The sequence below is a fragment of the Candidatus Pantoea formicae genome (genome assembly GCF_011752625.1).
GTDB classification, from domain to species: Bacteria; Pseudomonadota; Gammaproteobacteria; order Enterobacterales; family Enterobacteriaceae; genus Pantoea; species Pantoea formicae.
Genome location: NZ_VWXD01000005.1, coordinates 287,159 through 344,829 on the forward strand (window position 1 = coordinate 287,159; position 57,671 = coordinate 344,829).

General features: G+C 53.3%; 53 protein-coding genes, 1 tRNA gene and 1 riboswitch (1 of these 55 cut by a window edge). Of the genes, 26 read left to right on the forward strand and 28 right to left on the reverse strand.

Annotation, left to right across the window (positions count from 1 at the left end; translation table 11 throughout):
- Positions 1–141, forward strand: the end of a protein-coding gene (locus F3J38_RS17065; protein ID WP_167140354.1) for a Bcr/CflA family multidrug efflux MFS transporter. 1,050 nt of this gene lie to the left of the window's left edge; the window shows 141 of its 1,191 coding nt (coding positions 1,051–1,191); its start codon lies beyond the left edge, outside the window; it ends in the stop codon at positions 139–141.
- A 426-nt stretch (positions 142–567) separates the two neighbouring features.
- A complete protein-coding gene (locus F3J38_RS17070; RefSeq protein ID WP_167140356.1) occupies positions 568–894 on the forward strand; it encodes a YejG family protein in 327 nt (108 codons plus the stop codon).
- Here F3J38_RS17070 and yejF read toward each other — a convergent pair.
- The 9 genes from yejF to yeiP form a co-directional block, all read right to left on the reverse strand.
- Positions 891–2,477: a microcin C ABC transporter ATP-binding protein YejF gene (gene yejF, locus F3J38_RS17075; protein WP_167140358.1), complete on the reverse strand. Its 1,587-nt coding sequence runs from the start codon at positions 2,475–2,477 to the stop codon at positions 891–893. The two genes, F3J38_RS17070 and yejF, sit on opposite strands and share 4 nt — an antisense overlap.
- Positions 2,478–3,500 carry an ABC transporter permease gene (locus F3J38_RS17080; protein ID WP_167140360.1) on the reverse strand — a complete coding sequence of 341 codons (1,023 nt, stop codon included), beginning with the start codon at positions 3,498–3,500 and terminating at the stop codon, positions 2,478–2,480.
- A complete protein-coding gene (locus F3J38_RS17085; protein ID WP_167140362.1) occupies positions 3,500–4,591 on the reverse strand; it encodes a microcin C ABC transporter permease YejB in 1,092 nt (363 codons plus the stop codon). Before F3J38_RS17085 ends, F3J38_RS17080 begins: the two co-directional genes overlap by 1 nt.
- 10 nt (positions 4,592–4,601) lie before the next feature.
- Positions 4,602–6,407, reverse strand: coding sequence for an extracellular solute-binding protein (locus tag F3J38_RS17090; protein WP_167140364.1), 1,806 nt, complete (start codon positions 6,405–6,407; stop codon positions 4,602–4,604).
- A gap of 65 nt (positions 6,408–6,472) precedes the next feature.
- Positions 6,473–8,038, reverse strand: a complete 1,566-nt coding sequence (pdeN, locus tag F3J38_RS17095) for a cyclic di-3',5'-guanosine monophosphate phosphodiesterase PdeN (RefSeq protein ID WP_167140366.1) — start codon at positions 8,036–8,038, stop codon at positions 6,473–6,475.
- A gap of 296 nt (positions 8,039–8,334) precedes the next feature.
- On the reverse strand, positions 8,335–8,910 hold the full coding sequence (gene mepS, locus F3J38_RS17100) for a bifunctional murein DD-endopeptidase/murein LD-carboxypeptidase (RefSeq protein ID WP_084937140.1): 576 nt from the start codon (positions 8,908–8,910) through the stop codon (positions 8,335–8,337).
- A gap of 516 nt (positions 8,911–9,426) precedes the next feature.
- Complete coding sequence (locus tag F3J38_RS17105) at positions 9,427–10,134, reverse strand: phosphatase PAP2 family protein (protein ID WP_167140368.1); 708 nt, start codon at positions 10,132–10,134, stop codon at positions 9,427–9,429.
- Between the two features lie 44 nt (positions 10,135–10,178).
- A complete protein-coding gene (locus F3J38_RS17110; protein WP_167140370.1) occupies positions 10,179–11,153 on the reverse strand; it encodes a CobW family GTP-binding protein in 975 nt (324 codons plus the stop codon).
- 94 nt (positions 11,154–11,247) lie between these two features.
- Complete coding sequence (yeiP, locus tag F3J38_RS17115) at positions 11,248–11,820, reverse strand: elongation factor P-like protein YeiP (protein WP_167140372.1); 573 nt, start codon at positions 11,818–11,820, stop codon at positions 11,248–11,250.
- A 153-nt stretch (positions 11,821–11,973) separates the two neighbouring features.
- Here yeiP and F3J38_RS17120 point away from each other — a divergent pair, with 153 nt between their 5' ends.
- The 4 genes from F3J38_RS17120 (at position 11,974) to fruA (ending at position 16,281) form a co-directional block, all read left to right on the forward strand.
- Complete coding sequence (locus tag F3J38_RS17120; protein WP_167140512.1) at positions 11,974–12,228, forward strand: YkgJ family cysteine cluster protein; 255 nt, start codon at positions 11,974–11,976, stop codon at positions 12,226–12,228.
- 279 nt (positions 12,229–12,507) lie between these two features.
- On the forward strand, positions 12,508–13,638 hold the full coding sequence (fruB, locus tag F3J38_RS17125) for a fused PTS fructose transporter subunit IIA/HPr protein (protein WP_167140373.1): 1,131 nt from the start codon (positions 12,508–12,510) through the stop codon (positions 13,636–13,638).
- Positions 13,635–14,573: a 1-phosphofructokinase gene (fruK, locus tag F3J38_RS17130; protein ID WP_167140375.1), complete on the forward strand. Its 939-nt coding sequence runs from the start codon at positions 13,635–13,637 to the stop codon at positions 14,571–14,573. Before fruB ends, fruK begins: the two co-directional genes overlap by 4 nt.
- Positions 14,574–14,589: 16 nt before the next feature.
- Complete coding sequence (gene fruA, locus F3J38_RS17135) at positions 14,590–16,281, forward strand: PTS fructose transporter subunit IIBC (RefSeq protein ID WP_167140377.1); 1,692 nt, start codon at positions 14,590–14,592, stop codon at positions 16,279–16,281.
- 51 nt (positions 16,282–16,332) lie between these two features.
- Here the strand turns inward: fruA and nfo are convergent, their stop codons facing one another.
- Positions 16,333–17,178, reverse strand: coding sequence for a deoxyribonuclease IV (gene nfo / locus F3J38_RS17140; RefSeq protein WP_167140379.1), 846 nt, complete (start codon positions 17,176–17,178; stop codon positions 16,333–16,335).
- A gap of 184 nt (positions 17,179–17,362) precedes the next feature.
- Here nfo and F3J38_RS17145 point away from each other — a divergent pair, with 184 nt between their 5' ends.
- The 6 genes from F3J38_RS17145 to F3J38_RS17170 all read left to right on the forward strand — a co-directional run bounded on the left by F3J38_RS17145 (position 17,363) and on the right by F3J38_RS17170 (position 22,724).
- Positions 17,363–17,704, forward strand: a complete 342-nt coding sequence (locus F3J38_RS17145) for a hypothetical protein (protein ID WP_167140381.1) — start codon at positions 17,363–17,365, stop codon at positions 17,702–17,704.
- A 91-nt stretch (positions 17,705–17,795) separates the two neighbouring features.
- Positions 17,796–18,173, forward strand: coding sequence for a YkvA family protein (locus tag F3J38_RS17150; protein ID WP_167140383.1), 378 nt, complete (start codon positions 17,796–17,798; stop codon positions 18,171–18,173).
- 9 nt (positions 18,174–18,182) lie between these two features.
- The gene (gene yieE / locus F3J38_RS17155; protein WP_167140385.1) at positions 18,183–19,049 is read left to right on the forward strand and encodes a DNA-binding transcriptional regulator YeiE; all 867 of its coding nucleotides are present in this window, start codon (positions 18,183–18,185) and stop codon (positions 19,047–19,049) included.
- A gap of 137 nt (positions 19,050–19,186) precedes the next feature.
- A complete protein-coding gene (locus F3J38_RS17160; protein WP_167140387.1) occupies positions 19,187–20,653 on the forward strand; it encodes an amino acid permease in 1,467 nt (488 codons plus the stop codon).
- A 203-nt stretch (positions 20,654–20,856) separates the two neighbouring features.
- The gene (locus F3J38_RS17165; protein WP_167140389.1) at positions 20,857–21,936 is read left to right on the forward strand and encodes a FecCD family ABC transporter permease; all 1,080 of its coding nucleotides are present in this window, start codon (positions 20,857–20,859) and stop codon (positions 21,934–21,936) included.
- On the forward strand, positions 21,936–22,724 hold the full coding sequence (locus F3J38_RS17170; RefSeq protein WP_167140391.1) for an ABC transporter ATP-binding protein: 789 nt from the start codon (positions 21,936–21,938) through the stop codon (positions 22,722–22,724). Before F3J38_RS17165 ends, F3J38_RS17170 begins: the two co-directional genes overlap by 1 nt.
- Positions 22,725–22,789: 65 nt before the next feature.
- On the opposite strand, the gene fghA is transcribed toward F3J38_RS17170, so the two are convergent.
- Genes fghA through ptrR form a run of 3 tightly spaced genes read right to left on the reverse strand, consistent with a single transcriptional unit; the run spans position 22,790 to position 25,728 of the window.
- Positions 22,790–23,632 carry an S-formylglutathione hydrolase gene (gene fghA / locus F3J38_RS17175; RefSeq protein ID WP_167140393.1) on the reverse strand — a complete coding sequence of 281 codons (843 nt, stop codon included), beginning with the start codon at positions 23,630–23,632 and terminating at the stop codon, positions 22,790–22,792.
- A 12-nt stretch (positions 23,633–23,644) separates the two neighbouring features.
- On the reverse strand, positions 23,645–24,769 hold the full coding sequence (locus F3J38_RS17180; protein WP_167140395.1) for an S-(hydroxymethyl)glutathione dehydrogenase/class III alcohol dehydrogenase: 1,125 nt from the start codon (positions 24,767–24,769) through the stop codon (positions 23,645–23,647).
- A 47-nt stretch (positions 24,770–24,816) separates the two neighbouring features.
- Positions 24,817–25,728, reverse strand: coding sequence for a putrescine utilization regulator PtrR (ptrR, locus tag F3J38_RS17185; RefSeq protein WP_167140397.1), 912 nt, complete (start codon positions 25,726–25,728; stop codon positions 24,817–24,819).
- Positions 25,729–25,832: 104 nt separating this feature from the next.
- Between ptrR and F3J38_RS17190 the strand changes: the two genes are divergently transcribed.
- The 7 genes from F3J38_RS17190 to mglC all read left to right on the forward strand — a co-directional run bounded on the left by F3J38_RS17190 (position 25,833) and on the right by mglC (position 34,071).
- Positions 25,833–26,963, forward strand: a complete 1,131-nt coding sequence (locus tag F3J38_RS17190) for a YbfB/YjiJ family MFS transporter (RefSeq protein ID WP_167140399.1) — start codon at positions 25,833–25,835, stop codon at positions 26,961–26,963.
- Between the two features lie 126 nt (positions 26,964–27,089).
- Positions 27,090–27,755: a GTP cyclohydrolase I FolE gene (gene folE / locus F3J38_RS17195; protein WP_084937089.1), complete on the forward strand. Its 666-nt coding sequence runs from the start codon at positions 27,090–27,092 to the stop codon at positions 27,753–27,755.
- Positions 27,756–27,806: 51 nt separating this feature from the next.
- On the forward strand, positions 27,807–28,967 hold the full coding sequence (gene yeiB / locus F3J38_RS17200; RefSeq protein ID WP_167140401.1) for a DUF418 domain-containing protein YeiB: 1,161 nt from the start codon (positions 27,807–27,809) through the stop codon (positions 28,965–28,967).
- A gap of 142 nt (positions 28,968–29,109) precedes the next feature.
- Positions 29,110–30,150: an HTH-type transcriptional regulator GalS gene (gene galS / locus F3J38_RS17205; RefSeq protein ID WP_167140403.1), complete on the forward strand. Its 1,041-nt coding sequence runs from the start codon at positions 29,110–29,112 to the stop codon at positions 30,148–30,150.
- A gap of 305 nt (positions 30,151–30,455) precedes the next feature.
- Positions 30,456–31,451: a galactose/glucose ABC transporter substrate-binding protein MglB gene (mglB, locus tag F3J38_RS17210; RefSeq protein ID WP_167140405.1), complete on the forward strand. Its 996-nt coding sequence runs from the start codon at positions 30,456–30,458 to the stop codon at positions 31,449–31,451.
- Positions 31,452–31,521: 70 nt separating this feature from the next.
- Positions 31,522–33,042 (forward strand): galactose/methyl galactoside ABC transporter ATP-binding protein MglA, encoded by a 1,521-nt coding sequence (mglA, locus tag F3J38_RS17215; protein WP_167140407.1) that lies wholly within the window; start codon positions 31,522–31,524, stop codon positions 33,040–33,042.
- Between the two features lie 18 nt (positions 33,043–33,060).
- Positions 33,061–34,071, forward strand: coding sequence for a galactose/methyl galactoside ABC transporter permease MglC (gene mglC, locus F3J38_RS17220; protein WP_167140409.1), 1,011 nt, complete (start codon positions 33,061–33,063; stop codon positions 34,069–34,071).
- A 924-nt stretch (positions 34,072–34,995) separates the two neighbouring features.
- Here mglC and sanA read toward each other — a convergent pair.
- The 6 genes from sanA to metG form a co-directional block, all read right to left on the reverse strand.
- Entirely contained in the window at positions 34,996–35,715 is a 720-nt protein-coding gene (gene sanA, locus F3J38_RS17225; RefSeq protein ID WP_167140411.1) for an outer membrane permeability protein SanA, read from the reverse strand.
- A 136-nt stretch (positions 35,716–35,851) separates the two neighbouring features.
- Positions 35,852–37,549, reverse strand: a complete 1,698-nt coding sequence (locus F3J38_RS17230) for an NAD-dependent malic enzyme (protein ID WP_167140413.1) — start codon at positions 37,547–37,549, stop codon at positions 35,852–35,854.
- 159 nt (positions 37,550–37,708) lie between these two features.
- Positions 37,709–38,605 carry a cytidine deaminase gene (cdd, locus tag F3J38_RS17235; protein WP_167140415.1) on the reverse strand — a complete coding sequence of 299 codons (897 nt, stop codon included), beginning with the start codon at positions 38,603–38,605 and terminating at the stop codon, positions 37,709–37,711.
- Between the two features lie 125 nt (positions 38,606–38,730).
- Entirely contained in the window at positions 38,731–39,423 is a 693-nt protein-coding gene (locus F3J38_RS17240) for a CidB/LrgB family autolysis modulator (RefSeq protein ID WP_167140417.1), read from the reverse strand.
- The gene (locus tag F3J38_RS17245; protein ID WP_167140419.1) at positions 39,416–39,790 is read right to left on the reverse strand and encodes a CidA/LrgA family protein; all 375 of its coding nucleotides are present in this window, start codon (positions 39,788–39,790) and stop codon (positions 39,416–39,418) included. Before F3J38_RS17245 ends, F3J38_RS17240 begins: the two co-directional genes overlap by 8 nt.
- A 57-nt stretch (positions 39,791–39,847) precedes the next feature.
- Positions 39,848–41,935, reverse strand: a complete 2,088-nt coding sequence (gene metG / locus F3J38_RS17250; protein ID WP_369411013.1) for a methionine--tRNA ligase — start codon at positions 41,933–41,935, stop codon at positions 39,848–39,850.
- 88 nt (positions 41,936–42,023) lie between these two features.
- Here metG and apbC point away from each other — a divergent pair, with 88 nt between their 5' ends.
- Positions 42,024–43,136: an iron-sulfur cluster carrier protein ApbC gene (gene apbC / locus F3J38_RS17255; RefSeq protein WP_034824889.1), complete on the forward strand. Its 1,113-nt coding sequence runs from the start codon at positions 42,024–42,026 to the stop codon at positions 43,134–43,136.
- Here the strand turns inward: apbC and F3J38_RS17260 are convergent.
- Positions 43,133–43,585, reverse strand: a complete 453-nt coding sequence (locus tag F3J38_RS17260; protein ID WP_167140423.1) for a GNAT family N-acetyltransferase — start codon at positions 43,583–43,585, stop codon at positions 43,133–43,135. The genes apbC and F3J38_RS17260 overlap by 4 nt on opposite strands.
- A 335-nt stretch (positions 43,586–43,920) precedes the next feature.
- Between F3J38_RS17260 and ahpC the strand changes: the two genes are divergently transcribed.
- Positions 43,921–44,484: an alkyl hydroperoxide reductase subunit C gene (gene ahpC / locus F3J38_RS17265; protein WP_034824884.1), complete on the forward strand. Its 564-nt coding sequence runs from the start codon at positions 43,921–43,923 to the stop codon at positions 44,482–44,484.
- 70 nt (positions 44,485–44,554) lie between these two features.
- The gene (gene ahpF / locus F3J38_RS17270; RefSeq protein ID WP_045813599.1) at positions 44,555–46,123 is read left to right on the forward strand and encodes an alkyl hydroperoxide reductase subunit F; all 1,569 of its coding nucleotides are present in this window, start codon (positions 44,555–44,557) and stop codon (positions 46,121–46,123) included.
- A 66-nt stretch (positions 46,124–46,189) separates the two neighbouring features.
- On the opposite strand, the gene F3J38_RS17275 is transcribed toward ahpF, so the two are convergent.
- Positions 46,190–46,393: a hypothetical protein gene (locus F3J38_RS17275; protein WP_167140425.1), complete on the reverse strand. Its 204-nt coding sequence runs from the start codon at positions 46,391–46,393 to the stop codon at positions 46,190–46,192.
- A 323-nt stretch (positions 46,394–46,716) separates the two neighbouring features.
- A riboswitch (TPP riboswitch) is annotated at positions 46,717–46,812 on the forward strand.
- Positions 46,813–46,845: 33 nt separating this feature from the next.
- Between F3J38_RS17275 and thiM the strand changes: the two genes are divergently transcribed.
- The 3 genes from thiM (at position 46,846) to fbaB (ending at position 49,632) form a co-directional block, all read left to right on the forward strand.
- On the forward strand, positions 46,846–47,634 hold the full coding sequence (thiM, locus tag F3J38_RS17280; protein WP_167140427.1) for a hydroxyethylthiazole kinase: 789 nt from the start codon (positions 46,846–46,848) through the stop codon (positions 47,632–47,634).
- A complete protein-coding gene (gene thiD / locus F3J38_RS17285) occupies positions 47,631–48,431 on the forward strand; it encodes a bifunctional hydroxymethylpyrimidine kinase/phosphomethylpyrimidine kinase (protein WP_167140429.1) in 801 nt (266 codons plus the stop codon). Before thiM ends, thiD begins: the two co-directional genes overlap by 4 nt.
- Positions 48,432–48,579: 148 nt before the next feature.
- On the forward strand, positions 48,580–49,632 hold the full coding sequence (gene fbaB, locus F3J38_RS17290) for a class I fructose-bisphosphate aldolase (protein ID WP_045832840.1): 1,053 nt from the start codon (positions 48,580–48,582) through the stop codon (positions 49,630–49,632).
- A gap of 132 nt (positions 49,633–49,764) precedes the next feature.
- On the opposite strand, the gene F3J38_RS17295 is transcribed toward fbaB, so the two are convergent.
- The 5 genes from F3J38_RS17295 to F3J38_RS17315 all read right to left on the reverse strand — a co-directional run bounded on the left by F3J38_RS17295 (position 49,765) and on the right by F3J38_RS17315 (position 54,749).
- On the reverse strand, positions 49,765–50,451 hold the full coding sequence (locus tag F3J38_RS17295; RefSeq protein ID WP_167140431.1) for a GntR family transcriptional regulator: 687 nt from the start codon (positions 50,449–50,451) through the stop codon (positions 49,765–49,767).
- 98 nt (positions 50,452–50,549) lie between these two features.
- The gene (locus tag F3J38_RS17300) at positions 50,550–52,010 is read right to left on the reverse strand and encodes a mannitol dehydrogenase family protein (RefSeq protein WP_167140433.1); all 1,461 of its coding nucleotides are present in this window, start codon (positions 52,008–52,010) and stop codon (positions 50,550–50,552) included.
- Positions 52,011–52,062: 52 nt separating this feature from the next.
- Positions 52,063–53,346 carry an MFS transporter gene (locus F3J38_RS17305; protein WP_167140435.1) on the reverse strand — a complete coding sequence of 428 codons (1,284 nt, stop codon included), beginning with the start codon at positions 53,344–53,346 and terminating at the stop codon, positions 52,063–52,065.
- Between the two features lie 80 nt (positions 53,347–53,426).
- Positions 53,427–54,437, reverse strand: coding sequence for a Zn-dependent oxidoreductase (locus F3J38_RS17310; protein ID WP_167140438.1), 1,011 nt, complete (start codon positions 54,435–54,437; stop codon positions 53,427–53,429).
- Positions 54,438–54,673: 236 nt separating this feature from the next.
- Positions 54,674–54,749, reverse strand: a tRNA-Asn gene (locus F3J38_RS17315).
- A gap of 308 nt (positions 54,750–55,057) precedes the next feature.
- On the opposite strand from F3J38_RS17315, the gene F3J38_RS17320 reads away from it, so the two are divergent.
- On the forward strand, positions 55,058–56,179 hold the full coding sequence (locus F3J38_RS17320; RefSeq protein ID WP_167140440.1) for a Gfo/Idh/MocA family protein: 1,122 nt from the start codon (positions 55,058–55,060) through the stop codon (positions 56,177–56,179).
- A 140-nt stretch (positions 56,180–56,319) separates the two neighbouring features.
- Here the strand turns inward: F3J38_RS17320 and F3J38_RS17325 are convergent, their stop codons facing one another.
- Positions 56,320–56,529: a hypothetical protein gene (locus F3J38_RS17325; protein WP_167140442.1), complete on the reverse strand. Its 210-nt coding sequence runs from the start codon at positions 56,527–56,529 to the stop codon at positions 56,320–56,322.
- Between the two features lie 129 nt (positions 56,530–56,658).
- Entirely contained in the window at positions 56,659–57,558 is a 900-nt protein-coding gene (gene yegS, locus F3J38_RS17330; protein ID WP_167140444.1) for a lipid kinase YegS, read from the reverse strand.
- Positions 57,559–57,671: the final 113 nt, after the last annotated feature.

The window sequence follows — 57,671 nt, forward strand, 5'->3', positions numbered from 1 at the left end:
TTTGGTGTTGGCGCATTAGTTGGCGCGCTGATGTCACTGGTGAGCATCAATAGTGCCTGGCCGATGGTCGCAACCATTGCGCTATGTGCCACGATTTCAATCGTATTGTTTAGCTACGCGGCACGTCCACGTCACGCTTGATTTGCGGCGGTCAGGCCAAACACAATTCACTGGCGGCGCGGTTTATCGCGCGTATTTACAGCAGTTTTTTGCTGACAAATGCGCGATAAACCGCGCCGCTTCGCATTTCCTTATCTCTCAATCCGCATGCCTTCAATCAAACTCGCTAATCCCCACATATTCGTTATGCTTAATGTTTCCATAATGTGAAAATTAAGAGATAAAAAAGTAACAGCATTGCGTCTAAAATGATTGTTAACTGCCGCCGAACAGGGTACACATAGGCATAAATGCGAGAAAGCTCGCAAATAATAACTTTGCTAGATGCTTTGTGTTTAAAACGAGAAGGCAAACCTTGACGTCCGTATTCTGAATTTACCAGGTAGGGATTCACTGCGTAATCGCCGTCGTCGTGAATAAGCGTTAACGTCTCTGGGGACTGTAATTATGCTGCAACTTTCGGTTATGCATCGCTTACCGCAACACTATCGTTGGTCATCTGATCATGCCGGTGAAATTGAACGGCAGGAAACAGCCAACGGTGTGCATGATGAAGATTTAGTGGTGCTTCGCCTGCTGAGTCACGACGGCCATCCGGCACTGGAAATTTTGCAACAGCTACAGGAAACGCTGGCGCAGATTCAGGTAGAGTGCAAAATTGCCCGGTGCGAAGGGCAGCCGTGCCTGCTCATTCAGCGTGGTGACGAAAGTGCCACCAATTGCTGCCTGAAAAATCAGGGTGTGGCGATTGCCGAAACCTTTGAAGGCCATTAATTTAACGGCTTGCCCTGCGCAGACGCTAATAATTGACGTGTATATTCGGTGGCAGGGGCGTTAAATAACGCCTCGCACTCGCCTTGCTCTACGACCTCTCCCTGTCTCAGTACAATCAGCTGGTGGCAGAGTGCGCGTACGACCTGTAAATCGTGGCTAATAAACACATAGGCAAGCTGGTGCTGTTGCTGCAAGCGACGAAGCAGGGTGATAATTTGCTTTTGTACTGAGCGATCCAGTGAAGAGGTGGGTTCATCCAGCACAATCAACTGCGGTTGTAGGATCAATGCACGAGCAATAGCGATACGCTGGCGCTGTCCGCCTGAAAATTCCGCCGGGTAGCGCGAACGACTCTCCGCATCCAGTCCCACTTCTTCCATGACCGCAATCACTTTAGCTTCCTGCTCGGCTGCGCTCAGCTCAGGTCGATGTACCGCCAGCCCTTCTGCAATCACTTGCTGAACTGTCATACGCGGATTGAGTGAGGAGTTCGGGTCCTGAAACACCACCTGGATGCGCGGTCGTAGCGGCTGTAGCTGCTTGCGGTTCAGTGTATGCAAGGGCTGGTCGTCAAACCACACTTCACCACGCGAGGCAATTAAACGCAGCAGCGCTAAGCCGGTGGTACTTTTGCCGGATCCTGATTCTCCCACCAGACCCAAGCTTTCCCCTGGGCGCAGCGTAAAGCTGAGATCTTGCACGACCTGCTTTTCGGCAACGGTTCTTTTCAGCAATCCACGACGGACAGGAAAACCCACGTGCAGACTTTTAACCTGGAGCAGGGGCTTGGACTGCGTGAGTGGGACCGGTTGACCATCCGGTTCGGCGGCCAGTAACTCGCGGGTATAAGGGTGTTGCGGCTGGCTGAACAATAGCGCACAACGATTGTGTTCCACTTCGCGGCCATTGCGCATCACTGTCACGCGGTGTGCTAACTGACGCACAATATTCAGGTTATGGGTGATGAAGAGCATGCCCATATTCATTTCACGCTGAAGTTCTCTTAGCAGCTGCAGTATTTGTGCCTGTACGGTGACGTCGAGCGCGGTCGTCGGCTCGTCGGCAATTAACAGTTTGGGCTGCGTGAGTAATGCCATCGCGATCATCACGCGCTGACGTTCTCCGCCAGAGAGCTGATGCGGAAAATCTTTAAGGCGTGATACGGCATTGCGAATGCCGACTCGATCGAGGCAGTTGATAATTTCACCGCGTGCCGCTTCTTTCCGCATCCCGCGATGCAGAGAAAGCACTTCATACAACTGCTTTTCAACGTTGTGCAGCGGATTGAGCGATACCATCGGTTCCTGAAAAATCATCGCCATTTGATTACCACGCAGGCCGCGCATCTCGCGCTCGCTGGCCTGCAGGATGTTTTGGCCATTAAACAGGATCTCACCTTGCGGGTAGGTCACGGGCGGCTGAGGGAGCAGTCGCATAATGGACAGGGCAGTGACACTTTTTCCTGAGCCTGATTCACCGACCAGCGCCAGCGTTTCACCGGCGTCAATATTCAGGGAGATATCTTCCACAACCCGGCGTTGGTTAAACGCCACGGCTAGATGATTGACAGTGAGTAAGCTCATTTAACGTCCCCGACTGGGATCAAAGGCATCGCGCACCGCTTCACCGATGAAAATTAACAGAGATAGCAGCAGGGCGAGGGCGAAGAAACCGGACAGTCCCAGCCAGGGAGCCTGAAGGTTATTTTTGCCTTGTAGCAGCAACTCGCCCAGCGACGGTGAACCGACCGGAAGACCAAAACCAAGAAAATCCAGGGATGTCAGTGTGGTAATCGAACCGCATAAAATAAAGGGCAGGAACGTCAGTGTGGCGACCATCGCATTGGGTAGCATATGGCGCAACATGATTCGGCCATCGCTCACTCCCAGTGCCTGTGCAGCCCGGATGTAATCAAAGTTGCGCGTGCGCAGGAATTCAGCTCGCACCACGCTCACCAGACTCATCCAGCCAAATACCACCGTGACCAAGAGCAGCCACCAAAAGCCGGGCTGAATTACGCTGGAAAGCAGGATCAGCAAAAAGAGTGACGGCATGCCTGACCACACTTCAATCAGCCTTTGCCCCACCAGATCGACCCGTCCGCCGAAATAGCCCTGTACTGCGCCCACCACAATGCCAATCACGCTGGAGAAGAGGGTCAGTAAAATGCCAAACAGCAGGGAGACTCGCGTGCCATAAAGTAAACGTGCCAATACATCGCCGCCGTTGGCATCGGTGCCAAGCCAGTTCTGCTTTGAGGGCGGAGAGGGGAAGGGGACATCGGTGGCGAAATTAATCGTGCTGTCACTGAAGCGGATTGGCGCCCAAATGGCCCAACCTTGCTGGTCAATACGCTGCTTCAGCCAGGGATCTTGATAATCTGCTGGCGTGGGAAAGTCACCACCAAAATCGCTTTCGCTGTAATTGAACAGCAGTGGCATATACCAGCGCTGTTGATAGTGCACCAGCAGCGGTTTGTCGTTAGCCAGCAATTCTGCGCCCAGAGAGAGCACAAAAATCACCAAGAAAACCCACAGTGACCAGTATCCGCGACGGTTATGGCGGAAGCGCTGCCAGCGTTGCTGATTGTTTAGCGACAAACTCATCAGCGTCCCTCAAAATCGATGCGTGGATCGACCAGCGTGTAGGTCAGGTCGCTGAGAATATTCATCAGCAGTCCGATTAACGTGAAGATGTAGAGCGTGCCAAACATCACCGGATAGTCGCGTTGAATGGTGGCATCGTAACCCAGTAATCCCAGGCCATTAAGCGAGAACATCACTTCAATCAACACTGAGCTGGTAAAGAACATACTGATAAAGGTGGCTGGGAATCCAGCGATCACTAACAGCATGGCATTACGGAAAACATGACCGTAGAGAATACGTTTTTCATCTACGCCTTTGGCTCGCGCGGTCACCACATACTGCTTACGAATTTCATCCAGAAAGGAGTTTTTGGTGAGCATGGTCAGCGTAGCAAAACCGCCAATGACCGTTGCCAGCACAGGCAGTGTGATATGCCAGAGATAATCACCGATTTTGCCGTACCACGGCAGCGAATCAAATTGCGGCGACGTCAGCCCACGCAGAGGGAACCAATCTAAATAGCTGCCACCGGCAAACAGCACGATGAGCATGATGCCAAACAGAAACGCCGGGATGGAGTAGCCGATAATGATAAAAGTACTGCTCCAGATATCAAAGGCGCTGCCGTTTCGTACCGCTTTTTTGATGCCGAGCGGGATCGACACCAGATAAATAATCAGTGTGCTCCATAAGCCGAGACTAATGGAAACGGGCAGACTCTCTTTGATCAATTGCAACACCGAGGCACTGCGGAACAGGCTATCACCGAAATCAAAACGCAGATAATTCCACAGCATTTCTCCGTAGCGTTGCAGCAAGGGTTTATCGAAACCATAGCGATGTTTGATCTCAGCAATGACTTCAGGGTCCAACCCGCGTGCGCCGCGGTATTGGCTGTCGCCGGGGTTATCACGGGTGAGCGCCCCGCGCGTCCCAACATCTGCGCCGCCGCCGTTTGAAAATCCCGTGCTGTGCCCGAATTGAGCATTAGCCAACGCCTGATCGACCGGGCCACCGGGGGCAATCTGCACGATAAAAAAATTCAGGGTGATGATGGCCCATAGCGTAGGAATAATCAGCAGTAACCTGCGTAGGAAATAGGAACCCAAACTGCTCTCCTCAGCGTCTGTCAGCCGGCAACTGTGCGGCTTTATTCACGTCATACCACCAGTTGTCTAAGCCGGTGGCATAGGCGGGCTTGATTTCAGGATGCGAAAACTTGTCCCAGTATGCCAGCCTTTGTTCGGCGTTATACCACATCGGGATCATATAGGCATTCCACAACAGGATGCGATCCAACGCCTTGCCCAGCGGTAACAACGCTTTTTTATCACCTTGGTGATCAACGATTTGCTGCACGAAGTGATCAACGATCGGGTCTTTTACCCTGGGTGTGTTCCATGAAGAATCGATGTACTGCGACTGCCAGCTGGTTTGCAGATTGGTAGAAGGCCAGGGGTTGGCTTGATACAAGGTGGGGATCATGTCGTAATCCCCCTCACGCCAGCGGCGTAGATATTGCGAAGTATCAATCTGACGTAGTTCGACCTGAATGCCAAGACGTTGCAGACTGTGCTGGAACGGCAGTGCCCAGTCATTTTGAGTACCGCTACGCATCAGTAATTCAAAGCGGAAGGGCTGACCGGTTTTAACGTTAACCAGTCGTTGGTTTTTAATTTCCCAGCCTGCTTGTTTCAGTAGATTCATGGCTTTCAGCAGATTACCGCGATCGAAGCCGCTACCATCAGAATGGGGCGGGGCATATTCGCTGGTGAAAACTTCGGCCGGGAGATCCGCTTTGTAAGGCGCCAGCAGGATCAACTCCTCCGCTTTAGGGTAACCTGTGGCGGCGTACTCCGTATTCTGGAAATAACTGTCGGTACGCTTATAAGCGTCATAAAACAACGCTTTGTTCATCCACTCAAAATCAAACGCCAGTGTCAGGGCTTCGCGTACCCGGCGATCGGCAAACAGCGGTTTTTCATTATTAAATGCCAGCCAGCGGGTATCGGTAGACACGGTATTGGGCGTAGTGGATTTCACGATCGCATGATTATCAAAGTTTCGCCCAAGATACTGGGTCGCCCACTTCTTCGCAGAACTCTCTTCGCGTAGATCCGACGCACCCGCCTTGAAGGCTTCAAAGGCGACATTATCGTCAAGATAGTAGTCATAGCGCAGCGTATCGAAATTAAACCGGCCGCGATTGACGGGCAGGTCGGCAGCCCAGTAATTCTTCACCCGGCTGTACTGAATAAACTGGCCAGATTTATATGACGTGACGCGGTAAGGTCCGCTAGCAAGCGGAGGGTAGCCGATCGGCTCATTGAATTTTTTATCATGCCAAAATTTTTGCGGCAGCACCGGCAGCGTCAACCAACTCAGGATCATATCTTTATCGGGCTTAGGCATATCAATGCGCACGGTCAAGTTATTCAGCGCCTTAACCTGAGCACCGCGAAAGGCAACACGAAACTGGGGAACCCCTTCGGTCATGAATTTCTGGAAAGTAAAAGCCACATCCTGCGCGGTGATGGGGCTGCCATCCTGGAAGCGAGCATGAGGATTAATTGAGACTTCCATCCAATGGTAGTCGCTGGGATAGCGGGCGGATTCGGCAATCAGCGGATAGAAGCTACCAGGTTCATCGTCGGAAGTCGTAAACAGGCCATCGTACAGCGTATCAGTACCAGCACCTGGATTGCCTCGTGAGGCGTAACGGTTGAAGTTATCGTAAGTGCCCACTACGGCAAGCGTCATCTTTCCGCCTTTAGGTGCGGCAGGATTGACGTAATCGTAATGACTGAAGTTCACCGCATACTTTGGCTCGCCCAGCTTGGCAAAGGCATAGCTTTCATTAATGGTTTCAGCATGCAATGGCGCAACGGCAATAAAGACCAGCAACGCTGTGACAAGACGCAGCATAAGTGGGGCGCTCTCCTCTGGGTATCCGCACCCTATGGTAACAGTTTCAAAGCGATGACGTGACGTTAAGCGAGTGCAGACTGCCGCTGATAATAGCTCACTAAGTGTTCTGGGCGCAGGGGACGACTAAAAAGATAGCCCTGCAAATGTGTCACGCCGCGATTCACTAACCAAGCAGCCTGATCGCCGGTTTCTACCCCTTCGGCAACCGTTTTCAGATTGAGTTTCTTGGCCAGCAGCAGCACGGCATCCAGTACCGGTGAGGTGACCGTTTCAGTCCCGATACTCTGCACAAAACCGCGATCGATCTTCAAATAATCAAAAGGATATCTTTCCAGGTAGATTAGCGCGCTGTGGCCGGTGCCGAAATCATCAATGGCAATCTTGATATCGTTTTCATGTAGCCAGGCAAAAACTTCTCCTGCATTATTTTCACCCACCATCGTGCGCTCAGTAATTTCAAACACATAGCTAAAGTGGTCGGCAGGCATTTCAGCAATCCACTCCTGAACATGCTGACGAAAGCTGTCAGAAGCCAGGTGCAAAGGGGAGAGATTCAAACTCATGCGTGTGCCGCGTGGCAACTGCTGGCTGAGAAACTTTGCATCGCGCGCGACCAGCTTAAACAGATGCTGAGTGAGAGGAATAATCAGGTTTTGTGCTTCGGCGTTACTGATAAAAGCATCAGGTGGGATCATGCCCTCAGTAGGATGTGTCCAGCGTAGCAAGGCTTCTACGCCGTAGGGCTGTCCATCCTGAGCGGTAACCAGCGGCTGATACTCCACATGAAACTGACCGCGTTTAATGCCTTGCATAATCTCTTTACCTGGCCGTTGGTACAACGTCAGCAGCAACCAACTGGCTCCGCTGGTAAACAGCGTGGCCAGCAGTCCGGTGAGAAATATCAGGTGATAGTCGCGCTGTGCCAGCGTGCTGCCGTAAACCACGAAACGCATTTCACTATTTTTGAAGCCCAGCTCTGACAGCGCGGGGGGAAGCTCACTGACCTTAACCACCTCGTTTTTTCCACTGAGCAGAGCTTTATCGCCAATAACCAAGGCCATTCCGGTGATCTCTGGATGGTAAGAGGCCAGTAGTTGATAAGGTGTCAGGCTAATATTCATGGTGGCGAGAATACCGGTTTCCTCTGAACCGGGGCTTTTCATCCAGAGGGCTAGCGCGGGTTTGGTCGGCAGTAATGGCGTGCCGCCTAACAGGCGGATATCGCGGTCGCGTTCCAACTCGGAGTCTGGGGAAATGTCATTGGCTGGCAGCAGAAAAGCACCGGTGGCGGATGAGCAATAAGCATTGCTGTTTCGCACCAGTAGAATGGCGCGAATGTTACCGGCAAAAGCGGCGCGAGAGGTCAGTTCACGGCTGACGCTGTTGCATTGCAACTGGGTGTATTGCTGTAGTGGATAAAGGGTATCCACCAGGGTTGACACCACCTGTTGTAAATCGTCGCGGCTATGAATGAGCAGCTGTTCATGTTGTTGCAGCCGTTTTTGCCAGGTTAACGTCAGCAGAACGGTCACAAACAGCAGAAAGAACACGCCGCCGATGATCGCGCTACTCCAGGCGATGCGGCGCGAATAGCTTGCATGACGCTTTAACGTCCCCGACAGTGGCATGGAGTGCATTCCCCTTTTGGCGCCATTATTATTATATACATCGTGCACTACTGCTCGCTGGTGTCTGGCGTTCAGTGCTGCTTCATCGTGGCGTTTTTCATCCGACTTTGATGCAAACAGTTGCGGCCAGTAAGCAAACGAGAATATAACGAGGTCGCGCGAAAAGTCTCGTTATATTTCTGATTCTCAATTACTTTTTATCGATTGGATTTGCGTTAAGAAAGGACAGACGAAAAAAACGCTGCCGGGGCAGCGTTTTCTGATTCTCTGGCTGAGAGGATCTTCAAAAGGATAGGTTAGCTAGGGTTTTTAGCTAAGACCCGACGCGCTTCTCGATAACGCGTTTTCCAGTAACTGTCGTTTAAGCTGGAAATCATCACACCACTGCTGGTGGATGCATGCACGAAGTTATCATTACCGAGGTAAATGCCCACGTGACGCCCGGTTGAACCGGCGCGGAACAGAACAAGATCACCCGGACGCAGTTTGCTGCGCGAAATTTCTCTACCAGTATCCTGCTGCTCTGACGTTGAGCGTGGCAAATCTAAACCGAACTGTTCGCGAAAGGTGCGCTGAACAAAAGCAGAACAATCAATGCCGCGTTTGGTGTCGCCGCCTAAGCGATAACGTACACCTTTCCAGCCACTGTATTGATCCATGATGCGGGACTTAACGTCCACATTCTGCACCATCTGTTCAAATTCGTCCTGAGACGCCTGAAGTAAAAAACCATTCTGGTTGTTAACTTCATGATTCTCGTTATTCGCGTTCTGACCGTTATGCGTACTACTACATGCCGATAAAAGTGTTGCTAATGCTACTGCGGGAATGATCCGCCTGAGGTATCTCAGAATTGGTTGAGACTTGACCATTATACGTGTGTTCCTTTGATGTCCTTACGACACAATGTCGCCAGCCAGATGACAAAACGGTTTCGAGATTAATAAGTAAGACCGCTTAAGACAATTCCTTAATTACTAAAATGTGTTAATGAACACATTTTTGTTTCATAAGGCACCGAATTTTATGCTGCACTCTTAGTAATCGGATTTGAGGTTAACCGATTACAGACCGCGTGGCGAGTGCTTTTATATAAATTTTTATAGGTTTTATTGATATGAAATCAATCCGTAACACAATGGCTACTTTATCATCAATTGGTCGCATTTTAAGGGCGGATAAGCTGTGATAATTGAGGTCAATTCAGGCGCTAAGGCTGATTTTAAGAGGGTTTTGGCTGGACAATATGAGAAAAGGGCTATTGTTACTGTTTTTTTATCATAATGTTTTCTTTTAATGGAATAACGTTAGCATGCTAATAATGTATTTCAGGATTCGATAAGCGCGGATGATCGACTTTTTAATTTAATGTCATCCGCGCTTCACAATTATGTGCGTGGCTTATGTTTGCCCGGCAGAGTGCGATAGAGCCAATTTACCAGTTTGTCACTGAGCGACGTTAACAAGCACCAGCTTAATCCCACCAGAATCACTGACATCGATCCTACCGCAATATCGGTAAACCAGTGCGCGCCTGCCATTACTCGTGGCAGAGCGAACACCACCACAATCAGTAAGCCTACGAGGAATGCGCGGAAGCCGAAATAACGCCACATAAAGCAAGCGAAAATAATCAGCATCATGCCGTGGTCACCGGGGAAGCTATTACTGGAAGCATCTTTCGCGGGAATGCCCGTCAGTTCGCTTACGCGATGCACGTTGTCAAAGAACAGGGTTGGGCTGACGTGTTGCACCGGAATCAAATGACCTAATTGATTGAGCACCACAGCGGTCAGCAGCATGGTGATGCCAATTGCCAGCATGCGGCGGCGGCCTTGCGGCGTTTCACGGCGCCAGAACCACAGATACAGCAGACCCATTGCCAACAACGATACCGCATCAAAGCCACGGAAATTGGTGATCGCCACCAGCAAGGCAAAGCCGTGATGGTCCACCATCTTGTCATTAAAGCTAAAGAAGATAGCTTTATCGAGACCAAACCAGAATCCATGGTCCGGTGGCAAGTACCACGAAAAGAACAGCATAATCCCTAATGCATTCAGCAGCAGGATGGTGATTAAACGAGACGCGCGCATAAAAAATAGACTCTAAAAGAAAATAACGGGGCAACCTAACGCAGCTAATCTAAACGAATCTTCAACAAAGTTGTTTGCAAAACGTTCCAGTCAACGGGTTGATGGTGGATTAATTCAATGCGACTGTCCGGTGGCGTAGTGGTTCGCGTTTCCATAAAGAAGTCATCGCCTTGGCGATTAATGTTCACCAGGCCATCTGGTGTCCGTAGTACGCCCTTAACGCGGTCTACCGGTGCAAGCCGCGCCCACTCTAGTGCGGGGATGGTATCAAAGACCGTATCGCCATCGAAAATCCAGCCACAGGAAGCATACCCTTGGCCTTCATTCAACGCGCGTCGCCAGCGGGCAGAACCCTCAAGTTTTAAGGCGGCTAAGCCTTGAGGCCGTGAAGCATGGTGGTGATGTGCTGCATCAGGAACCGCACGATCCGCCAACGCCGGCTGGCATAAAAGAGCGGGGTCGATGTTCCCCCATGCCGATTCAACCAGCTGGCGATCGCCCAGATGCTGCTTTTGCCACGCTTGTAGAAGCAGGCGGTCATCATCGCTCCAGCGATCGCTTTTGGTGGCAATGACAATATCTGCCGCGGTGAGCTGATCGCGGAAGTTTTCATTTGCTGTCACACGTGCATCAGCGAGTTGGTGAGGATCAAGCAGTGTGAGCGTGGCATCAAGTTGAATCCAGGGTTGATAAACCGCAGCGCGCAGCATATTGATCAGCTGTTTGGGATGGCCAAGGCCTGTGGGTTCAATGATCAGACGGTCGGGTTTGGCCTGCTTTAACAGCAGGTTCAACCCTACCTGTAGCGGCAGTCCGTTAACACAGCACATACAGCCGCCGGGGATCTCTTTTAGCGTGGCACCACGATCGGCGAGCAACGCGCCGTCAATGCCAATCTCGCCAAACTCGTTGACCAGAATCGCCCAATTCTCATCTGCCGGTTTGTGGTTTAACAGATGCAGCAGCGTGGTGGTTTTTCCGCTACCGAGAAATCCGGTTATTACATTAACGCGCGTCATGACAGGCTCCATTATTAGCGCGCGGAATAGGGTTCCGGCGCGCACGACATTGTTACACTATAACAACCATCGGCGGCCGGACAAAATCGCGTGACTAATCCGCGCGACTCATATAGCGACGTTCAGCAATATGGATACGAATGCGATCGCCATTACTTAAATACTCTGGCACCTGAATGGAGAGTCCGGTGCTCATGCCCGCCGGTTTCGTGCGTGCGCTAGCGGAAGCTCCCTTAATACCTGGCGACGTGTCCACAATCTCCATATCAACCGTCTGTGGCAGTTCCAGCGCCAAAACTTGTCCATCCATTGTCAGTACCTGAATGCCTGGGATTCCGCCCTCTGGGATAAACAGCAACTCTTCTTCAATCTGGTCTTTCTTGAAGCTATAGGGCGTGTAATCTTCATCATCCATAAACACGTATTCGTCACCATCTATATAAGAGAAAGTGACCGCGCGGCGGCTCAGTTGGATGGCATCAATAATATCGTCGCCTTTAAAGCGTTCTTCGACTTTCAGACCGGTGCGTACATCGGTAAAACGCATCTTATATAAGGTTGCGGCACCGCGAGCACTGGGACTCTGCACATCAATGTCTTTCACCAGCAACAGTTTGCCGTTCCAGGTGACAGCCATTCCTTTTTTGACTTCATTTGCCTTTGGCATGGTGTGTAACTCGCTTAAAGAGGGTTAATGCGCGCCACGTTACTCGCGCCGCGAAAAACAGGCAAGTGAGCCGATGTAAAATTGTTGCACGTGTAATGGCATTCCCCACGCCGGGCTGCTATTGTCGCGACGAAATGCCAGCAGGAGCGCATGATGTTTTGTCGTGACCAGTGCGGTGCCTGTTGCACAGCCCCCTCAATCTCTTCCCCAATCCCCGGTATGCCACAGGGCAAGCCGGCCAATACCCGCTGCGTTCAGCTTGACGAACGCCAGCGCTGTAAAATCTTTGGATCACCAGCGCGTCCAGCGGTCTGTGCCGGGTTACAGCCCAGCGCAGAGATGTGTGGAAACAGCCGTGATGACGCGATGATTTTTCTGCTCAAGCTTGAAGCAGATACCGCCCCCTGAGTTGTTGCTGACAGTTTGCTGACGCCATTAACTTAATTTGCTGCCGTCTTACAGCAAAACCGTCAGCTTTCAGGGGATGAAAAATCCTAAATCCCATCTGAAATGTGCGGAACGTCAAAAATCTGCTACGCCGATTGCGCATTTTCTTGCCTGCTTTACGCTGCTGTACCATATTTCCTGAAACGTTTCAGCGTTGCCGTTGCGGCTTAGTTCACAATGTGCAGCGTAATTTTTCGCCATTAAGCTGAAACGATTCAATTTCAGCAAGCGAGGAGAAATATGTTCCAGCTCGAAGTTCAGGCCATTCATACCGGCGCCAATGCACAGAATAAAGAAGAGGCCATCCGTCAGGTTGCGGCAGCATTGACAGCAGCCGGCAACGTGTCGGAAGGCTATGTCAATGGCATGCTGGCGCGTGAACAGCAGACCACCACATTCCTGGGTAATGGCATCGCCATTCCTCATGGCACCACCGATACGCGCGATCTGGTGCTGAAAACCGGTGTTCAGGTCTATCAATTCCCGCAAGGCGTGGATTGGGGTGACGGCCAAACGGCTTACATTGCCATCGGCATTGCGGCGAAGTCAGATGAACATCTCGCCTTGCTGCGTCAACTGACGCATGTATTGAGCGATGACAGCATTGCCGACCAGTTGAAGACCGCTTCAGCAGAAGATTTACGCGCGCTGCTGATGGGTGAAAAGCAGGCTGCTGAGTTCAAGTTCGATACTTCCTTGATTGCCGTGGATGTGGCGGCCAGCGACCTCATCACTTTACAGGCACTGAACGCAGGTCGTTTACAGGCTGCAGGCGCGGTGGAAACCGCTTTCGTCGCGGATGTGGTCTCACATGCACCACTGAGTCTGGGACAGGGAATCTGGCTGAGCGACAGTGCCAACGGCAACCTTAACAGTGCCGTGGCCGTGAGCCGTACCGCCGCACCCTTTGTGCATCAGGGTGAATCTGTTGCACTGCTCGTCACGGTTGCAGCAACGGATGATCGTCCGCTTGAGGTGCTGGGTTACCTGAGCAACCTGCTGTTAAACAACAAAGCTGACCGACTGCTGAAAGCAGATGCCGCAGGCATTCTGGCGCTGTTGACCAGCGAAGTCGATGAAGCGGCCGACCAGTTGACTGCAGAGTTCACCATTCGTAACGAGCACGGATTGCATGCACGTCCTGGCACGGCGCTGGTGACCGTGATTAAACAATTTAACAGTGACATTACCGTGACCAACCTTGATGGCAGCGGCAAACCGGCTAACGGGCGCAGCCTGATGAAAGTCGTCGCGCTGGGCGTGAAGAAGGGCCACCGCCTACGCTTTACTGCCAGCGGCGAAGATGCACAGCAGGCATTGAACGCGATTGAAGAAGCCATCAACGCGGGTCTGGGTGAGGGGGTAGCATGAGCCGCCGTGTTGCAACCATTACCCTGAATCCTGCCTATGATCTGGTGGGTTACACGCCAGAAATCGAGCGGGGTGAAGTCAACCTGGTGAAAACCACCGGTCTTCATGCTGCTGGTAAAGGCATCAACGTTGCCAAAGTGCTGAAAGACCTGGGTATCGACGTCACCGTCGGTGGATTCTTGGGCAAAGAGAACCAGGATGGCTTCCAGCAGCTGTTCAGTGAACTGGGCATCGCCAACCGTTTTCAGGTGGTGCAGGGGCGTACCCGCATCAACGTGAAGCTGACAGAAAAAGACGGTGAAGTTACCGATCTGAATTTCTCCGGCTTCAATGTCACTGCGCAGGACTGGGATCGCTTCACTGCCGATTCACTGACCTGGCTGGGGCAGTTTGACATGGTGTGTGTCAGCGGCAGTTTGCCGACGGGCGTGGCACCGGAAGCCTTCACCAAATGGATGAGCGATCTGCGCACTCTGTGCCCGTGCATCATCTTCGACAGCAGCCGTGAAGCGCTGGTGGCCGGACTGAAAGCCGCGCCGTGGCTGGTGAAGCCGAACCGTCGTGAACTCGAAATCTGGGCCGACCGCAAACTGCCAACCTTGCAGGATGTGATCGAAGCTGCGCATGAACTGCGTGAGCAGGGCATTGCCCATGTGGTGATTTCCCTTGGTGCGGAAGGCGCACTGTGGGTCAACGCCTCTGGCGAATGGATCGCCAAACCACCAGCCTGTGAAGTGGTCAGCACCGTAGGCGCGGGAGATTCAATGGTTGGTGGCCTGATCTACGGGCTGCTGATGCGTGAATCCAGCGAGCATACCTTGCGTCTGGCTACCGCAGTGGCTGCTATGGCGGTGAGCCAGAGCAACGTTGGTGTGACCGACCGTACCCAGTTGGCCGCGATGATGGCGCGTGTTGACTTAAAACCCGTTAACTAACAGCAGGAGAGCGATAATGAAAACGCTGCTGATAAAAGATTCTTCACTGGGATTGGCATCAGGACACTTAGCTTTAGAACGTCTGCGCGCAACCGCTGCTCAGGCTGGCCTGACGCTGACCGATAACGCGGCCGATGCTGAACTGGTATTGGTTGCTGGCCATGCGGTGCCGAATGATGTACAGCTGGCAGGCAAATCCGTAGCGCTGGTGGATGTGCAGCAGGCGCTGCGCGATCCGCTGGCGGCGATTAACCAAGCCAAAGCCAGTGCCAAAGTCTGGCATGCGGCGGCGGTTGCAGCACCGGCTGCCGCTCAGAGCACCGGTCAGAAACGCATTGTCGCGGTTACCGCTTGCCCAACCGGCGTAGCGCACACCTTTATGGCGGCTGAGGCGATTCAGGCAGAAGCCACTAAACGCGGCTGGTGGGTGAAAGTGGAAACCCGCGGTTCCGTGGGTGCAGGCAACGCCATCACCCCTGAAGAGGTGGCGGCCGCCGATCTGGTGATCGTGGCGGCGGATATCGATGTGGACCTGGCGAAGTTCGCTGGCAAGCCGATGTACCGCACCTCAACCAGCCTGGCGCTGAAGAAAACCGCGCAGGAACTGGATAAAGCGCAAGTTGAGGCCAAAACATATCAACCGAGCGGCAACGCGTCTGCCAGCACGCAAAGCGACAGCAAAGAGAAAGCGGGTGCTTATCGTCACCTGCTGACCGGCGTGTCCTACATGCTTCCGATGGTCGTAGCAGGTGGTTTGAGCATCGCGCTCTCCTTCGCCTTTGGTATCACCGCATTTAAAGAGCAGGGCACCTTAGCGGCTGCGCTGATGCAGATCGGTGGCGGCAGTGCCTTCGCGCTGATGGTTCCGGTGCTGGCAGGCTTTATTGCTTTCTCAATTGCCGACCGTCCGGGTCTGACCCCTGGTCTGATTGGCGGTATGATCGCCACCAGCATTAACGCCGGTTTCCTTGGCGGTATCATCGCTGGCTTCATTGCCGGTTACGCCGCGAAGATGCTGAGCAGCAAAGTCAAACTGCCGCAAAGTATGGAAGCGTTAAAACCGATCCTGATTATTCCGCTGGTAGCGAGTTTGATTACCGGCCTGCTGATGATTTACGTGGTGGGTAAACCTGTTGCAGGCATCATGAGCGGCCTGACTCACTGGCTGGCGAACATGGGAACTGCCAACGCGGTTCTGCTGGGCGCGATCCTCGGTGGCATGATGTGTACCGACATGGGTGGTCCGGTGAACAAAGTGGCATACGCCTTCGGTGTCGGCCTGCTGAGTTCGCAAACCTATGCGCCGATGGCCGCGATCATGGCCGCCGGTATGGTGCCACCGTTAGCAATGGGTCTGGCGACGATTGTTGCACGCCGTAAGTTCAACAAAGGTCAGCAGGAAGGGGGTAAAGCGGCACTGGTGCTCGGTTTGTGCTTCATCTCTGAAGGTGCGATTCCGTTTGCGGCGCGTGACCCAATGCGTGTGCTGCCTTGCTGCATCGTCGGTGGTGCGATAACGGGCGCGGTATCCATGTTGGTTGGCGCGAAACTGATGGCACCACACGGTGGTCTGTTCGTGCTGCTGATCCCAGGTGCAATCACCCCGGTGCTGGGTTACCTGATGTCGATTGTGATTGGTACCGCAGTGGCTGGCCTCGGTTACGCCATTCTGAAGCGCCCAGAAGAAGAGCTGGCGAAAGCGGCGTAATCTTAACGGGACATGAAAAAGGGAGCTGCGGCTCCCTTTTTGCTGTCTGTATTACGCCTGTTGTTCCGACTTCAGCCACGCAATCTCATCTTTCCAGATATCCGGATTGATGGTTTCCAGAATCATCGGGATGCCATCGAAGCGCTTATCCTTCATCAGCCAGCTAAACACCGTCTTGCCGATGTTGCCCTCACCTAAGCTGTGGTGGCGATCCACGCGGCTGCCCAGCGCGCTTTTGGCGTCATTCAGGTGCATGCCGCGCAGGAACTGGAAACCGACGATGCGTTCAAATTCTGCAAAGGTCTCCACGCAGGCTTCTTCAGTTCGCAGATCGTAACCGCCAGCAAACGCGTGGCAGGTATCGATACACACGCCGACACGTGACTTATCTTCGACGTGCTCAATGATGGTGGCGAGGTGTTCGAAACGGAAACCGAGATTGCTGCCCTGACCCGCGGTGTTTTCAATCACCGCCACCACGTTGTGGGTCTTATCCAGCGCGATATTGATCGATTCGGCGATGCGCTTCAGGCACGCCTTTTCTTCAATCTGCTTCAGGTGGCTGCCAGGGTGGAAATTCAGCAGCGTCAGCCCCAGTTGCTCGGCGCGTTGCATCTCATCCAGAAACGCCTCGCGGGATTTCTCCAGCGCATCCATTACCGGATGGCCAAGGTTAATCAGGTAGCTATCATGCGGCAAAATTTGCGCGGAAGTGAAATTGTATTTCTCGCACGCAGTTTTGAAGGCATCGATCACTTCACCGGAGAGCGGGGCGGCTTTCCATTGGCGCTGATTTTTCGTGAACAGCGCAAAGGCTGTAGCTTCAAGTTCGTGGGCACGGATAACTGCCTGGTCTACGCCGCCAGATGCACTGACGTGTGCGCCGATATATTTCATGCCGCTCTCCTGATTGGCGATTGCTGCTGCAAAGGCCACATCATAGCGGATGCGATAACGCCATGAAATGTTGCATTACTCTGGGGAACAAAAAGGGCACGACAAAACACCTACCAAAAATGGCAGGTGAAAATTTCCACAAGTTAACTATAGTTTAACAAATTAGTTTCATTTAACTATAAATATGAAAACAGCCTATAGAAGTACATTTGATACCGCTTTACAGCATGAAAACTCTAATACAATCCATAAGATAACTTTAGGTAAACTGAAAGATGTCACCCTTTTTTATAATGGAAACGGCGCGGTAGGCTTTACCCTCGCCGTGCCCGAAACGGACAACTCTTTGGTGCATTTTTATCGTTATGGTGTCAATCACAGCGATCCGAAGAAATTGTACCGCTCCGAATGCCTCTATTCACGTCGGGAAAACTTTGGCTATCAAGACTGGCTGATTCGTACTATCACTGATGAGTTCACCGCATGTGATTCCGAACTGGAACAGTTGATTGGTATGAAGTCCTGATCTCCCACATCCTAACTGGCCTGACTGGTTTAATCGTTAAATTGATAATATATTATCGACTAACCAGAATAAGTAATAAGGACAGTTAGGGATGTTCATGCGTTTGCGCCGTTGGGCGCGGCTCATCAAACGTGATGTATTGACGTTGTGGTTCGCTTGCCGCGATCCGCGCACGCCTTGGTGGTTTAAGCTAATGGCGTTCAGCATCGTTGCCTACGCGCTAAGTCCTATCGATCTTATCCCTGATTTCATTCCCATCATTGGTTTACTGGATGACGCCATTATCGTCCCGCTGGGCGTCATTATTTTGTTGCGATTATTACCGCGTGAAATCCGCATCAGCAGTGCGGAGCGTGCCGAGGTACAACGTGCACGTGGCCAGAAAATCGTGAGCTGGGCTGGATTTGGCTTCACGGTCATTATCTGGTTGGCGGTAGTGGTTTATCTTGTGAAGCGATACGCAATGTAAGGAGGGCGCATGCATATTACATTGCGTCAGATTGAAGTCTTTACCGAAGTTTTAAAAAGCGGTTCGACCACTCAGGCCTCGCAGGTTCTGTCACTGTCGCAGTCGGCGGTGAGTGCGGCCCTGGCCGACCTGGAAAATCAACTGGGCGTTCAGTTATTTGATCGGGTCGGAAAACGATTGGTTCTAAACGAGCATGGCCGTTTGCTTTATCCGCGCGCCGTGGGGTTACTGGAGCAGGCCGGCGAGATAGAACAGCTGTTCAAAGAGGATAACGGTGCCATTCGTGTGTTTGCGAGCAGTACCATTGGCAGCTATCTGCTGCCGGGGATGATCGCCGCCTATCGCCGTGATTTTCCTACGCTACCGCTGGAACTCAGTGTCGGCAACAGCCAGGATGCCATTACTGCCGTGGCAGATTTTCGTGTCGATATTGGCCTGATTGAAGGGCCCTGCCATGAGCCAGATATCATCAGTGAGGCGTGGCTGGAAGATGAATTAGTGGTCTTCGCTGCACCGAATGCTGAGATTCTGCAACAGCCGGTCACGCTGGAAACTCTGGCGGCCGCACCCTGGATCTTACGTGAGCGAGGTTCAGGCACGCGTGAAATCGTTGATTACCTGCTGCTTTCACATTTGCCGCAATTCCAACTCGGCATGGAATTGGGTAACTCCGAGGCGATAAAACATGCTGTGCGACATGGCATGGGGATCAGCTGCTTGTCGCGTCGCGTGATTAGCGATTTGTTGGAGGCGGGCACGTTGGTTGAAGTGGCTGTGCCCTTACCACGCCTGACGCGCACACTGTATCGCATCCACCATCGACAGAAACATTTGTCGAAAGCATTGAGCCGTTTCCTCTCCTATTGCCGCGAGTAATCGCGGCTCTTGTTACGCTATTGGCTAATAATTTTGTGCCGATTATGAAGGTAACTAATAACCCGCCGTGAATGCTATACAGCTTGGGGTTAGCTGCTACAATCGCGCCTTATTTTTATCCAGCATAGCGTTTACACATGCATAATGACTCAAAAACAACACATCAACCTAAGCTGCGCCGTGAATTAAAAGCGCGCCATCTCACCATGATCGCCATTGGCGGTTCCATCGGCACCGGTCTGTTTGTCGCCTCGGGTGCCACCATTTCTCAGGCAGGTCCTGGCGGTGCGTTACTCTCTTACGCGCTGATTGGCCTGATGGTTTATTTCCTGATGACCAGTCTCGCTGAAATGGCTGCGTTTATGCCCGTTTCCGGCTCTTTTTCTACATACGGCGCCAAATATGTGGAAGAGGGTTTCGGCTTCGCACTGGGATGGAACTACTGGTACAACTGGGCAGTCACTATTGCCGTAGAACTGGTTGCATCCCAGTTGGTCATGACCTATTGGTTCCCGGACACACCCGGTTGGATCTGGAGTGCGCTCTTCCTGAGCCTGATGTTCTTGCTGAATTACATTTCTGTTAAGGGTTTTGGCGAAGCAGAATATTGGTTCTCGTTGATCAAAGTTGCCACCGTCGTGATTTTCATTGTGGTTGGCGTCATGATGATTGTGGGCATTCTACGCGGTGCGGAAAATGCGGGTTGGCATAACTGGACCGTGGGTGATGCGCCCTTTGCGGGTGGTTTTTCTGCGATGATTGGCGTCGCGATGATTGCTGGGTTCTCATTCCAGGGGACTGAATTGATCGGTATCGCTGCGGGTGAATCAAAGGACCCGGCGAAAAACATTCCGCGCGCAATGCGTCAGGTGTTCTGGCGAATCCTGTTGTTCTATATCTTCGCTATTTTAATTATCAGTCTGATTCTCCCTTATACCGATCCTAAACTGCTGCGTAACGATGTTACCGACATCTCTATCAGCCCATTTACGCTGGTGTTCCAGAATGCAGGATTGCTCTCTGCTGCGGCAATTATGAATGCGGTTATCTTGACTGCCGTATTGTCAGCCGGTAACTCAGGCATGTACGCATCTACGCGCATGCTGTTCAACCTGGCGCAAGAAGGTAAGGCCCCGCGCATCTTCGCTAAACTGTCAAAAGGCGGCGTGCCGCGTAATGCGTTGATTGCCACCACAGTGATCGCGGCGCTCTGTTTTCTGAGTTCCAAATTCGGTAACCAGGAAGTCTATTTGTGGTTGTTGAATACTTCAGGCATGACCGGCTTTATCGCCTGGTTGGGTATTGCTATCAGCCATTATCGTTTCCGCCGTGGTTACATTGCGCAGGGGCTGAACTTGGCGGATCTGCCGTATCGTTCCGGTTTCTTCCCGTTGGGTCCAATTTTCGCCTTCGTGCTGTGTCTGATTATCACACTGGGCCAGAACTATCAGGCGTTCCTGCAGGATCGCATTGACTGGTATGGCGTAGCGGCGACTTATATTGGCATTCCTTTATTCTTGCTGATTTGGTTGGGTTACAAGCTGGCACGTGGCTCTCGTTTCGTGAAGTACAGCGAAATGGAATTCCCGAAGTTTAAAGAGTAATAATGCGTCCAGGTCGCCATAAATGGCGACCCTACAACTGTAGGGTGCGCATTTATGCGCACCTGGCCGAAAACCGCCTAATTTCAATGACACCTCTACGCCCCCCTACATTTTGGGCTTTGTCACACAGTTATAATTGATAATTATTATCACCTGCACTATTGTGGCTGCCGTTATGATTTCGATAAGAAACAGGTAGAACAATGCAGACCACGGACTCCGCGCTGGTGGCGGAAAACAGCCATCAAGCCAATACCATGACACGCTACCGCCAGGTACTGCGTCAGCGCATGATGTTGATTGGCGTACTGGTGCTGGCGATACTGGCTTCAGTTATCCTCGATTTCACCCTTGGCCCAGCCGGGCTCTCCCTCGATACCCTCTGGCAGACGCTTACTCATCCTGATGCGGTTGATGCCGGGACGCGCGTCATCGTTTGGGATATTCGCTTGCCTTATGCCTTGATGGCCGTGGTGGTGGGCTTCTCGCTGGGTCTGGCGGGTGCCGAGATGCAAACTATCCTTAATAACCCCTTAGCGAGTCCGTTTACGCTGGGCGTTTCTTCCGCGGCGGCTTTCGGTGCGGCATTGGCGATCATTCTGGGTATCGGTATTCCAGGCGTACCCGATCAGTGGTTTATTTCTGCGAACGCCTTCATCTTCGCGCTGTTCGCTGCCCTGATGCTGGATGGCGTCACGCGCTGGACCAAAGTTTCCACCTCGGGTGTGGTGCTGTTTGGTATTGCATTGGTGTTCACCTTTAACGCCTTGGTCTCAATGATGCAGTTCATCGCCAGTGAGGATACCTTACAAGGTCTGGTGTTCTGGACGATGGGCAGTCTGGCGCGTGCTTCGTGGGAAAAACTGGGCGTACTGACAGCGGCCTTTGCCATCCTGGTGCCATTCTCGATGCTGAGTAGCTGGAAACTCACCGCGTTGCGCCTCGGCGAAGATCGTGCCGTAAGCTTCGGTATTGATGTGCGTCGCCTGCGTCTGGCGACCTTGCTGCGTATCAGTATTTTGTCAGCATTGGCCGTGGCTTTTGTGGGGCCGATTGGCTTTATCGGTCTGGTTGCACCGCATATCGCGCGCATGATGTTTGGTGAAGATCACCGCTACTATCTGCCCGCGAGCGCGCTGACCGGTGCGCTGGTGTTGTCACTGGCGTCGGTCGCGTCGAAGAACCTGATTCCAGGCGTGATCATCCCCGTCGGCATCGTCACCTCGTTGGTCGGGGTGCCATTCTTCCTGAGTATTATTCTGCGTCATAGGGGGACGGTGTAATGGAGCAGGGATTACGTCTCAGCCATTTCTACGCCGGTTATCCGAAGCGTAAAGTCATTGAAGATCTCAACGTACCCGAACTGCCGCGCGGCAAAATCACTGTGTTGTTGGGTCCCAACGGCTGCGGTAAATCCACACTGTTGCGTGCGCTGGCCGGGTTGAGCAAAGGGCAGGGCGAGCTGTGGCTAAACGGCGAAGAGCTGATGTCGCAGCCGTTTGCACGACGTGCGCAGCGCGTGGTGTATCTGCCACAAAGTCTTCCGGCTGGCGTGCATCTGCATGTCCTGGAATCAATTATTGTGGCGCAACGCGCGTCCGGTGGTTTGCACAGTGCTTCCAGTGAAGCTGAGATCATGCATTTGCTGGAACAATTGGGCATCTCACATCTGGCAATGCGCTATCTGGACCAGTTGTCTGGCGGACAAAAGCAGCTCGTTGGCTTGGCACAATCGTTGATTCGTCGCCCGGAACTGCTGTTGCTGGATGAACCGCTGAGCGCACTCGACCTGAACTATCAGTTCCATGTGATGGACCTGGTACGTCGTGAAACACGCCTGCGCAATATCGTGACGGTGGTGGTGGTGCATGACATCAACATTGCACTGCGTCATGCCGATCATGCGTTGATGCTGAAAGATGGCGGATTACTGGCCGACGGTGCGCCGTCACAGGTGATTACGCCTGAAACGCTGGCGCAGGTTTACGGCGTGCGGGGCCGCATTGAGCACTGTTCGCAAGGGATGCCGCAGGTGATGATTGATGGGCTAGTGGCGGAGTCGCTGGTTTAAACTTCTCGTTTAGTACTCACGATGCGATAAGGGCGGCCTTCAGGCCGCCCTTTTTTCAGAACGCACTACACCAACAAATGCTTCGCGTGGAAGCGCAGGTGGTCTTCAACAAAACTGGCAATGAAGAAGTAGCTATGGTCGTAGCCGGGCTGCACGCGCAACTCCAGTGGGAAGCCTTGCTCATGCGCCACGGTTTCCAGTTGTTCTGGGCGTAGCTGATCGGCCAGGAACTGATCGCCGTCACCCTGATCGATTAAGATCGGCAGACGTTGTTCGACTTCACGCATTAACAGGCAGCTGTCCCACTCGCGCCAGGTCTGGCGATCCTCACCCAGATAGGCGCTGAACGCTTTCTGTCCCCACGGCACTTCGGTCGGATTAACAATCGGTGCAAACGCTGATGCCGAAGCAAAACGCCCACCGAGACGCAGCGCCAGAACCAGTGCGCCGTGTCCCCCCATTGAATGTCCCATCACTGACTGACGATCGCTCAGTTTGAAATTGTCAGCCACCAGCGCGGGCAACTCCTCACTGAGGTAATCGAACATGCGATAGTGTGTAGCCCAAGGCTGCTGGGTGGCATTGAGATAGAATCCTGCCCCTTGACCCAGATCGTAACCGCTGTCGTTGGCGACATCCTCACCGCGCGGGCTGGTGTCTGGCATAATCAGCACCAGACCCAATTCAGCGGCAACACGTTGCGCACCGGCTTTGGTGGTGAAGTTCTCGTCAGTACAGGTGAGCCCGGCAAGGAACCACACCACAGGTGGCGGTGTATCATCCTGTGGTGGCGGCAGGAAAATGCTGAAGGTCATTGGACAGTTCAGCACCTTCGACTGATGACGCCAGCGCTGCTGCCAGCCACCAAAAATACGATGTTCTTCCAACAGCTCCAAAGTGGATGCCATAACGTCTCCTGATTACTTGTTAAAATGCACCACCGAACGGATTGATTTCCCTTCATGCATCAGATCAAAGGCGTCGTTAATCTCTTCCAAAGGCATGGTGTGAGTGATGAAATCATTCAGCGCGAACTTACCGTCAAGGTAATCCTGCACAATGCCAGGCAACTGCGTGCGACCTTTAACGCCACCAAATGCAGAACCACGCCATACACGACCGGTCACCAGCTGGAACGGACGCGTGGAGATCTCTTCACCGGCACCGGCTACGCCGATAATCACCGACTCACCCCAACCTTTGTGGCAGCACTCCAAGGCTGAACGCATCACGTTGACGTTGCCGATACACTCAAAGGAGAAATCAACGCCGCCATCGGTCAGTTCAACAATCACATCCTGAATCGGCTTGTCATAGTCTTTTGGGTTGATCAGATCGGTGGCGCCTAATTTACGCGCCAAATCGAACTTGCTGGTGTTCAAATCGATACCGATGATACGACCGGCTTTCGCCATTTTTGCGCCGATGATGGCAGACAAACCAATTCCGCCTAAGCCAAAGATAGCCACGGTGTCGCCTTCTTTAACTTTCGCGGTATTCATCACGGCACCCATGCCGGTGGTCACGCCGCAGCCCAACAGGCACACTTCTTCCAGTGGCGCTTCTTTGCTGATTCTTGCCAGCGAGATCTCCGGGACGACGGTGTACTCAGAGAAGGTTGAGGTGCCCATGTAATGGAAAATCGGCTTGCCGTCTTTGAAGAAACGGGTAGTGCCATCAGGCATCAGACCTTTGCCTTGGGTGGAACGGATCGCCTGACACAGGTTAGTTTTACCTGATAGACAGAACTTACATTTGCCGCACTCTGGGGTGTAAAGCGGGATAACGTGGTCGCCTACCGCCACGCTGGTGACGCCTTCACCGACCGCTTCCACCACACCGCCGCCTTCGTGACCGAGGATCGCGGGGAACACGCCTTCAGGATCTTTACCTGACAGGGTGTATGCGTCAGTGTGGCACACGCCAGTGGCCACAATACGCACCAGCACTTCCCCTTTTTGCGGTGGCATCAGGTCCACTTCTTCGATTTTCAGCGGTTCGCCAGCTGCCCAGGCAACGGCCGCGCGGGTTTTAATCATGTTCATGCGGTCTCTCTTCCTATAGATGTCGTGATTCTATACAAGTAAAAAACTCACTCAGCAGTTTGCAGCGGATGAAGCAACTCATCGTTGAGTGGGCGGTCGTCAAACATTTCAATAATCAAATACTTCAGCGCTTCGACGTTCGGCGTAAAGGCATCGCGGCGCCACATCAACCATGTGGCGGTATCTCGATATGCGGGCGGTAAAGTATGTTCCTGAACGCGCGCACGTCCTGGCATTTGCGCCAGCACGGAAGCTGGGATCATCGCCACACCCGCACCACCGGCAACGCAAGCGACCATGGCGTGGTAGGACTGAATCTCCATCACGCTATTGGGTGAGGTTTGGCTTTCGCGATACCAGGATTCCAGCTTGGTGCGATACGAGCAGCTATTGCCAAAAGCAAACAGCGTGTCGTTTTGCGTGTCGCGCGCGCTATCAATCGGGCCGTGATCGAGACTGGTGATCAACACCATCTCTTCGCGGAAAGCGATGCAGCCATTAAGATCATCATGCGTCGCCGGGCCATCTACCAAGGCAGCGGCCAGGGTGCCTGCGCGCACTTTATCGATGATATCGCCAGAGGTGCCTGTCACCAGAGATAGCGCCACCGTGGGAAATCGTTGATGATAGGCGGCCAATAAACCGGGGAGTCGGGTGGCGGCGGTGCTTTCCATCGAACCGAAGGCAAAATTGCCGCCAGGTTCACCGGCGCGCGCCATATTCAGCGCTTCTTCACTCAGGCTGAGGATACGTTGGGCATAGTTGAGAAAATTGTGGCCCATGGGAGAAAGGCGGATGCGCTGTTTCTCACGGATAAACAGATCGACGCCAATCTCTTCTTCTAACTGGCGCAGACGGGTGGTCAGGTTAGAAGGAACGCGATGCAGCAGTTCTGCGGCGCGTGCCAGCGAACCGGTCTCGGCCACAGAACAGAACATGCGAAGCTGTACTAAATCCATATTCTCTTCTCGTAAACAACTTGGTTAACATTATTCACTTTTCGTGAGTTTAATCGTCATGCATGCTGCTGACAAGTGCTAAATGAATCAGAACTGGGGTTGGAATGGTCTTTCGCGTCGCGCTGAGCGCGTTTTTAAGTTTAGTGGTTGCTATGGGGATTGGGCGATTTGCTTTCACGCCGCAGGTACCCTTGATGATTCAGGATCACCAACTGACCTTGACCAGTGCCAGTCTGGTGGCGGCGCTTAACTACCTTGGCTACCTGTGCGGTTCCTTTGATGCCATGCGCGCACGTCAACGCGTCGAATGGCGGTTACAGGCGGGCGTATGGGGTGCAGTGATACTCACGCTACTCTCTGCCTGCGTCAGCGGCCCTTGGTTGCACGGCGTGATCCGCTTCCTGATTGGCTGCGCCAGTGGCTGGGCGCTGGTGCTGATAGCCGCGTGGAGCAATGAGCAACTGCTGCATCATGGTCGTCCGGGACTGTCGGCTGCGGTATTTGCCGGTCCCGGCACCGGCATTTTTATCAGCGGAATGCTGGCTGTGGCTCTGCACGCCAGTGGCGCCAGCGCGGCGTTTGCCTGGGCGGCTTACGGTTTACTGGCGCTCATTTTGATTGCCTTGATTGCGCGCTTCCTCCCGCGTAGCGGGCAACTGCATCGTCCCGATCAAGCGCCTGCACCTTTGGTACTGAATGGTGATTTGAAGCGTCTGGTGCTGAGTTACAGTCTGGCGGGTTTTGGTTATATCCTGCCAGCGACCTTTTTGTCGCAGATGACCGCCGCACGCTTCCCGGACAGTGCGCTGGCGCAGTTTGTCTGGCCGGTGTTTGGTGGTGCTTCGGTCATCGGCATCGTGCTGGGCATCATGACCCGACGTTGGGGCAGCAGCCATGTGCGCCTCGCCATCGTGTTGTGGGCGCAGGCACTGGGGGTGATCGCCGCGATTGTGCTACCCGGACTCAATGGCCTGCTGATTGGGGCTTTGCTGGTCGGCGGTGGCTTTCTGTGCGTGGTGCAACTCGCGCTACAGTATGGGCGTGAGCTGGCGCCACATCATGCGCGTTATCTCGCCGGATTATTGACCACCGGCTATGCGGTAGGGCAGTTGGGTGGGCCGTTACTCTCCTGGATTGCCAGCCTGTTGTGGCATCGACTTGATCCTGCTTTGTGGGTGGCGGGCGCAGGTCTGATTCTGGCGGGCGCACTGGTGCTGCGCCGTTCGACACCATGAAAAGCTTTCATCTCCAATCGGATTGATTGCTGGATTAAGCGCGCGTTGTGTTTCACAATACGCGCTCAGAATTTCCCCCGCAGGTTAAAAACCTGTGGGCGCATCACCTGCCGGAGAAAGAGTACGATGAGCACCTTAAGTCAGGAAGCCGCCCTGGTTCACGAAGCGCTGCTGGCGCGTGGCCTGGAAACACCGTTACGCGCCCCGGTGCGCGAGATGGATGACGAAACCCGCAAGCGTGAAATCGCCGGTCACATGACCCAAATCATGCAGCTGCTGAATCTGGATCTGGAAGATGACAGCCTGATGGAAACGCCACATCGCATCGCCAAGATGTATGTGGATGAGATATTTTCCGGGCTGGACTATGCCAACTTCCCCAAAATCACCGTCATTGAAAACAAGATGAAGGTTGATGAAATGGTCACCGTGCGCGATATCACCCTGACCAGCACCTGTGAACACCATTTCGTGATCATCGACGGTAAAGCGACTGTCGCCTATATCCCCAAAGATAAGGTCATTGGTCTGTCGAAAATCAACCGCATTGTGCAGTTCTTTGCACAGCGCCCGCAGGTGCAAGAGCGCTTAACCCAGCAAGTGCTGGTGGCGCTGCAAACGCTGTTGGGTACCAATAATGTGGCAGTATCGATTGATGCGGTGCACTACTGCGTCAAAGCGCGCGGTGTGAAAGATGCCACCAGCGCCACCACCACTACATCACTGGGTGGCCTGTTCAAGTCCAGCCAGAATACGCGCCAGGAGTTCTTACGCGCGGTGCGTCACAGCTAATCCTTTGGGCGGCTTATTGCCGCCCGTTTTCTCTTTCCGTCAGGTCACTCGATGCAACGCTATCTTGCGCTGGATTTCATTCGTGGTTGCGCCATTCTCGGCATTCTGCTGCTCAATATCGTGGGTTTTGGCTTGCCATCGGCTGCCTATCTCAATCCGGCGTGGCAGGGCACTATCTCGCTTTCAGATGCCTGGACCTGGGCGATTATGGATGGCCTGGCGCAGCTGAAATTCCTCACCTTATTTGCCTTACTCTTCGGTGCCGGTCTCTATTTGCAAACGCCACGCGGTAGCCGCTGGTTATCGGCGCGTCTGACGTTGTTAGTGCTGCTGGGCTTCATTCATGCCGTCTTCTTTTGGGAAGGTGACATTCTGTTGGACTATGGCCTGATTGGGCTAATTATCTGGCGCATGCTGCGCGAAGTCCCTTCTGACAAAGCGTTGCTGCAAACCGGTGTGCTGCTGTACCTGATAGGCTGCGGCGTGCTGTTGGTATTCTGGGGCATTTCCAGTTCTGAGCCGGGGCGGTCGTGGTTGCCCGGTGCCGCAGATATTGAGTATGAAAGCTATTGGAAACTGGTCGGTGGCTGGGAAGCGGTACAAAACCGTCTTGATCATCTCTCCTCTGGTTTGATGGCGCTAGCGGCACAGTATGGTTGGCAGCTAGCCGGATTGATGTTGATTGGTGCAGCTTTGATGCGCAGCGGTTGGCTGAAAGGGGAGTTCAGCGTGCAGCACTATCGTCGCTCGGCAGCGCTGCTGCTGACGATTGGCTGGTTAATGGCGATTCCCGGTATTGCGGCGCAGTGGTTGGTTGGGTGGGAGTTCCGCTGGAGCGGTTTCTTGCTGCAACTGCCGCGCGACCTGGCCAGCCCGTTTATCAGTCTCGGCTATGCGGCGCTCTGTTTTGGCTTCTGGCCGCAAATCGGTGCCACCCGTTTCAGCCATGCCATTCAATGCGTTGGCCGGATGGCGCTGAGTAACTACCTGTTACAGACACTGATCTGCACCACGCTGTTCTACCGTTTCAATCTGTTCCTGAAATTTGATCGCCTGCATTTATTGGCCCTTGTCCCGGCGGTCTGGTTGGTCAATATCTTGTTCTCCGTGCTGTGGTTACATTACTTCCCACAGGGGCCGATGGAGTGGATCTGGCGTAAGTTGACGCGACTCGCCGCTGGAAAACCTGACTCTTCCCCGCGCATCAGATAATGATGTTCATCACAAAGGTTGCAGATTTGTATGTAACCGTTTTCATCCGTGTGACGTGATTCACGCAGCTGAGCAAAATGCCCTGACAGAATAGCGCCGTTACGCGCTCGTCGCGCATTTTCATCCTCTGTGGAACAGCTGCATGATAACAATTCGAGATGTCGCCCGTCAGGCCGGTGTATCAGTAGCCACCGTGTCGCGTGTGCTCAACAACAGCAGTGCAGTCACCCCTGATACCCGTGAAGCCGTGCTCCAGGCGGTGGAATCACTGGGCTATCGCCCTAATGCTAATGCACAAGCCTTAGCCACCCAAGTCAGTGATACCATCGGCGTGGTGGTGATGGACGTTTCTGATCCTTTCTTTGGCGCGCTGGTGAAGGCGGTGGACACGGTGGCACAGCGTGTTCACAAACACGTATTGATCAGCAACTCCTGGCACCAGGAAGAGAAAGAACGCCATGCCATTGAGGTGCTGATCCGCCAGCGATGTAACGCTTTAGTGGTTCACGCGAAAACGCTTTCAGACGCTGAACTGACCCATTTTATGGACCAGGTTCCAGGTATGGTGTTGATAAATCGCACTATTCCTGGCTATGAGCATCGCTGTGTTTGCCTCGATAATGTAACGGGATCTCTGATGGCAACGCGCATGTTGTTACAACAAGGGCATCAACGCATCGGCTATCTCAGCTCCAGCCACCCTATTGAAGATGTCACGCAACGCCGCGAAGGCTGGCTGCAGGCCCTGTCAGAGCAGGGCATTCGCCCACAAGAGTCATGGATCGCCCATGGCGAACCAGACATGCAGGGCGGTGAAGCCGCGATGGTTGAGTTACTGGGGCGTAACCTGCATTTAACCGCTGTATTTTCCTACTGTGACGGTATGGCAGCGGGGGCATTGACCGCCCTGAAGGACAACGGCATTCAGGTCCCGCAACACTTCTCCGTCATTGGTTTTGATGACATTCCCATTTCGCGTTATACCGATCCACAGCTGACAACTGTTAGGTATCCTATTGTTTCTATGGCGAAACTGGCTACTGAGTTGGCGCTGAAAGGAGCGGCAGGAGAGCTTGATCTTGAGTCGTCACACTGTTTTATGCCGACGTTAGTTCGCCGCCATTCCGTTGCTCAGCGGCAAATTGTGGAGTCCGTCACTAATTCAGGCGATAGCGCTGTGTAACCGTTTCCAATCTGTGATTACATTCACAGTTAATTAACAAGGCGCTCTCTATGATGGCAACGTCTTACCGGACTGAAACATCATGTAACGCCGGGGATTCCTTCCCCAGTCAGGTTTCAGTAGCCGATTGAAATAGTTCACAACACTCTTCAGGAAGCGTTTACGTACAGGGAAGTCAGGATAGCGATGGTGGCCCGGCTTTTGCGTTACGCGTCCGCCCCATAAATGAGTTTGAACCGACTGCGCTGGTTGCCCGCAGGCAATACAGCGCGATGATATGCCCTACATAAAAAACCGGAGATACCATGAATAAGAAGGTTTTCACGCTCACAGCACTGGTTGCCAGCATGATGTTTGGTGCAACTGCGCACGCCGCCGATACCCGCATTGGCGTGACAATTTATAAATACGACGACAACTTTATGTCTATGGTTCGCAAGGACATCGACAGCGAAGCCAAAAAACTGGGCGGCATTCAGTTGCTGATGAATGACTCGCAGAACAGCCAGTCTACCCAGAACGACCAGATTGACGTACTGATGGCCAAAGGCGTGAAAGCGCTGGCGATCAACCTGGTTGACCCTGCTGCTGCGGCAGTGGTGATCGACAAAGCGAAAGCGAATGACGTGCCAGTGGTGTTCTTCAACAAAGAACCGAATGCCAAAGTGCTGGCCAGCTACCCGAAAGCCTACTACGTAGGTACTGACTCTAAAGAGTCCGGAATTATCCAGGCTAAGTTGATTGAGAAACACTGGAAAGCGACTCCAGCTTGGGACCTGAACAAAGATGGTCAGATTCAGTTTGCTCTGTTGAAAGGCGAGCCGGGCCACCCAGATGCCGAAGCGCGTACCAAATACGTGATCGAAACGCTGAACACCGATGGCTTCAAAACTCAGCAGCTGGCGATGGATACCGCAATGTGGGATACCGCGCAGGCAAAAGACAAAGTTGACGCTTGGCTGTCTGGCCCGAACGGCAACAAAATCGAAGTGATCATCGCCAACAACGATGCCATGGCAATGGGTGCTGTCGAAGCCCTGAAAGCCCACAACAAAACCAACATTCCAGTGTTCGGTGTGGATGCGCTGCCAGAAGCGTTGGCATTAGTGAAATCAGGTGCGATGGCCGGTACCGTACTGAACGATGCGGAAAACCAGGCGAAAGCCACCATTGATATCGCGAAGAACCTGGCGGATGGCAAAGAGCCAACTGCGGGTACTAGCTTCAAGATGGAAAACAAAATCGTACGTGTTCCTTACGTACCAGTAGATAAAGAAAACCTGTCTCAGTTTGTGAAGTAATACGTACCGGGCGCGGCAGCACGCCGCGCCTTATTGCATCTGACCCACGTTTTATTTAGCCAGGTAAATTATGGCCAGTGAGAATCCGACCGCACAGCGTGAATATCTGCTGGAGATGACGAATGTCTCGAAATCATTTCCAGGGGTGAAAGCCTTAGATAATGTGAATTTGAAAGTGCGGCCGCACTCCGTCCATGCCTTAATGGGCGAAAACGGCGCCGGAAAATCCACATTATTAAAATGCCTGTTTGGTATTTATAAAAAGGATACGGGGAGCATCCTGTTTCAGGGTGAAGAAATTGATTATAAAAGTTCCAAAGAAGCGCTAGAGAATGGCGTTTCAATGGTGCATCAGGAATTAAACCTGGTATTACAACGCAACGTCATGGATAACATGTGGCTTGGCCGCTATCCACGTAAAGGCGTGTTTGTTGATCAGGATAAAATGTATCGCGATACCAAAGCGATCTTTGATGAATTAGATATTGATATCGATCCGCGTGATAAAGTGGCCAATCTTTCTGTTTCGCAGATGCAGATGATTGAAATTGCCAAGGCATTCTCCTATGACGCCAAAATCGTCATTATGGATGAGCCAACCTCATCGTTGACCGAAAAAGAAGTGAACCACCTGTTTACCATTATCCGTAAGCTGAAAGATCGCGGCTGCGGTATTGTGTATATCTCGCACAAAATGGAAGAGATTTTCCAGTTGTGTGATGAAATTACCATTTTGCGTGATGGACAGTGGATTGCCACCCAGCCGCTGGAAGGGCTGGATATGGATAAGATCATCGCCATGATGGTCGGTCGTTCATTGAATCAGCGCTTCCCGGATAAAACCAACGTGCCGGGTGAGACCATTCTTGAGGTGCGCCATTTAACTTCGTTGCGTCAACCGTCGATCCGCGATATCTCTTTTGACCTGCGCAAAGGGGAAATTCTGGGCATCGCCGGCTTGGTGGGCGCGAAGCGTACTGACATCGTTGAAACCCTGTTTGGGATTCGTGAGAAGTCGGGCGGTACCATCAAATTGCACGGCAAAGCGATCAATAACCACAGCGCCAATGAAGCCATTAATCACGGTTTTGCGCTGGTGACAGAAGAGCGTCGTTCAACCGGGATTTATGCCTATCTGGATATTGGTTTTAACTCGCTTATTTCCAATATTAAGAAATATAAATCCAGTATGGGTTTGCTCGATAATAAACGCATGAAAAGTGATACCCAGTGGGTGATTGATTCAATGCGCGTGAAAACGCCAGGCCATCACACTCAAATTGGTTCGCTTTCCGGTGGTAACCAGCAGAAAGTCATTATTGGTCGCTGGTTATTAACCCAGCCAGAAATTTTGATGCTGGATGAACCGACACGTGGTATTGACGTCGGTGCTAAGTTCGAAATTTATCAGCTTATCTCTGAGTTGGCGAAGAAAGATAAGGGCATCATTATTATCTCTTCTGAAATGCCAGAATTGCTGGGAATTACCGATCGTATTTTAGTGATGAGTAATGGCCTGGTAGCGGGCATTGTCGAGACCAAAACGACCTCGCAGAATGAAATCCTGCGTTTAGCGTCATTACACCTTTAATGAAGCAAGGGCTTTAACATGAAAGCGACTACTAAAAAGAATGCGCTGACCTGGTTAAAAGAGGGCGGCATTTACGTTGTCCTGTTTGTACTGCTGGCAATTATTATTTTCCAGGATCCGACGTTTTTAAGTTTGATGAACCTGAGTAACATTCTGACCCAATCTTCGGTGCGTATTATTATTGCACTGGGTGTGGCGGGCTTAATCGTGACCCAGGGTACTGACCTGTCAGCAGGGCGCCAGGTCGGCTTAGCTGCGGTGGTGGCGGCTACCTTGCTGCAATCCATGGATAACGCCAACAAGGTGTTCCCACATCTGGACACGGTTCCGATTCCACTGGTGATCCTGACGGTGTGCATCATCGGCGGTGTGATTGGCTTGGTGAACGGTGTGATCATTGCCTATCTGAAGGTGACACCTTTTATCACCACGTTGGGCACCATGATTATCGTGTACGGCATCAACTCGCTGTATTACGACTTCGTTGGTGCTTCGCCGGTGGCAGGTTTTGACGCAGGGTTCTCTACCTTTGCTCAAGGTTTCTTCCGCTTCGGTGATTTCAAGCTGTCGTTCATCACCTTTTACGCGTTTATCGCCATTATCTTCGTCTGGATTCTGTGGAACAAAACGCGCTTTGGTAAGAACATTTTCGCTATCGGTGGCAACCCAGAGGCTGCGCGTGTTTCAGGTGTAAACGTGCCGCTGAACCTGATTTTGGTGTATGCGCTGTCAGGTGTGTTTTACGCCTTCGGCGGGATGCTGGAAGCGGGCCGTATCGGCAGTGCGACCAACAACCTCGGCTTTATGTATGAGCTGGATGCGATTGCGGCTTGCGTGGTTGGCGGCGTTTCATTTGCAGGTGGTGTAGGTACCGTGGCAGGCGTGGTGACCGGTGTGATTATCTTCACCGTGATCAACTACGGTTTGACCTACATCGGCGTGAACCCTTACTGGCAGTACATCATCAAGGGCGGCATCATCATCTTCGCCGTCGCATTGGATTCACTGAAGTACGCACGTAAAAAATAAGACTGACACACAGCAACACATCACCGCAAAGGGCCTTATTGATAGCGGGACGAATGATCAATTAAGGCTAAGTAAAGTTAAGGCTGCCATTTCAGATATGGCAGCCTTTTTTGTTTATGTCAGCATGGCTGAATGGCTGAATGGCTGAATGGCTGAATGGCTGAATGGCTGAATGGCTGAATGGCTGAATGGCTGAATGGCTGAATAGCTGAGTGTTGAGAGGCTGAGTAGCGAGTAGCTGAGTATTGATGCCTTGGTGCGGTGTGTGAAGGGCGGGTGCGATGCAGGCCTTACCCCCTCTGCTGCTGCCGGGCCGTCCTCGCGCCGCTGACGCGGTGCCTTCCGCTTCCACGTCGTGCCGACGGATCGTTCAGGTACGGCCATCCAGGCCTACCTGAACTGCCTGCCGCATCCATGCGGCTGGCTCCTGGCCCAACGTAAAAGCCTCAGCGCTGCGGATAGCCCTTACAGCAGCAGAGGGGCTATGGCCTCAAACGTTGTACCCGTTTTCTGAACAGATGTTCGGATTACGTCTACATCCCGTGTAACAAATGCGAAGCCCTTATCTAACAGCACGCATTGCCGTCCAGCAGCAGGCTGGTACCACTTTGGGGGCTGGCATTTCGCAGCGCTGAACGGAATGAGGAAGCCAGGAGAGCCAGCATGGATGCTGGCGAAAGGCGCAGCCGGGACAGGGAAAGTCCCGTCTGCGCCGGTCCGTCAGGCTGACGAGTGAAGTGAAGGTACCGCGTCAGCGGCGCGAGGACAGCCAGCCCCCAAAGTGGTACCAGACGGCGTTAGCACGCGAACTTGAAAGCAGCACCAGAAGGCGTTATCACGCAAACTTAAAAGCAGCACCAGACGGTTTCACACTTGGACATTTACATCGCGAGAATATGCTTTGTTGAGTGGTGCAATCCAAACTCACTTCTGCAACTTCTCTTCCAAATCCAGCAACTGCTCTGGCGTTACCGCCGGATAACTTTGCGCATCTTCCGGCACTTCGTGCACCGCTGGAATGGGCACCAGCGGACCGAGGAAGCGTGGTTCGCGTTTCATCAAGTACAAATCGGCCAATGCGCCCAATCGGGCACCGACCTCGCGGAAACGCACTGACAGCATGTTTTTCGGTGAGGGCACGGCATAACACTGCGCCTGAATACCCAAATGCTGGGCGATATAGAGCGCACGTTCACAGTGGAAGCGCTGGGTGATGATGATGAAATCATTGGTATCAAACACTTTGCGCGTCCGCACAATCGAATCCAGCGTACGGAAGCCCGCATAATCGAGCACGATATCAGCGGGATCGACACCGGCTTTAATTAAATCACGGCGCATCGTCATGGGTTCGTTATAGCTTTGCAACGCGTTGTCACCGCTCAGCAGCAGATAATTCACTTTGCCACTGTTATAGGCGTTGAGCGCACCTTGAATACGATAGAGGTAATACTGGTTGATCACGCCAGTGCGGTAATACTTGGCAGTGCCTAAGACCACCCCGACCTGACGATGTGGCAGTGAAGTGACATCTTCATAAATAAAGGGGGCCGTTTTCCAGCTGATCCAGCGATCCAGGCCGAGCGCGGTCGCCACCATCAATAAGATGATGAAAAACAGACCTATGAAAACGCGTTTAATCATGCGCGTAGGCACTCGGTTGGCGAAAAAAACGATGGCTAAAGGCTACTTGAGGTGGAAACGTGAAGCAAGTTTACGGCGGTTGGCTGGCGATATTTTAAGCGCAACCGGTCCTGTATGGACCGGTTGCGATGCCCCATTAGATCGAGGTACGACGATAATGACGATACTGCGGCAGCCAGAAGTTATTATTCACGGCTTTAGACAGCACATCTTCAGAGGTCACTACCGCGACACCGGCCAGCTGCGCTGCTTTACCCACTTCCATGGCGATCAGCTTGGACACACCCTGGATATGTTTCAGCTCAGGTAACACCGGACCTTCACCATCATTGACCAAAGGTGAGCAGTCAGCCAGTGAGCGGCTGGCAGTCATCAACATAGAGTCAGTGATGCGGGTTGCGCCTGCCGCGATAACGCCTAAACCAATACCTGGGAAGATATAGGAGTTGTTGCACTGCGCAATCGGGAAGGTTTTGCCTTTCCAGGTCACCGGTGCAAATGGGCTACCGGTCGCAACCAGTGCTTCACCATCGGTCCAGGCGATGATATCAGCCGGCGTTGCTTCAACGCGTGACGTCGGGTTAGACAGCGGCATGACGATCGGGCGTTTGGTGTGCTTGTGCATTTCACGGATGATCTCTTCGGTGAACAGGCCCGGCTGGCCGGACACGCCGATCAAGATATCGGGCTTGGCATTGCGCACGACATCCAGCAGAGAAATGGAATCGCTGGTCACGTCCCAACCCTTCAGATTTTCGCTCTTCTGCACCAGTTTGCTCTGGAAATCGAGCAGGTTCGGCAGTTTGTCAGTTAACAGCCCAAAGCGATCCACCATCAGCACGCGGGCGCGCGCTTCATCGTCGCTTAAACCTTCCGACTTCATCTGGGCGATGATCTGCTCAGCGATACCGCAACCTGCGGAACCGGCGCCGAGGAACACCACCTTCTGCTCGCACAGGCGGCTGCCTGCGGCACGACTGGCGGCAATCAAGGTACCGACGGTGACGGCTGCGGTGCCTTGGATGTCATCGTTAAAGCAGCACACTTCGTCACGGTAGCGTTCCAGCAGCGGCATGGCGTTCTTCTGAGCGAAGTCTTCAAACTGCAGCAGCACATTCGGCCAGCGACGTTTTACCGCCTGAATGAATTCATCAACGAAGGCTTCGTACTCTTCACCGGTGATACGTGGATGACGCCAGCCCATATACAGCGGGTCATTCAACAGCTGCTGGTTGTTGGTGCCCACATCCAGCACCACTGGCAAGGTATATGCCGGGCTGATGCCACCACAGGCGGTGTAGAGTGACAGCTTACCGATTGGAATGCCCATGCCGCCGATACCGAGGTCGCCAAGGCCAAGAATACGTTCGCCATCGGTCACCACAATCACCTTCACGTTCTGCTTGGTGGCGTTCTGCAGCATGTCTTCGATGCGGTCACGGTTGTTATAGGAGATGAACACGCCACGTGCACGGCGATAGATCTCAGAGAAGTGCTCACAGGCGGCACCCACTGTTGGGGTGTAGATGATTGGCATCATCTCTTCCAGATGATTGTCGAGCAGTCGGTAGAACAAGGTTTCGTTGGTATCCTGGATGTTGCGCAGATAGACGTGCTTGTCGTTATTATTCTTGAAATCCAGGAACTGGCGCCAGGCGCGTTCAGCCTGTTCTTCGATGGTTTCAACCGCGTCAGGCAGGAGCCCGTTGAGGTTAAATTCGTTACGTTCTTCCAGGGTGAAGGCGCTGCCTTTGTTCAGCAGCGGAAATTCCAGCAGGATCGGACCCGCGTAAGGAATATACAGCGGACGTTTACTTTCGTAGTCGAGTTCCATGCAGTGCTTGCTCCGGTTGCAGTGTTTTCTGACGTTCACCGGGAAAAGGTAACGCCAGACCTGTTTCTTGTGAAAGGGAATCTGGCGACGATCCTATGAGTTTTCCTGCAGATGTACAGTTATTGTTAATACAAGTTCACAAAAGCGGTAAAAGGATCACTAAACTGATGTTTTCGAAACTAAAGTAAGTGAAAAGTCCTCACATCCTAGCGCCGCAAGCGTTGATTGCGTAGCATCCTGCTGACGCAATGTGCTGTTCTCACATTCCACGAGTACGGCTTGTTGCACGGTATTCAGTGCTTCATTGCTCATGTTCATCATAATCAGCGCAGCCTGTAAGGGGGGCAGACTTGGGTTGAAAGCCGCATTTTCAGCATAGCGTCCACTGAAGATTTTCCCACTTTGGCTGCGCAAGGCCACACCACTGAAACTGTGGCTGTAAGGTGCATGGCTTTGATTCGCGGCGTCAATCGCGGCCTGTTGCAACGCTTCCCCCTCTAGTGGGAAACCGTGGTTGATTGGGGTTAAAAGGCGTTCTGTGATGTTGAGATCGGCGGGTCCAAAGGCATCAGGCAGATAATCGCCCAGTGTGCTGACCGCGCGACCTGGCAAACTAATACGGATGGCTGTGCCGCTGTTCAACTCATTCATAAACTGTCGGCAGTGGCCGCAGGGCGTGTAGTTGACGGTAATGGCATCCAACTTCTCCTCACCGTTCAACCAGGCATGGGTAATGGCACTTTGCTCAGCATGCACCGTTTGCTGAAGAGGTGTGTGCTCAAACTCCATATTGGCACCGAAGTACCAGTGGCCACTCACACCGCGAGAGATGGCACCCACGTTAAAGTTAGACACCGTTGCCACTGCGCAACAGGCGGCAATCGGTAACAGCGCCAGGGCTAATGCGTCATCATCCAGACCGGTCTCCTGCTTCAAAAACGCCACGTCTTGCGGGCGTAATACGCCCTTAAAATCAGCCGAATCCAGTAATGGTTGGATTGCCGCCTGCAACGAAGCGGGTAGGGCAGAGAAAGCGGTGGTGAATCGTGGATGCATGATGTGATGACCTCATTAACGCGTTAGCGGCAATGCGCCGCCTAAAGGGTTATATGTGATCCATGTCGCTATGACAATGTAAGCTGATTCAGTTGTTTCAACTTTGCGAGATCTCTCGCAAAGTTTTAGCCAAACCAGTGCATGAGTACCGGGAAGAGGAATGGGGCCAACAGCGAAGTGATAATGCCGCAGATCACCAATGCCAATGAGCTAAATGCACCTTCCTGATAATCAACCTCTGCCGCGCGAGCGGTACCCAAGGCGTGGGATGCGTTGCCAATGGCTAACCCGCGTGAAGATTTACTGCGTACGTTAAACAGGTTGAGCAGCATATGACCAAACACCGCACCGAGTACGCCAGCAATCAACACGCAGATGGCACTGATGGCCGGAATGCCGTGCAGCGAGCCTGACACCGCCATGGCTATCGGGGTAGTGACAGATTTCGGCATGATGGTCGCCGCAATTTCTGGCGTAGCCCCCATCCACAGCGCAATCGCAGTACCCGAAACCATTGCCGTAATACTGCCGATGAAGCAAACGCTGATGATGGTTTTCCAGCGTGCGCGGATCTGATGCATTTGCTCATACAGCGGCAATGCCAGCGCCACCACGGCGGGTTGCAGCAGTTGGTTCAACAGAGTGCTGCCGGCGAAATAGCGGGTATAGGGGATGTGCGTTAATAGCAGGATCGGAATCACAATCGCCATCGCCACCAACAGCGGATTAATGATCGAGACATTGATCTTGGCTGCCAGCTTACGCGCCAGCAGATAGGCTACTACGGTGAGTGGCAGTGACCACCAGGCGTCAGTCATGAGGCTGCTCCTTCGGGCGCTGTAAACGTTCGGCGCTCAGGCCCACAATCAGCAACACCACAAAAGTGCTCACCACGCAGGAAACCACAATCGGCCCAAACTGCGCGCTAAGGATATCGGTGTAACCCATCACCCCGACACTGATCGGCACAAACAGCAGCGCCATATAACGGATCAGTAAATGGCAGCCCGGTTTCACCCAGCTCACTGGCAAGATTTGCAGTGCCAGCAAGGTAAACAGCAGCAGCATGCCGATAATACTGCCCGGAATGGTAAACGGTAGCAGGGCAGCAATACCGTTTCCGGTATAGAGCGCGGCATAAATAATCACAAAGGCACGCAAATAGTGCCAGCAAGCAGTTAGCACGACAGGCTCCACAACAGAGGCTCGATAAAAAAGCCGCCCTGAAGGCGGCTTGTTCAATTACTTAACCTGCATCCCAGGCTGTGCGCCGCTATCAACGGACAACACAAACAGGTCTGAACCGCCAGAACCGGCAGACAGCACCATGCCTTCTGACACGCCGAAGCGCATCTTACGCGGTGCCAGGTTGGCGACGATGATGGTCATTTTGCCGACCAACACAGACGGGTCCGGATAGGCCGCGCGAATGCCAGAGAAGATCTGGCGCTTCTCACCGCCGAGATCCAGTTCCAGACGCAGCAGCTTGTCAGAACCTTCAACCAGTTCCGCTTTCTCGATCAGCGCCACGCGCATATCGACCTTGGCGAAATCGTCGATGGTGATGGTGTCACCAATCGGCGCATCCGCCAGAGGACCGGTTACCGCAGGTTTGTTGGCGGCGGCAGCGTCCTCTTTCGAGGCTTCGATCAATCCTTCAACCTTGGCCATTTCGATACGGCCATACAAGGCTTTGAACGGTGCGACATCGTGATCCAGCAGCGGCTGCGCGATAGCATCCCAGCTTAGTTCCGAGTTAAGGAAAGCTTCGGTGCGTGCGCTCAGTGAAGGCAGCACCGGCTTCAGCCAGGTCATCAGGATGCGGAACAGGTTAATACCCATCGAGCAGATGGCTTGCAGGTCAGCATCACGGCCTTCCTGTTTTGCCACCACCCAAGGTGCCTGCTCATCCACATAGCGGTTGGCAAGGTCAGCCAGCGCCATGATTTCACGGATGGCGCGGTTGTATTCGCGGCTCGCCCAGGCTTCACCAATCTTCTCTGAAGCATCGACAAAGGTCTGATACAGCGCCGGATCGGCCAGTTCGCTCGCCAGTTTGCCGCCAAAGCGTTTAGTGATGAAACCGGCGTTACGTGACGCGAGGTTCACCACCTTGTTGACGATATCGGCATTCACGCGCTGTACGAAATCTTCCAGATTCAGGTCGATATCGTCGATGCGTGAAGAGAGTTTCGCCGCGTAGTAGTAACGCAGGCTGTCGGCATCCAGATGTTGCAGCCAGGTGCTGGCTTTAATGAAGGTGCCGCGAGATTTAGACATCTTCGCGCCGTTCACCGTCACATAACCGTGCACGAACAGGTTGGTCGGCTTGCGGAAGTTGCTGCCTTCCAACATTGCTGGCCAGAACAGGCTGTGGAAGTAAACGATGTCTTTACCGATGAAGTGATACAGCTCGGTAGAAGAATCTTTTTTCCAGAACTCGTCGAAATCGATGTTGCCGCGCTTGTCGCACAGGTTCTTGAAGGAACCCATGTAACCGATTGGCGCATCCAGCCACACGTAGAAGTATTTGCCTGGCGCACCTGGAATTTCGAAGCCGAAGTAAGGCGCATCGCGGGAGATATCCCACTGCTGCAAGCCCGATTCGAACCACTCCTGCATTTTGTTCGCCACCTGCTCCTGCAACGCACCTGAGCGCGTCCAGGTTTGCAACATCGCGCTGAACGATGGCAAATCGAAGAAGAAGTGCTCTGAATCACGCAGTACTGGCGTCGCGCCAGAGACCACGGATTTAGGATCGATCAGCTCGGTTGGGCTGTAGGTCGCGCTGCACACTTCGCAGTTATCGCCGTACTGATCCGGTGACTTACATTTCGGGCAGGTGCCTTTGACAAAACGATCGGGCAGGAACATGCCTTTTTCCGGATCGTACAGCTGTGAAATGGTGCGGTTCTTAATGAAACCGTTCTCTTTCAGACGACCATAAATCAACTCCGACAACTGACGGTTTTCGTCGCCGTGCGTGGAGTGATAGTTGTCGTAGCTGATGTCGAAGCCAGCGAAGTCAGTTTCGTGCTCCTGCTTCATCTCGGCAATCATCTGCTCAGGTGGGATACCGAGCTGTTGTGCTTTCAGCATGATCGGCGTGCCGTGGGCATCGTCTGCGCAGATGAAGTAAACCTGGTTGCCACGCATTCGCTGGTAACGGACCCAAATGTCAGCCTGAATATGTTCAAGCATGTGACCGAGATGGATAGAACCGTTTGCGTACGGCAGTGCGCACGTTACCAGAATTTTTTTAGCGACTTGAGTCATAGTTTGCGTAGCGTTCCGTGAATAAAAATCGGGCTTAGATGTTACCCGAAGCACCCTCTGGCGTAAACACAACTGGACGGCATCTGATATTATTGAAAGCACACCGCCGTTATCTGGCGTTATGAAAACACAAGGAGTTGGGATGACTTCACAATCCCGGGAACATCATTCACCCGAAGCATTGCGCGCTGTGGTTATCGGCGTGCTGAGTGACTTTGAACATCCGACGTTGCATCACAACCTGACAACCTTAAAAGCCCTGCGCCATGTGGCGTTACTCGACGGCAAACTCCACATCGAACTGGTGATGCCGTTTGCGTGGGCCTCAGCATTCGAGGAGCTGAAGGCACAGGTCAGCGCCGAACTGCTGCGACTCACCCACGCGAGCGCCATCGACTGGCGTTTGCGCCACGACATCGCCACGCTCAAGCGCGTAAAGAATCATCCTGGTGCGACAGGTGTGAAGAACATCATCGCAGTGAGTTCCGGTAAAGGCGGCGTGGGCAAATCCAGCACCGCGGTGAACATGGCGCTGGCACTGATCGCTGAAGGCGCGAAAGTCGGCATTCTCGATGCGGATATTTACGGCCCGTCGATCCCCAATATGCTCGGCACCGAAAGCCAGCGTCCCACTTCGCCGGACGGCACGCATATGGCCCCCATCATGGCACACGGACTGGCGACCAACTCGATTGGCTACCTGGTGACCGATGAAAATGCCATGGTGTGGCGCGGCCCGATGGCCAGCAAAGCGCTGATGCAGCTGCTGAACGAGACGATGTGGCCGGATCTCGATTACCTGATTCTCGATATGCCACCGGGCACCGGGGATATCCAGTTGACGCTGGCGCAAAACGTCCCGGTGACGGGCGCGCTGGTGGTCACCACGCCACAGGACATTGCCCTGATTGATGCGCGTAAAGGCATTGTGATGTTCGAAAAGGTCAGTGTGCCGGTGTTGGGCGTGGTGGAGAACATGAGCATTCATATTTGCAGCGAATGCGGCCATCACGAGCCGATTTTTGGCACCGGCGGCGCGCAGAAACTGGCGGCGGATTACCACACGCAACTGCTGGCGCAATTGCCGCTGCACATCAATCTGCGTGAGGATCTGGATGATGGCGAACCGACGGTGATCCGTCGTCCAGACAGCGAGTTTACCGCACTGTATCGCCAGTTAGCAGGACGTGTGGCGGCACAGCTTTATTGGCAGGGCGATGTGATCCCGGCCGATATTGCCTTCCGCGCGGTTTAACGCAACGTTTTTCCGCTGGCGCGCGCCGTCAGCGGAAAATGCATCAACACATATTTTCCTTGCTCGCTCTCACCGGTGGCTTCACGCTGCCAGCCATGTTTCAGGTAAAACGCCTGCGCTAACTCATTCAGCATCAGACATTTCAGCACGCCAGTTGAGGTAAAACGCTGTTGTACGGCTTCCAGCAAGGCGCTGCCAACGCCACGGCCCTGAAAGTCGGGATCGACATACAGGCTGTGCAGGAAGTTGTCGTTAGGAAGGATGCCGGCGAAGCCGGCGCGGTGGTCATCGACGAACGCGACTAACACCGTCTCCCCCAAAATCACGCCATCCAGATCTTCCAATGCCCAATCATCGCCATCCAGCCAGGTCCAGTTGTGACGACGAGCTGCAAGAAACAGTGTGCGAAGAAAAGGGCGGTCGGCTTCCTCAAATAATCGAATTTCCAAGCACGGACTCCATCATAAACAAGGGTAAGTAGCATGGCGGTCGCTTTAAATGGCAACCCTACAACAAAGCAGGATTTTCGTAGGGTGCGCATTAATGCGTACTTTTGCCATTCGTGGCGGTCGTCACAAATGGCGACCCCAGGTAACAGTAGTCGACGGAAAAAGATAAAGCCTGTCAAATCATCAGGTTTTCTGTGTAGAATGCCGCGGCAAGCCGCATGGAATCTGGCATCAGCGCTTTGATAGCTTTTGATTATCTAATTGATAACGTCTGCGTATTAGAAGTTGGCCCGAAAAAACTGTAACTTGCATCACATCTTTTAACGGAGGTCACCATGTCCATCATTAATACCAAAATCAAACCATTCAAAAATGCAGCGTTCAAAAACGGCGAATTCATCGACGTAACCGAGAAAGACGTTGAAGGTAAATGGAGTGTATTCTTCTTCTACCCGGCTGACTTCACCTTCGTTTGCCCAACTGAGCTGGGTGATGTTGCAGACCACCACGAAGAGCTGCAGAAACTGGGCGTAGACATCTACTCTGTTTCTACCGACACGCACTTTACCCACAAAGCCTGGCACGGTTCTTCTGAAACCATCGCAAAAATCAAATATGCGATGATCGGCGACCCAACTGGTGCACTGACCCGTAACTTCGAAATCATGCGCGAAGACGAAGGTCTGGCTGACCGTGGTACCTTCATTGTTGACCCACAGGGCATCATCCAGGCTATCGAAATCACCGCTGAAGGCATTGGCCGTGACGCATCTGACCTGATCCGCAAAATCAAAGCGGCTCAGTATGTTGCTTCTCACCCAGGCGAAGTTTGCCCGGCTAAATGGAAAGAAGGCGAAGCAACTCTGGCTCCATCTCTGGACCTGGTTGGCAAAATCTAAGTTACACCCAGCCATTCGATCTTTCTCAATCGGGTGCTACGGCACCCGATTTTCTTGACAGGAACTCACTATGCTCGATACCAATTTAAAAACACAGCTCAAGGCTTACCTTGAGAAATTAACGAAACCGGTTGAGTTGATTGCCACACTGGATGATGGCGCTAAATCTGCGGAGATCCGTTCTCTGCTGACCGATATCGCGAGCTTGTCAGAAAAAGTCAGCTTCCGTGAAGAGAATGATCGTCCGGTTCGTAAACCCTCTTTCTTGATCACTAACCCAGGCAGCCAGAGCGGTCCACGCTTTGCCGGTTCGCCAATGGGACACGAATTTACTTCACTGGTGCTGGCGCTGCTGCAAACCGGTGGACACCCTTCGAAAGAGTCGCAGAGCCTGCTGGAGCAAGTGGTTGCTCTGGACACCGACCTGCATTTCGAAACCTATTACTCGCTGTCATGCCACAACTGCCCTGACGTGGTTCAGGCGCTGAACCTGATGGCGGTGCTTAACCCACGCATCAGCCACACCGCGATTGATGGCGGCATGTTCCAGAACGAAATCACTGAGCGCAATGTGATGGGCGTTCCTGCGGTATTCCTGAACGGCAAAGAGTTCGGTCAGGGCCGTTTGAGCCTCGCAGAAATCGTCGGCAAAGTGGACACTAACGCAGAGAAGCGTGCGGCGGAAGAGCTGAACAAGCGTGAAGCCTATGAAGTGCTGATCGTCGGCAGCGGCCCAGCGGGCGCAGCGGCAGCGATTTACTCTGCACGTAAAGGTATCCGCACTGGCCTGATGGGCGAGCGTTTTGGTGGCCAGGTGCTCGACACCGTGGACATCGAAAACTACATCTCGGTACAGAAAACTGAAGGCGCGAAGCTGGCTGGTTCTCTGCGTGCTCACGTTGATGATTACGATGTCGATGTGATTGACACTCAAAGCGCTATCAAGCTGATCCCTGCAGCCAAAGAGGGCGGTCTGCACGCGATTGAAACCGCTTCTGGTGCCGTGCTGAAATCACGCAGCATCATCATTGCGACCGGCGCACGCTGGCGCAACATGGGTGTGCCGGGTGAAGAGCAGTATCGCACCAAAGGCGTCACCTATTGCCCACACTGCGATGGCCCGCTGTTCAAAGGCAAGCGCACGGCGGTGATCGGCGGCGGTAACTCCGGCGTTGAAGCGGCAATCGACCTCGCAGGTCTGGTTGAGCACGTGACGCTGCTGGAATTTGCCAGCGAAATGCGTGCCGACAAAGTGCTGCAGGACAAACTGCGCAGCCTGAAAAACGTCGATGTGATTCTGAATGCCCAGACCACCGAAGTGAAAGGCGACGGCAGCAAAGTGACTGGCTTGAGCTATATCGACCGTAACAATCAGACCAGCCATGAGATCGCGCTGAGCGGCATCTTCGTGCAGATTGGTCTGCTGCCAAACACCACCTTCCTCGAAGGCGCGGTGGAACGTAACAAAATGGGCGAGATCATCATCGACGCCAAATGCGAAACCAGCCTGAAAGGCGTGTTCGCGGCGGGTGACTGCACCACGGTACCGTACAAGCAGATCATCATCGCCAGCGGTGAAGGCGCGAAAGCCTCACTCAGCGCGTTCGATTACCTGATCCGCACCCAACCGGCTGAATAAGTTTTATTGCGATAGCCACGCAGCAGCCCCGTAACCTCTGTTACGGGGCTTTTTTTTGCTCAACATTTATCCCAGCCAGCGACAGGCTTGGGCATCGCTGATATCACGGTAGTACACCTTGTGAATTCGTTCGCCACAACGTTTACATTGCGCTTCAACATGGGTGGAAAAATAATGGCGACCACTGGGTGAAATAGCACCTTTACGTGAAATACGAATGTGATGCCAGGAATGTGCGTGCGGAATGAAATTAAATAACGGTAGCTTCATTATTGATTCCGGAATGGGAGGAACAAAGTCTGTCTTCAAGTCCGGAGGGGGATTAGGCCGTTTAATGCGGCGTGAGGCGTTGATACTAATCAATTAGTGGTATTGATTTTATCAATTTCCTTATTTTTACCAAAATAGATTCATTATTTCTCTGGTGTTGAATGTTTATTATTTTAGCGAATTTGATCTGGCTATATTTATTTCCTTTTTCATGATGCACCGACAGGCTTAAATTTTGATATGCCACAATTATTCGTGATGTCCACAGGCTACAATTTACATCCCTTGCCGCAAGCCTTATCCTGTCGTTGGCATGTTCACCATGCCGTGACTCGGGGTGCCCCTGTTAAACAGGGCTGAGATACACCCGCTGACCTGATCTGGATAATGCCAGCGTAGGGAAGTCAGATGCCTGACCGCATTCGCCTTCTTGATCGCCGGTTGGGAGTTTTATGAAACACACGCCTGACCTACTTACCCCCGCGCAACTCGCGCACTCCCTGCAATTGTTGCGTCAGCAAAAGCCGCTGGTGCACTGCATGACCAATGATGTGGTGCAAACCTTTACCGCGAACGTATTGCTGGCGCTGCAAGCCTCTCCCGCGATGGTGATTGATGCCGAAGAAGCCACACAGTTCGCTGGATTTGCCGATGCGTTGCTGATCAACGTCGGGACATTAACGCGCGATCGGCGTGATGCGATGCTGGCTGCGGTACAGGCTGCACAACAAGCCGGCACGCCCTGGACACTCGATCCGGTTGCGGTTGGCGCGCTCTCATTGCGCACCGCGTTCTGCCAGCAACTGCTTGTCCTGCAACCGGCCGCGATTCGCGGTAACGCCTCCGAAATTCTTGCCTTGGCCAATCAGGCCCCAGGCGGACGCGGTGTGGACAGCGTGCATCAGGCCGATGCTGCGCTCAGTGCCGCCCAGCAACTCGCTCAGGATTATCAAACCATTGTGGCTGTCACCGGTGAAGTCGATTACGTCACCGATGGTCGTCACACACTGGCGATTCCAGGCGGTAGCCCGCTGATGACGCGCGTGGTGGGCACCGGGTGTGCGCTTTCTGCGGTCGTGGCGGCATTAAGTAGTTTGCCGGGGGAGCGCTTGCAGCATGTCGCAGCAGCGTGCCGTATTGTGTCGCTGGCGGGTGAAAACGCGGCGCGTAAAGCACAAGGGCCAGGCAGCTTTGTCGCGGCTTTCCTCGATAACCTCTGGACGCTGGAGGTGGCGCAATGAAACGCATTAATGCTCTCACCATTGCGGGTACCGATCCGAGCGGCGGTGCCGGTATTCAAGCCGATCTGAAAGCCTTCTCCGCCTTGGGCGCTTATGGTACGAGCGTGATCACCGCGCTGGTGGCGCAGAACACCTGTGGTGTGCAGTCGGTCTATCGCATCGAACCCGATTTTGTCGGTGCGCAGTTGGATTCAGTGCTGAGCGACGTACGCATTGATGCCGCTAAAATTGGCATGCTGGCGGAAACTGCGGTGGTCGAAGTGGTGGCTGAACGACTGAAACGCGCCAGCCTGCCGTTTGTGGTGTTGGATACGGTGATGATTGCCAAAAGTGGTGATGCGTTACTTTCGCCAGACGCGGTGGCCAGCATTCGTGAACTGCTGCTGCCCCAAGTTTCACTGATCACACCCAATCTGCCCGAAGCTGCTGCGTTGTTAGGACGCGATATGGCGCTGGATGAGAAAACCATGCTGCTGCAAGGTGATGCGCTGCTCGATCTCGGCTGTGAAGCGGTGCTGATGAAGGGTGGACATCTTAGCGATGCAGAAAGCCCGGACTGGCTGATCACCCGCGCGGGCCGTCAGCGCTTCACCGCACCGCGCGTCAATACGCGTCACACTCATGGCACCGGTTGTACGCTGTCAGCTGCGCTGGCGGCACTGCGCCCGCGTCACGATAGCTGGGCTGACACGGTGGCTGAAGCCAAAGCCTGGTTGCAACAGGCGTTGCTGCACGCCGACTCACTGGAAGTAGGGAAAGGCATTGGGCCAGTGCACCATTTCCATCAGTGGTGGTAGGGCGTAACGCCAGATTGCCGCTTTTTTACTGCGTATCCGTCTGAAAAATGGTGTCAGCAATTTGCCAGCCTGGCGCTTTTCGGTCCAGGCTGTTGGGGGCGAATCGGCACGTGCCGATTCCAATCCAGCCATTTATTCAGGAGCCAACATGACGGACATCGTACAGTTATTGGGCAAAGAAGCGGACTCTCTTCTTCAACATCGCTGCATGACCATTCCAGCGGACAGCCTTTATTTACCGGGCGCGGATTTCGTCGATCGCGTGATGATCGACAACAATCGTTCTCCTGCCGTACTGCGCAATATGCAAACCCTCTACAACACCGGCCGCCTCGCGGGCACCGGCTATCTGTCGATTTTGCCGGTCGATCAGGGGGTAGAGCACTCCGCAGGTGCATCGTTTGCCGCTAACCCCGCTTATTTCGACCCGAAGAACATCGTCGAGTTGGCGATTGAAGCGGGCTGTAACTGTGTGGCATCCACCTACGGTGTGCTGGCCTCGGTATCGCGCCGCTATGCGCACCGCATTCCGTTTATGGTGAAGCTCAACCATAACGAGACGCTGAGCTATCCAACCCAATACGATCAGACACTCTATGCCAGCGTTGAGCAGGCCTTCAATTTGGGTGCCATCGCGGTGGGTGCGACCATCTATTTTGGTTCTGAGCAATCACGTCGTCAGATTGAAGAGATCTCGGCCGCCTTTGAGCGCGCGCATGAGTTGGGCATGGTGACGGTACTGTGGGCCTATCTGCGTAATGATGGCTTCAAGAAAGATGGCGTGGATTACCATGCCAGCGCCGACTTAACCGGCCAGGCCAACCATCTGGCGGCGACCATTGGCGCGGATATCGTTAAGCAGAAGATGGCCGAGAACAATGGCGGCTATAAAGCGGTGAAATTCGGTCATACCGATGAGCGCGTGTACAGCAAGCTGACCACTGAGAACCCGATCGATCTGGTGCGTTACCAGCTGGCGAACTGCTATATGGGTCGTGCGGGATTGATTAACTCCGGTGGCGCATCCGCGGGAGATACGGACATTGCCGAATCGGTGCGTACTGCGGTCATCAACAAACGCGCGGGCGGCATGGGGCTGATTCTGGGTCGTAAGGCGTTCAAGAAGTCGCTGAAAGAGGGCGTGCAATTGATCAATGCGGTGCAGGATGTCTACTTGGCGAAAGATGTCACCATTGCTTGATTAAACTTGGCTGACTTGCCATTTCGTGGGCGGGCAGTGCGCGTCCCTGGTCACATACGTTTGTATGCTCCCAGGGCCTGTGCGCTGACCGCCCGCGAACTGCCTACGCCGCCGACGATTTTGGTCTATGACTTAAGGTGCTTCAAACCACTCGCTATTACGCTCGGCAATCGGCGTAATGGTCAAAATCATCTCCTGCAGATGACGGCGCATCGCCACTTCTGCCGCTTCGACATCTTGCGCTTTTAGGGCGTGGTAGATGTTTTCATGCTGCTGAATCAAACTTTCCGGTGGCGACACTTCACTCAGCGTCAGAAAACGTACGCGGTCCATGGTGGCTTTAATATTTTCCACGGTTTCCCACGCCAGTAGGCAGTTAATCCCTTCAGCAATCAGGCGGTGAAACTCATCGTCCAGCGCTAAAAAAGCCTGACTGTCGTGGCGTTCAGCGGCCAGGCGTTGCAGCTGTAAGTTATGCTCCAGCGCCATCAACCCCTCGGGGGTGATCTCCTGCGCCGCGCGGCGTACCACGGCAATCTCAACTGCTTCACGGATAAAACGACCATCTGCTACTCGCTGAGCGGAAATTTTGCGTACAAAGGTGCCGCGCTGTGGCAGCACTTGCACCAGACCGGCTTCCGCCAGTTTGATAAAGGCTTCGCGTACCGGTTGGCGCGACACGTTGAAACGCGCGGACACTTCTTTCTCCGACAGCAGTGATCCCGGATGGATAGCGCAGGTCACGATATCTTTGCGCAGATAGCGATAGATCTGCTGATTTACGGGTTCGCTGGTGGTTATGGTATAAGCAATCGACATGCAGCAATATCCGTATTACGGCTGGCGTACGCCAGCCCGATAGTAAAGGTTCAGTCTAATCAGCACGCTGCATCTGCGCTACACATTTGTGAAGGCCATTATGCCTGCGCCACAAGGGCATGCACCGTCGCACGCGCACCCTGCGTATTCAGCTGCTTATACAACTCCGTTACACGAGAGACAAAGGCGGTTTGATAGCGTAAATCGTCGCCAAACACCGCTTGTAAACGCAGCAGTGCTTCTACGCGCTGCGCGCCTTCATCACTGTGCGCCACAATGCTGGCGAGCTGCTCTTTGAGCGGATCGCGAATCTCAATGGCCTGACCCTGTTCATCGACACCGCTGACGTAACGCATCCAGGCTGCGACGCCGAGCATAAGATAATCGCAGGATGTGCCGTTACGCAGATGCCAGCGCACACTGTCGAGCAGTCGCTGCGGTAACTTTTGGGTGCCATCAGTGGCGATCTGATAGGTGCGATGCTTAATGGCGCGGTTTTCATAGCGCGCAATGAGTGAATCGGCATAGGCTTCCAGATCCACGCCTTGAGTGCGTAGGGTAGGAGCCTGATCCTGCAACATTAATGCACGTGCTGCCGTACGGAAGTTGGCATCTGCCATGCAATCGCTGATGTGCTCATAACCGGCAAGGAAGCCAAGGTAGGCGAGGAACGAGTGGCTACCATTGAGCATACGCAGCTTCATCTCTTCGAACGGCAGCACATCGCTGACCAGTTCGGCCCCGGCATGTTCCCAAGCGGGGCGGCCATTCACGAAGTTATCCTCGATGACCCATTGGAAGAAGGGTTCAGCTTCCACAGCCACCGGATCGCTGCTGCCGAGGCGGGCTTCTAATGCATCAAAGGCCGCATCCGTCATCGCGGGGACGATACGGTCGACCATCGTGGAAGGGAAGGTGATGTGCGTTTGAATATAGTCCGCGAGATCATGGCTATGGCGTTCTGCCATTTGCGTGATGACATTACGTGTGACATGGCCGTTTTCCGGCATGTTGTCGCAAGACATCACGCTGAAAGGGGGCAGATTGCGTTCGCGACGGCGAATAATGGCGGCGAGAATCAGACCCGGTAATGAGCGCGGCTGCGTCGGGTGTTCAAGGTCATGCACAATATCGGGATGGTCCGGGTTGAGCTTGCCGCTCGAGGGCATGTAGCAATAGCCTTTTTCGGTCACTGTCATGGAGACAATCGCCACGTCAGGCTGGCTCATCGCTTCGATCACGGCGTCAATCCCGTCACCTTTACCGTGCAATGCTTGTGTTATCACGCCAATCACACGGGTGTTCAGGCTGTCATCGGCCATCTCGGTCAGCGTGTAGAGTAAGTCTTGCTGACGCAGCGCTTGGATTAAGGCGCCGCTATTGAGATTGACTTCACAGTATCCCCAGTCGCTGCCCTGCGCAGCCAGTTTGTCGCTCGCAAGTGCCTGATGCGCACGGTGAAAGGCACCAAAGCCGATATGCACCATGCGGGTTTTTAACTGGCTACGATCGTAAGCGGGGCGTTGTACGTCGGCGGGAAGGCGATCGATCTCTAACATGCGTTTTCCTTTTAGCAAACGGGGCGCTGAGCGCCCCATTATGGTCAATCTGTTATGCGGAAACTGGTTTATCTGCGGTCTTTGGGCTGCGAATCACAAACAGCACCAGCATCGCACCAATCCCGGCGACACAGCCCGCCAGAATAAAGGCGCTGTCGAATTTACCGGTGTGTTGCACGATATAGCCCGTGACAATCGGTCCAACAATTCCGGACAGGCTACCAATCAGATGGATAAAGCCGCTGATGCTGCCGACACGGCTTTTGTGCACCACATCCTGAATAATGGCCCAGTAAATCGCACCGGTGATGTAGAGGAAGAAGATGGAAACCGACATCATGATCACCGCCGAGTTCACCTCTTTAATGGTACCTGCCAGTGCCACGCAAATCGCTGCGGCCAGCAGTGAAAACACCAACACGATCTTACGCGATAACAGCAGCTTACCGGTGATGTTGAAGATTTTATCGGAAATCCAGCCACCCAAGGCCAAACCGACGAAACCAACGATCCACGGGATCATGGTGGTGATACTCATGGATTTGATGTCTAGCCCATGCGCCTGGACCAGATAGGCCGGGAACCAGCTCAGGAAGAAGAACAGAATATAGTTGTAGCAGAAGAAGGCAAAAGCGGTGACCAGGATAATGGGCTGGCGCAGGTAGTAACCCATGCCGTGCGCTTTGCCCGTCGGATCAATCACATCCGCCGGTTCTTCCGCTTTGAGTTTTTCTACCAAGGCGCGTTCTTCAGCAGAGACTTTTTTGCTGCGCGCCGGATTATCAGCGGCGAAGAAGAACCACAACCCCATCCACACCAGGCCAATCACACAGATCACCACGAACGCCGGACGCCAGCCAAATGACAACGCCAGGTAGCCGACAATCGGACCGGCAACCGCGCCGCCCAGTGGCGAACCGGCACTCAGCAGGCCCATGGCGGTAGCGGCCTGTTTTTTGGGGAACCAACCGTTAATCGCTTTGTTCGCCGAGGCACAAATCGGGCCTTCCGCCATGCCGAAGAGTACGCGCAGAATCATCATTGACCAAAAACCGGTGGCCAGCGCCGTCATGCCGCAGAACAGCGACCACATACCAACCGCAGTGCCGAGCACGATGGTAGGGCCAAATTTATCGGTCGCCAGGCCACCGATAAAGTTAAACAGTGCGTAGCCAAAGAAGAAGCTACCGAAAATCAGGCCGAACTGTTCGGCGTTGATCATCAGGTCTTTTTCCACCAGCGGTACGGTCAGCGAGAGGGCAATACGATCGAGGTAGTTGATCATATAAACCAGGAACAACAGCAGTACGAGGGTCCAGCGCAGGTTCTTTAACATAGAAACTCCGTCATAGCTCTTATAGTAATAGTGACCGGTGGGTACGCACCGGTTTAAGGACACCTGGTGTGAAGATTAACTTAACCCATGTGCAGAATAACTTTGCAGCAGGTGCGCGGGTCTTTTTCAAACAAGGTCATCGCGCGTTCAATCTCGGCTAACGGGAAATAGTGCGTGACCAGCTTCTCGGGCTGAATCAGACCTTTTTCCATCCATTCGATCACTTGCGGGAAGCGATTGCTGTTAAGACGTGAAGTGAACAGCGACAGCTCTTTGCTGGTCAACGCTTGCTGCGTGATGCTGCACGGTTCGCCAGAGAATCCCAGCAGGCCAATACGCGCGGCCGGTGAGGCGAGGGCAGCGGACTCGGCCAGGATGGAAGGGTGGCAGGCAGCATCAATGATTAATGTCGGTTGTACCCCTTCCAACTGGGCGGCCAGCGGAATGTCGCTGTTATTGAATACCCGGTCTGCGCCATTCTCTTGTGCCAGCGCCAGACGTTCAGGCAGACGGTCAACCACCAGAACCTGTTCTACGCCATACACCCCTTTCAATACCTGAATGGCGGTTAAGCCCATCGGACCTGCGCCATAAATCAGCGCGATGTCGTTGGGTTGTGGCTTAAGGAAGGCCGTGATATTCGCCGCGATAGTGAAGGGTTCAACCATGCTGGCGAGTTTGTCTGGAATTGAGGCAGGCAGACGGAAGGCATTTTTGGCAGGCGCTACCGCGAACTCGCTGAAGCCGCCGTCACGATGCACACCAATCACCTGGAGCTCTTTGCAAACGTTAGGGCGACCGATGGAACAAGGATAGCAGTGACCGCAGCTGACAACCGGATCGACCGCGACGCGCTCGCCCACGCGGCTGGCATCCACGCCTTCGCCTACCGCATCAATCAGACCAAAAAATTCGTGACCAATCACTCGTGGATACTTGGCGAACGGATTATGGCCGTGCCAGATATGCACATCAGATCCACAGATGCTGGCAAACTGCACTTTGACACGCACTTCGCCGGCGGCTGGAGCCGGCAGCGGGCGGTCCGCCAAAACCAATTCACCAGGTTGTTCAATCACGACACTTTTCATCTTTAACTCCTGACCGGATGCACGTTTAAAACGCGGTCCTGCATTAACGGGAAAGCAATGATGAAAAAATACGCTTTCAAATACTACCATACAAGTCGGCGTTCAAGAGTTGTGAAGAGAGTCACACGGCGTGAAGGGTAAGGGGAAAAAGCAAAGGGGTTAAGTTATGGGCAACGTAATGGGGGTAAATTGCAGGCATAAAAAAAGCAGCCTGAAGGCTGCTCTTTTTAAGAATTTGGCTCCTCTGACTGGACTCGAACCAGTGACATACGGATTAACAGTCCGCCGTTCTACCGACTGAACTACAGAGGAATCGTTTGGAACGGGGCGCATAGTAACGAGCAGGCTCCTGCTTGTCAAAGCCCTTTTTCACAATTCTTTCTGACTGATTAATAAAGCGTCAATTGCTGCGTTGAAGCGACTGTGAGCCGCTTGTTCAGGCTCCGCTTGAAGCCTTTTTGTGACTTAAATCACAAGCTATATGCAAGATTACATTCTTATTTGTCGATTTTGTCAGATACCTCGCATGCATGATCACAGATATTTCATTTCGGCATTGTCGGGCGAAAAAGCGAAACATATATTCCAGATCAATTTCCACCCACAACTCCAGGTGCAGCATGAACAAAGTCAGAATCGGTATGATCGGTAGTGGTTACATTGGTCGTTGTCACGCTATTGCCTATGCGCAGGCACCAACGGTATTCGCCCTGAAGGGCGAAATCGTGCGTGAGATGCTGGCCGAGGTCACCCCTGAACTGGCGGCGAAGCAAGCCGCGACTTTCGGTTTCGCGCGCTCAACGGGCGACTGGCGTGAACTGGTACGCGACCCCAATATTGATGTCGTCGATATCTGCGCCCCCAACTTCCTGCATAAAGAGATGGCGCTGGAAGCGATTCGCCATGGTAAACACGTTTACTCTGAGAAACCGCTCTCATTGTCAGTAGCCGATGCCGAAGAGATGGTGCAGGCGGCCCAACAGGCAGGCGTCAAAACGCTGGTGGGTTTCAACTATATGAAAAACCCCACTAGCCAGCTGGCGCGTGAAATCATTGCGCGCGGTGAAATTGGTGAAGTGACACATTTTTACGGCACCCACAATGAAGATTATCTGGCACGCCCGGAAACACCGCTCGACTGGCATTGCCAGAAAGCGCTGGCTGGTTTAGGTGCGTTAGGCGATCTGGCTGCGCATATTGTCAATATGGCGCACTATTTGGTGGGCGATATTGAAGAAGTCAGCGGCGATATGATGACGGTGATCAAACAGCGTCCCGATCCAAAAGATCATTCACGTCTATTGCCCGTTGAAAATGAAGATCAGGCCAGCGCGCTGCTGCGTTTTAAAAACGGGGCGCACGGCGTGTTTGAAACCTCTCGTATCGCCTGCGGCAGCAAAATGGGCCTGACTTACGTGGTCACTGGCACCAAGGGGACGCTGCGCTACACCCAAGAGCGGATGGCAGAGCTTGAGCTGTATATCCATGATGAGCCAGCAGGGCGTCAGGGCTTCAAAACCATTCTGACTGGCCCGGCCCATCCAGATTACGCTAATTTCTGCGTATCAGCGGGCCATGGTATTGGCTTTAACGACCAGAAAACCGTCGAGATCCGTGATTTGATCAACGGTATCGCAGCCGGCGATCGTATGTGGCCAGATTTTGCCGAAGGCTTGCAGGTGCAGAAAGTATTGGAAGCCGTCGCGGTGTCCGCAGTCGAGCGCCGCTGGATGAAGGTGTAGCGGTAACGCACTTCTTGCCGCACGGTAGAAGGTTAATGAGCAGGCTGGCCCCGCTTTAGGCTAAAAGGCGAAAGCTAAACCAGCCAATTAACCACAATGTTTAAACCGGCAGCACTTCTTGCCGCGCGCACGCAAGCTAATCAGCAAGCTGTGGCCGCTTTGGGGCTGGCATTTCGCAGCGCTGAACGGAATGAGGAAGCCAGGAGAGCCAGCATGGATGCTGGCGAAAGGCGCAGCAGGGACAGGGAAAGTCCCGTCTGCGCCGGTCCGTCAGGCTGACGAGTGAAGTGAAGGTACCGCGCCAGCGGCGCGAGGACCGCCAGCCCCAAAGCGGCCTCAGACTGCGTCATAACCAGCAGCCCTAAGCTGCTTCAACCAGCCTCATAACCAGCAGACTTAAGCTGCTTCAACCAGCGTCATAACCAGTAGTTCTAAGCCGACTCAACCAGCATCATCACCAGCAACCGAACTAACTAGCATTACGCCAGCAGCGGGCACTGCGGTGGCAAACGGCAACTCAATGCGCCCGGCATCACTTCAATCTCAAATTCACTGCCGGTCAGTGGCTCACCGTCCAGATTAAACGTCATCTCGTGCGGCGAGTGAATCTTCAACGACTGCAACTGTGCGCTAACGATATTCGGGTTCTCATCATCACGCGTCAATGAGTGCAGCAGCGTCGGCAACAGCTCCTGCGCAGTCACAATGCTCAGGTTAAGCTGACCATCATTAATCAGCGCATCCGGACACAGTTTCTGTCCGCCACCCGCCTGGCGCCCATTGCCAATGCCGATCACCAGTGCATCACCTTGCCACTCAAAACCGGGACCGCTGATCTCACAGCTATCCGGCTTCAGCGCATCCACCCGCATCAAGCCATGAATAAAGTACGACACGCCGCCTAGCGCTGACTTCAGCTTCTCAGGCGTTTCCGTTGTAATGCGGGTGCCAAAGCCACCGGTTGCCATATTGATGAAATAGCGATCACCATTAACGCGCGCTAAATCGATCGCGCTGGCTTTACCTAACACCGCAAGACGCAATGCTGGTTCCATCTCCGGCGGAATACCCACGCTGGTGGCAAAATCATTGGCTGTACCCAGCGGTAAAATGCCCAATACCGGGCGCTTTTCCGCTGAGATAGCCGCCAACGCCGTGGCAATCTCATTAATCGTGCCATCGCCACCGCCCGCCACCACGGTTTCTGCCTGCACATCCACCGCTTCCTGAACGTAGCGTTCACCGTCACCTTTTTCCCAGGTCACGCGCACCGCGAGATTAAAACCTTCATCACGCAGCGTGTTGACTGCCGCACGCAAATCTTCATTGCCAGCGCCTTTCCCATTAAGGATCAGCAGAGTGAGCGGTTTGTTTTGCATAATCAGTTCCTTGACGCGAAATACGATGCAGTGGTTATAGCATAGCTGTGCAGTGAACTTTATCGGCGGGAGATGAAAAAAGAAAACCCGCACGGGGGAGCCGGGCGGGTGAA

What these genes read in the sequence shown, in the direction of transcription:
- F3J38_RS17080 (WP_167140360.1), bottom strand. Translation starts at nt 3,500, where the DNA reads ATGAGTTTGTCGCTAAACAATCAGCAACGCTGGCAGCGCTTCCGCCAT.
- nfo (WP_167140379.1), bottom strand. Translation starts at nt 17,178, where the DNA reads ATGAAATATATCGGCGCACACGTCAGTGCATCTGGCGGCGTAGACCAG.
- F3J38_RS17320 (WP_167140440.1), top strand. Translation starts at nt 55,058, where the DNA reads ATGAACAAAGTCAGAATCGGTATGATCGGTAGTGGTTACATTGGTCGT.
- yegS (WP_167140444.1), bottom strand. Translation starts at nt 57,558, where the DNA reads ATGCAAAACAAACCGCTCACTCTGCTGATCCTTAATGGGAAAGGCGCT.
- mglC (WP_167140409.1), top strand. Translation starts at nt 33,061, where the DNA reads ATGAAAGCGACTACTAAAAAGAATGCGCTGACCTGGTTAAAAGAGGGC.
- mglA (WP_167140407.1), top strand. Translation starts at nt 31,522, where the DNA reads ATGGCCAGTGAGAATCCGACCGCACAGCGTGAATATCTGCTGGAGATG.
- F3J38_RS17170 (WP_167140391.1), top strand. Translation starts at nt 21,936, where the DNA reads ATGGAGCAGGGATTACGTCTCAGCCATTTCTACGCCGGTTATCCGAAG.
- fghA (WP_167140393.1), bottom strand. Translation starts at nt 23,632, where the DNA reads ATGGCATCCACTTTGGAGCTGTTGGAAGAACATCGTATTTTTGGTGGC.
- yejF (WP_167140358.1), bottom strand. Translation starts at nt 2,477, where the DNA reads ATGAGCTTACTCACTGTCAATCATCTAGCCGTGGCGTTTAACCAACGC.
- mepS (WP_084937140.1), bottom strand. Translation starts at nt 8,910, where the DNA reads ATGGTCAAGTCTCAACCAATTCTGAGATACCTCAGGCGGATCATTCCC.
- folE (WP_084937089.1), top strand. Translation starts at nt 27,090, where the DNA reads ATGAGCACCTTAAGTCAGGAAGCCGCCCTGGTTCACGAAGCGCTGCTG.
- F3J38_RS17180 (WP_167140395.1), bottom strand. Translation starts at nt 24,769, where the DNA reads ATGAACATGATTAAAACCCGCGCGGCCGTTGCCTGGGCAGCTGGCGAA.
- F3J38_RS17165 (WP_167140389.1), top strand. Translation starts at nt 20,857, where the DNA reads ATGCAGACCACGGACTCCGCGCTGGTGGCGGAAAACAGCCATCAAGCC.
- F3J38_RS17105 (WP_167140368.1), bottom strand. Translation starts at nt 10,134, where the DNA reads ATGCGCGCGTCTCGTTTAATCACCATCCTGCTGCTGAATGCATTAGGG.
- F3J38_RS17120 (WP_167140512.1), top strand. Translation starts at nt 11,974, where the DNA reads ATGTTTTGTCGTGACCAGTGCGGTGCCTGTTGCACAGCCCCCTCAATC.
- yeiB (WP_167140401.1), top strand. Translation starts at nt 27,807, where the DNA reads ATGCAACGCTATCTTGCGCTGGATTTCATTCGTGGTTGCGCCATTCTC.
- yeiP (WP_167140372.1), bottom strand. Translation starts at nt 11,820, where the DNA reads ATGCCAAAGGCAAATGAAGTCAAAAAAGGAATGGCTGTCACCTGGAAC.
- F3J38_RS17145 (WP_167140381.1), top strand. Translation starts at nt 17,363, where the DNA reads ATGAAAACAGCCTATAGAAGTACATTTGATACCGCTTTACAGCATGAA.
- F3J38_RS17310 (WP_167140438.1), bottom strand. Translation starts at nt 54,437, where the DNA reads ATGAAAAGTGTCGTGATTGAACAACCTGGTGAATTGGTTTTGGCGGAC.
- apbC (WP_034824889.1), top strand. Translation starts at nt 42,024, where the DNA reads ATGACTTCACAATCCCGGGAACATCATTCACCCGAAGCATTGCGCGCT.
- fruB (WP_167140373.1), top strand. Translation starts at nt 12,508, where the DNA reads ATGTTCCAGCTCGAAGTTCAGGCCATTCATACCGGCGCCAATGCACAG.
- cdd (WP_167140415.1), bottom strand. Translation starts at nt 38,605, where the DNA reads ATGCATCCACGATTCACCACCGCTTTCTCTGCCCTACCCGCTTCGTTG.
- F3J38_RS17295 (WP_167140431.1), bottom strand. Translation starts at nt 50,451, where the DNA reads ATGTCGATTGCTTATACCATAACCACCAGCGAACCCGTAAATCAGCAG.
- F3J38_RS17150 (WP_167140383.1), top strand. Translation starts at nt 17,796, where the DNA reads ATGTTCATGCGTTTGCGCCGTTGGGCGCGGCTCATCAAACGTGATGTA.
- sanA (WP_167140411.1), bottom strand. Translation starts at nt 35,715, where the DNA reads ATGATTAAACGCGTTTTCATAGGTCTGTTTTTCATCATCTTATTGATG.
- F3J38_RS17070 (WP_167140356.1), top strand. Translation starts at nt 568, where the DNA reads ATGCTGCAACTTTCGGTTATGCATCGCTTACCGCAACACTATCGTTGG.
- F3J38_RS17240 (WP_167140417.1), bottom strand. Translation starts at nt 39,423, where the DNA reads ATGACTGACGCCTGGTGGTCACTGCCACTCACCGTAGTAGCCTATCTG.
- fbaB (WP_045832840.1), top strand. Translation starts at nt 48,580, where the DNA reads ATGACGGACATCGTACAGTTATTGGGCAAAGAAGCGGACTCTCTTCTT.
- thiM (WP_167140427.1), top strand. Translation starts at nt 46,846, where the DNA reads ATGAAACACACGCCTGACCTACTTACCCCCGCGCAACTCGCGCACTCC.
- ahpF (WP_045813599.1), top strand. Translation starts at nt 44,555, where the DNA reads ATGCTCGATACCAATTTAAAAACACAGCTCAAGGCTTACCTTGAGAAA.
- galS (WP_167140403.1), top strand. Translation starts at nt 29,110, where the DNA reads ATGATAACAATTCGAGATGTCGCCCGTCAGGCCGGTGTATCAGTAGCC.
- ahpC (WP_034824884.1), top strand. Translation starts at nt 43,921, where the DNA reads ATGTCCATCATTAATACCAAAATCAAACCATTCAAAAATGCAGCGTTC.
- mglB (WP_167140405.1), top strand. Translation starts at nt 30,456, where the DNA reads ATGAATAAGAAGGTTTTCACGCTCACAGCACTGGTTGCCAGCATGATG.
- F3J38_RS17090 (WP_167140364.1), bottom strand. Translation starts at nt 6,407, where the DNA reads ATGCTGCGTCTTGTCACAGCGTTGCTGGTCTTTATTGCCGTTGCGCCA.
- ptrR (WP_167140397.1), bottom strand. Translation starts at nt 25,728, where the DNA reads ATGGATTTAGTACAGCTTCGCATGTTCTGTTCTGTGGCCGAGACCGGT.
- F3J38_RS17275 (WP_167140425.1), bottom strand. Translation starts at nt 46,393, where the DNA reads ATGAAGCTACCGTTATTTAATTTCATTCCGCACGCACATTCCTGGCAT.
- fruA (WP_167140377.1), top strand. Translation starts at nt 14,590, where the DNA reads ATGAAAACGCTGCTGATAAAAGATTCTTCACTGGGATTGGCATCAGGA.
- F3J38_RS17160 (WP_167140387.1), top strand. Translation starts at nt 19,187, where the DNA reads ATGCATAATGACTCAAAAACAACACATCAACCTAAGCTGCGCCGTGAA.
- pdeN (WP_167140366.1), bottom strand. Translation starts at nt 8,038, where the DNA reads ATGCCACTGTCGGGGACGTTAAAGCGTCATGCAAGCTATTCGCGCCGC.
- fruK (WP_167140375.1), top strand. Translation starts at nt 13,635, where the DNA reads ATGAGCCGCCGTGTTGCAACCATTACCCTGAATCCTGCCTATGATCTG.
- F3J38_RS17305 (WP_167140435.1), bottom strand. Translation starts at nt 53,346, where the DNA reads ATGTTAAAGAACCTGCGCTGGACCCTCGTACTGCTGTTGTTCCTGGTT.
- F3J38_RS17230 (WP_167140413.1), bottom strand. Translation starts at nt 37,549, where the DNA reads ATGGAACTCGACTACGAAAGTAAACGTCCGCTGTATATTCCTTACGCG.
- F3J38_RS17190 (WP_167140399.1), top strand. Translation starts at nt 25,833, where the DNA reads ATGGTCTTTCGCGTCGCGCTGAGCGCGTTTTTAAGTTTAGTGGTTGCT.
- F3J38_RS17110 (WP_167140370.1), bottom strand. Translation starts at nt 11,153, where the DNA reads ATGACGCGCGTTAATGTAATAACCGGATTTCTCGGTAGCGGAAAAACC.
- thiD (WP_167140429.1), top strand. Translation starts at nt 47,631, where the DNA reads ATGAAACGCATTAATGCTCTCACCATTGCGGGTACCGATCCGAGCGGC.
- F3J38_RS17300 (WP_167140433.1), bottom strand. Translation starts at nt 52,010, where the DNA reads ATGTTAGAGATCGATCGCCTTCCCGCCGACGTACAACGCCCCGCTTAC.
- yieE (WP_167140385.1), top strand. Translation starts at nt 18,183, where the DNA reads ATGCATATTACATTGCGTCAGATTGAAGTCTTTACCGAAGTTTTAAAA.
- F3J38_RS17325 (WP_167140442.1), bottom strand. Translation starts at nt 56,529, where the DNA reads ATGACGCAGTCTGAGGCCGCTTTGGGGCTGGCGGTCCTCGCGCCGCTG.